At 59.3% G+C, this 57,671-nt stretch carries 39 protein-coding genes (1 of these 39 only partly in view); 10 read left to right on the top strand and 29 right to left on the bottom strand.

Translation table 11 applies throughout. From position 1 onward, the window contains the following. The 4 genes from DXXMK7_RS06870 to DXXMK7_RS06855 form a co-directional block, all read right to left on the bottom strand. Positions 1-2,999, bottom strand: partial view of a PfaD family polyunsaturated fatty acid/polyketide biosynthesis protein gene (locus DXXMK7_RS06870; protein ID WP_038918430.1) — the 5' portion only. Its footprint begins 10 nt before the window's first position; the window shows 2,999 of its 3,009 coding nt (coding positions 1-2,999); its start codon is at positions 2,997-2,999; the stop codon falls past the left edge of the window. A 2-nt stretch (positions 3,000-3,001) separates the two neighbouring features. Further along, the gene (locus DXXMK7_RS06865) at positions 3,002-7,318 is read right to left on the bottom strand and encodes a beta-ketoacyl synthase N-terminal-like domain-containing protein (protein WP_038918429.1); all 4,317 of its coding nucleotides are present in this window, start codon (positions 7,316-7,318) and stop codon (positions 3,002-3,004) included. Between the two features lie 145 nt (positions 7,319-7,463). After that, positions 7,464-14,363, bottom strand: a complete 6,900-nt coding sequence (locus tag DXXMK7_RS06860; RefSeq protein ID WP_231348849.1) for a type I polyketide synthase — start codon at positions 14,361-14,363, stop codon at positions 7,464-7,466. 165 nt (positions 14,364-14,528) lie between these two features. After that, complete coding sequence (locus DXXMK7_RS06855) at positions 14,529-15,506, bottom strand: hypothetical protein (RefSeq protein ID WP_127353494.1); 978 nt, start codon at positions 15,504-15,506, stop codon at positions 14,529-14,531. Between the two features lie 695 nt (positions 15,507-16,201). Here DXXMK7_RS06855 and DXXMK7_RS06850 point away from each other — a divergent pair. The 5 genes from DXXMK7_RS06850 to proP all read left to right on the top strand — a co-directional run bounded on the left by DXXMK7_RS06850 (position 16,202) and on the right by proP (position 21,724). Then, positions 16,202-17,329, top strand: a complete 1,128-nt coding sequence (locus DXXMK7_RS06850) for an ABC transporter permease (RefSeq protein ID WP_038918427.1) — start codon at positions 16,202-16,204, stop codon at positions 17,327-17,329. Between the two features lie 9 nt (positions 17,330-17,338). After that, entirely contained in the window at positions 17,339-18,058 is a 720-nt protein-coding gene (locus DXXMK7_RS06845) for an ABC transporter ATP-binding protein (RefSeq protein ID WP_038918426.1), read from the top strand. Then, positions 18,055-18,984 carry an efflux RND transporter periplasmic adaptor subunit gene (locus tag DXXMK7_RS06840; RefSeq protein ID WP_038918425.1) on the top strand — a complete coding sequence of 310 codons (930 nt, stop codon included), beginning with the start codon at positions 18,055-18,057 and terminating at the stop codon, positions 18,982-18,984. The genes DXXMK7_RS06845 and DXXMK7_RS06840 overlap by 4 nt, the downstream gene beginning before the upstream one ends. 63 nt (positions 18,985-19,047) lie before the next feature. After that, the gene (locus tag DXXMK7_RS06835) at positions 19,048-19,761 is read left to right on the top strand and encodes a 4'-phosphopantetheinyl transferase (protein WP_050569989.1); all 714 of its coding nucleotides are present in this window, start codon (positions 19,048-19,050) and stop codon (positions 19,759-19,761) included. Between the two features lie 457 nt (positions 19,762-20,218). Next, positions 20,219-21,724, top strand: coding sequence for a glycine betaine/L-proline transporter ProP (gene proP / locus DXXMK7_RS06825; protein WP_038918423.1), 1,506 nt, complete (start codon positions 20,219-20,221; stop codon positions 21,722-21,724). A 96-nt stretch (positions 21,725-21,820) separates the two neighbouring features. On the opposite strand, the gene DXXMK7_RS06820 is transcribed toward proP, so the two are convergent. The 5 genes from DXXMK7_RS06820 to DXXMK7_RS06800 form a co-directional block, all read right to left on the bottom strand. Next, a complete protein-coding gene (locus DXXMK7_RS06820; protein WP_038660434.1) occupies positions 21,821-22,048 on the bottom strand; it encodes a DUF1272 domain-containing protein in 228 nt (75 codons plus the stop codon). 50 nt (positions 22,049-22,098) lie between these two features. Next, a complete protein-coding gene (gene efeB / locus DXXMK7_RS06815; RefSeq protein WP_038918422.1) occupies positions 22,099-23,412 on the bottom strand; it encodes an iron uptake transporter deferrochelatase/peroxidase subunit in 1,314 nt (437 codons plus the stop codon). Positions 23,413-23,423: 11 nt separating this feature from the next. Further along, the gene (efeO, locus tag DXXMK7_RS06810) at positions 23,424-24,545 is read right to left on the bottom strand and encodes an iron uptake system protein EfeO (RefSeq protein WP_038918421.1); all 1,122 of its coding nucleotides are present in this window, start codon (positions 24,543-24,545) and stop codon (positions 23,424-23,426) included. A 58-nt stretch (positions 24,546-24,603) separates the two neighbouring features. Beyond that, on the bottom strand, positions 24,604-25,449 hold the full coding sequence (gene efeU, locus DXXMK7_RS06805; protein ID WP_038918420.1) for an iron uptake transporter permease EfeU: 846 nt from the start codon (positions 25,447-25,449) through the stop codon (positions 24,604-24,606). 301 nt (positions 25,450-25,750) lie between these two features. Beyond that, the gene (locus DXXMK7_RS06800; protein WP_038918419.1) at positions 25,751-27,310 is read right to left on the bottom strand and encodes a sensor domain-containing diguanylate cyclase; all 1,560 of its coding nucleotides are present in this window, start codon (positions 27,308-27,310) and stop codon (positions 25,751-25,753) included. 967 nt (positions 27,311-28,277) lie between these two features. Between DXXMK7_RS06800 and dgcN the strand changes: the two genes are divergently transcribed. The 3 genes from dgcN to DXXMK7_RS06785 are packed head-to-tail and all read left to right on the top strand — an operon-like array spanning position 28,278 to position 31,151. Next, entirely contained in the window at positions 28,278-29,270 is a 993-nt protein-coding gene (gene dgcN, locus DXXMK7_RS06795; RefSeq protein ID WP_038918418.1) for an N-acetyltransferase DgcN, read from the top strand. A gap of 10 nt (positions 29,271-29,280) precedes the next feature. Continuing rightward, a complete protein-coding gene (gene dgcA, locus DXXMK7_RS06790; RefSeq protein WP_038918417.1) occupies positions 29,281-30,291 on the top strand; it encodes an N-acetyl-D-Glu racemase DgcA in 1,011 nt (336 codons plus the stop codon). Next, positions 30,291-31,151 (top strand): D-amino-acid transaminase, encoded by an 861-nt coding sequence (locus DXXMK7_RS06785; protein WP_038918416.1) that lies wholly within the window; start codon positions 30,291-30,293, stop codon positions 31,149-31,151. The genes dgcA and DXXMK7_RS06785 overlap by 1 nt, the downstream gene beginning before the upstream one ends. Before the next feature lie 68 nt (positions 31,152-31,219). Here the strand turns inward: DXXMK7_RS06785 and DXXMK7_RS06780 are convergent, their stop codons facing one another. From DXXMK7_RS06780 to DXXMK7_RS06695, 18 genes are all read right to left on the bottom strand, one after another. Further along, positions 31,220-32,152: a DKNYY domain-containing protein gene (locus tag DXXMK7_RS06780; RefSeq protein ID WP_038918415.1), complete on the bottom strand. Its 933-nt coding sequence runs from the start codon at positions 32,150-32,152 to the stop codon at positions 31,220-31,222. Positions 32,153-32,197: 45 nt separating this feature from the next. Continuing rightward, complete coding sequence (locus DXXMK7_RS06775; RefSeq protein WP_038918414.1) at positions 32,198-33,565, bottom strand: tetratricopeptide repeat protein; 1,368 nt, start codon at positions 33,563-33,565, stop codon at positions 32,198-32,200. A gap of 71 nt (positions 33,566-33,636) precedes the next feature. Next, positions 33,637-35,070, bottom strand: a complete 1,434-nt coding sequence (locus DXXMK7_RS06770) for a VasL domain-containing protein (RefSeq protein WP_038918413.1) — start codon at positions 35,068-35,070, stop codon at positions 33,637-33,639. A gap of 51 nt (positions 35,071-35,121) precedes the next feature. Then, entirely contained in the window at positions 35,122-38,619 is a 3,498-nt protein-coding gene (gene tssM / locus DXXMK7_RS06765; RefSeq protein ID WP_038918412.1) for a type VI secretion system membrane subunit TssM, read from the bottom strand. Positions 38,620-38,644: 25 nt separating this feature from the next. After that, on the bottom strand, positions 38,645-40,084 hold the full coding sequence (gene tssA, locus DXXMK7_RS06760) for a type VI secretion system protein TssA (RefSeq protein WP_038920861.1): 1,440 nt from the start codon (positions 40,082-40,084) through the stop codon (positions 38,645-38,647). A gap of 11 nt (positions 40,085-40,095) precedes the next feature. Further along, complete coding sequence (gene vasI, locus DXXMK7_RS06755; RefSeq protein ID WP_038918411.1) at positions 40,096-40,659, bottom strand: type VI secretion system-associated protein VasI; 564 nt, start codon at positions 40,657-40,659, stop codon at positions 40,096-40,098. Continuing rightward, positions 40,659-42,197 (bottom strand): sigma-54-dependent Fis family transcriptional regulator, encoded by a 1,539-nt coding sequence (locus DXXMK7_RS06750; RefSeq protein WP_038918410.1) that lies wholly within the window; start codon positions 42,195-42,197, stop codon positions 40,659-40,661. The genes vasI and DXXMK7_RS06750 overlap by 1 nt, the downstream gene beginning before the upstream one ends. Before the next feature lie 2 nt (positions 42,198-42,199). After that, positions 42,200-44,818, bottom strand: coding sequence for a type VI secretion system ATPase TssH (tssH, locus tag DXXMK7_RS06745; protein WP_038918409.1), 2,619 nt, complete (start codon positions 44,816-44,818; stop codon positions 42,200-42,202). A gap of 15 nt (positions 44,819-44,833) precedes the next feature. Beyond that, positions 44,834-45,610, bottom strand: a complete 777-nt coding sequence (gene icmH / locus DXXMK7_RS06740; protein WP_038918408.1) for a type IVB secretion system protein IcmH/DotU — start codon at positions 45,608-45,610, stop codon at positions 44,834-44,836. Positions 45,611-45,626: 16 nt separating this feature from the next. Further along, positions 45,627-46,964, bottom strand: coding sequence for a type VI secretion system baseplate subunit TssK (tssK, locus tag DXXMK7_RS06735; RefSeq protein ID WP_038660487.1), 1,338 nt, complete (start codon positions 46,962-46,964; stop codon positions 45,627-45,629). A gap of 2 nt (positions 46,965-46,966) precedes the next feature. Next, positions 46,967-47,488, bottom strand: a complete 522-nt coding sequence (gene tssJ, locus DXXMK7_RS06730) for a type VI secretion system lipoprotein TssJ (protein WP_038918407.1) — start codon at positions 47,486-47,488, stop codon at positions 46,967-46,969. Continuing rightward, positions 47,488-48,702 carry a type VI secretion system-associated FHA domain protein TagH gene (tagH, locus tag DXXMK7_RS06725; protein ID WP_038918405.1) on the bottom strand — a complete coding sequence of 405 codons (1,215 nt, stop codon included), beginning with the start codon at positions 48,700-48,702 and terminating at the stop codon, positions 47,488-47,490. Before tagH ends, tssJ begins: the two co-directional genes overlap by 1 nt. A 2-nt stretch (positions 48,703-48,704) precedes the next feature. Next, the gene (gene tssG, locus DXXMK7_RS06720) at positions 48,705-49,718 is read right to left on the bottom strand and encodes a type VI secretion system baseplate subunit TssG (RefSeq protein WP_038920859.1); all 1,014 of its coding nucleotides are present in this window, start codon (positions 49,716-49,718) and stop codon (positions 48,705-48,707) included. Next, on the bottom strand, positions 49,682-51,448 hold the full coding sequence (tssF, locus tag DXXMK7_RS06715) for a type VI secretion system baseplate subunit TssF (RefSeq protein WP_038660500.1): 1,767 nt from the start codon (positions 51,446-51,448) through the stop codon (positions 49,682-49,684). Before tssF ends, tssG begins: the two co-directional genes overlap by 37 nt. A gap of 2 nt (positions 51,449-51,450) precedes the next feature. Continuing rightward, on the bottom strand, positions 51,451-51,882 hold the full coding sequence (gene tssE / locus DXXMK7_RS06710) for a type VI secretion system baseplate subunit TssE (protein WP_013317140.1): 432 nt from the start codon (positions 51,880-51,882) through the stop codon (positions 51,451-51,453). A 6-nt stretch (positions 51,883-51,888) separates the two neighbouring features. Then, positions 51,889-53,367 carry a type VI secretion system contractile sheath large subunit gene (tssC, locus tag DXXMK7_RS06705; RefSeq protein WP_038660504.1) on the bottom strand — a complete coding sequence of 493 codons (1,479 nt, stop codon included), beginning with the start codon at positions 53,365-53,367 and terminating at the stop codon, positions 51,889-51,891. 31 nt (positions 53,368-53,398) lie between these two features. Then, the gene (gene tssB / locus DXXMK7_RS06700; protein ID WP_012770486.1) at positions 53,399-53,902 is read right to left on the bottom strand and encodes a type VI secretion system contractile sheath small subunit; all 504 of its coding nucleotides are present in this window, start codon (positions 53,900-53,902) and stop codon (positions 53,399-53,401) included. Between the two features lie 849 nt (positions 53,903-54,751). Next, positions 54,752-55,909 carry a M20 aminoacylase family protein gene (locus DXXMK7_RS06695; RefSeq protein WP_038920858.1) on the bottom strand — a complete coding sequence of 386 codons (1,158 nt, stop codon included), beginning with the start codon at positions 55,907-55,909 and terminating at the stop codon, positions 54,752-54,754. 117 nt (positions 55,910-56,026) lie between these two features. Between DXXMK7_RS06695 and DXXMK7_RS22550 the strand changes: the two genes are divergently transcribed. Together DXXMK7_RS22550 and DXXMK7_RS06690 are read left to right on the top strand one after the other, a co-directional pair. After that, positions 56,027-56,275: a hypothetical protein gene (locus tag DXXMK7_RS22550; protein WP_127353492.1), complete on the top strand. Its 249-nt coding sequence runs from the start codon at positions 56,027-56,029 to the stop codon at positions 56,273-56,275. Between the two features lie 134 nt (positions 56,276-56,409). Next, on the top strand, positions 56,410-56,709 hold the full coding sequence (locus DXXMK7_RS06690) for a SymE family type I addiction module toxin (RefSeq protein ID WP_038918404.1): 300 nt from the start codon (positions 56,410-56,412) through the stop codon (positions 56,707-56,709). Positions 56,710-56,780: 71 nt separating this feature from the next. Here DXXMK7_RS06690 and DXXMK7_RS21715 read toward each other — a convergent pair whose 3' ends face one another. Further along, positions 56,781-57,182 carry an immunity 50 family protein gene (locus tag DXXMK7_RS21715; protein WP_071605179.1) on the bottom strand — a complete coding sequence of 134 codons (402 nt, stop codon included), beginning with the start codon at positions 57,180-57,182 and terminating at the stop codon, positions 56,781-56,783. After that, positions 57,172-57,671: HNH/endonuclease VII fold putative polymorphic toxin (locus tag DXXMK7_RS21710; protein ID WP_084682747.1), on the bottom strand; the 500-nt coding region annotated here is incomplete at its 5' end. The genes DXXMK7_RS21715 and DXXMK7_RS21710, both read right to left, overlap by 11 nt.

Genomic DNA, 57,671 nt, shown 5'->3' with positions numbered 1-57,671 from the left:
ACCCCCTCTTTAAAGGTGATGTCGATGACCTTGCGGGCGTTTTCCATCGCGTCAAAAATGCGTTCCTCGAAGAAGCGCACATCGTCCTGCGACATCAGCAGGTTGGAGTACATGCGCGACAACGGGGAGAACTGGATGCCATAGCGTTTGGAGATTTCGCGGATGATGATGTCGCAGAATTTCACCTTGTCGCTGTAGCCTTCGGAGCGGTCTACCGGCGTGGACTGCGAGTGGTAGACCAGCGCGGTCGGCATACCCTGAATCACCAGCGGCAAATCCACGGCTTCGGCGGCTTTGACGAATGCGCCGGAGATCTGGCGCATCACGTCGGCCATGCGGTCATAGCAGCCCGGGTCCTGTTCGATCAGGTCGTAGGTGGCTTTCACCGCCGCCAGCCCCAGCGGGTAACCGTTGAAGGTACCGGCGTGGATCACCTTGCCGCGGGTGTAGAGGTTCATGATGTCGCGACGGCCCATAATCGCGGAAACCGGCATGGAGCCGCCGGCCAGCGCCTTGCCGAAGGTGGCCAGGTGCGGCGTGACGCCGAGCAGTTGCTGCGCGCCGCCAAGACCGACGCGCACCCCGGTGATCACCTCGTCGAAAATCAGCACGATGTTGTACTTCTCGCACAGCGCCTTGGCTTTCTCCAGGTAGCCTTCGCGTGGGAAAATACCGCCGCCGTTGATGCACAACGGTTCCATCAGCACCGCGGCGATTTCGCCGTGATAGCGCTCGATGGTGGCGGTCAACACATCAATGTCGTTCCACGGCAGCATGAACGATTGGTCTTCAATCGCGCCGGGAGCGCGCCCCCAGGTATCCAGCAGGTCGCCCTTGAACTGCTCCGGCACCGGCCAGCTCAGGTCCTGCTTTTTGCGCCAGCCCATGATGTTGTCGGCGTTGCCGTGATAGTGGCCGTGGAAACGGATGAAGCGGGTCTTGCCGGTAAAGCCGCGCGCCAGACGCAGCGCGTTCTGCACCGCTTCGGTCCCGCTCAGACAAAAGCGCACCATATCGGCACAGGGGATGTGTTTGATCAGCGTTTCGCACACCTCCACTTCCAGATCGCAGGTATCGACCGAAGTGACCTTGTGCATGTAATTGATCAGGGCCTCGTTGTAAGCCTCGTTATGGTGACCGGTAATCAGGGCGCCAAACTTGCAGAACAGGTCCAGATGCTCGTTGCCGTCCAGGTCCCACACCCGCGAATTACGGCCGCGATTGAAGGGGATCACCAGCGGGCGTTCCGGATCGCCAAAGTTGTAGTGGGTCCCGCCCGGGATCAGCTCCCAGCATTTTTTATAGAATTCTTTGGATTGGTCTAACGTCAGTTTGGTTTCCGCATCCATTATCTTGGTACTCCCTGTTTGTGGTTGAAATGACAGCGTCGGTTGAGATTCCGCGATGGCGCTGACGCCACAGCGTTGAAGATCGTCGGGGGTGCACCGTTGCAGCGTGTCGGGCAGCGCGATGTCCAGCGCCGACAGCCCGGTCACCCGGTTGAGGTAAGCGGCGCCCTGCATCAGCAGTACCGCTATGTCGCCGACGCGGCGATGCGCCACGTCTTCCAGCGCCGAGCCGCGCAGCCATTCGTTGAGCGCGCCCATCGCCGACCCGCACCAGACCTGATAGTCCAGCTGGCGCGACGGCTCGCTATTGATAGCCCAGCGGGACGACTGACCGAGATACCACTGGAAAATCAGCGCCATCTTTTTCTTCGGTTGTTGTTCGGCTTTGACGATCGCCTGCGGCTGGTGATTGCGCTCGAAGTAAGTCACCGTTTGCTGCCAGACCTGCGCCAGCGACTGGTGAAAGATCTGTTTTTCAATCTGCGCGACATCCTCGGCGGGGATGTCTTCCAGCCGGTCGTACTGCTTGTACAGCGCGTACAGCTTCTGGGCGCGCACCGCGTACATGCTGCCCTGCTTCATCACCTGCACTTTGGCGCCCAGCTCGAACATGTCGGCGGACGGCGCGGTAGCGACATCGCCAATCTGTACCTTGCCCAGCATCTGTTTCACCGCATCCGAGGTGCCGGCTTCGACACAGGCCTGATTGACAGACCCGGTCACCACATAAGCCGCGCCCAGCGCAAACGCCGCCAGCACCGCGTGCGGGGTGCCGAGGCCGCCGGCCGCGCCGATGCGCACCCGCCAGCCGCTGGCGGACTGCGCCTGCATCTCATCGCGCAACGCCACCACCGAGCGGAAAATACACGCCAGCAGCCCTTGATCGGTATGACCGCCGGAATCCCCTTCCACGGTGATGTCGTCCGCCATCGGCACCTGACGCGCCAGCTCCGCCTGCTGCGCGGTAATCAGCCCGTCATCCAGCAGCTTTTTCAGCAGGTTTTCCGGCGCCGGGCGCAGAAAGTGCTGCGCCACCTCGCGGCGGGACACCTTGGCGATAATGCGGTTTCGCGGCTGGATACGGCCATCAGCCCCGCGCGTCAGCCCGGCTGCGCGGTAGTACACTAGCGCGGCGCTCAGGTTGATGTAGGCAGAAGCTTCGATCACCCGCACCTGGCGTTCGATCAGCAGCGTAACGCAGCCCATCTCCCACGCCGGGTTGCCGGGGTTATGCAGCAGGTTGACGCCAAACGGCCCGGCGGGCAGTTGGCGCTGAATCTGCTCCAGCTCGGCGGCGATGCGCTCCAGGCTTAACCCCCCGGCGCCGAACATCCCCAGAATCTGTTGTTGCCCCAGCGCCACCACCATGTCGCTGGAGTGGATGCCGTTCGCCATCGCCCCGGCGTAGTAGGAAAAACGCACGCCATAGTCGCGCTGGAACTGCCGGTCGCCCAGACGGTCGGCCCCCATCGGCGGCAGCAGACCAATCAGTCGCCCGTTTGACGGCGCGGCATGACCGGCTTCAATTCGCACGTCGCGGTCGTACTCCACCACCGCCAGCGGCGTTTCCAGCGCGTAAAGCGCCTCGCCGCCCAGCAAGGGCTTGCCCGCGACAGCCGACGAACTGGCCGTATTGTGTTGTGTACTCATAGTCAGCTTCCCTGGCTTATCGGTTCGGCCGCGTCAACCTGAAGCGGCGTGGTGTGAGGGTGGGTGGCGGCGGCGTCCGACGCGTCACGGCTGAATCCGGCGCCGAGGTTGTCGCACAGCCCGATGACATTGCCGCGATACAGCATTTCCACAATGAACGTCAGCGCGATGTCTTCCAGCGTGTGTCCATCCGCCGCGTAGCGGGCGTTGACGGATTTGCAGGTCAGCCGGTAGCGCAGTACGTCGCGCTCGCACTTCACTTCACCACGGAATCGGGCGCTGTAGTGGTGGTCGCACAGCGTGCGCGGCGTCAGGTGCGGCTGCGAGTTAAGCCCCAGATAGTGCAGGAACACCTTGACCATCTGCTCGCACCCTTCCACCAGGAAGGTGCCGGGCATGACCGGGTCATTCTTGAAGTGTGCTTTGAACACAAAGTGATCCGGGTCGATATCCACCTCGCCCAGCATCTCGCCCAGCCCGAATGCGCCGCCGTCGCGTGACATCGACACCACCCGGTCCAGCATGCGGGTGTGCGGGTTGCAGATGTGGCCGATTCCCGGCCGGGCGTAGGCCGCGCCGAAACAGGCGGCGACGTCGCCCTGCAACAGCGCCGACACCTCGCGGTCCGACAGCGCGGTCTTGTCGCAGCGCAGCGGCGGCGTAAACCGCGTGGACGGGATCGTCTCGCGGAAGTAGGCGGCGGTATCCAGATGCTTGGCGCGCGCCATGTCGCGGGCGCTGAAGAAACCGGAGTTGGCTACCAGCTTGAACACCAGCCGGTCATCGACGTAGCAGAAATACTCGTAACCGATCAGCACCACCCCGCCCGCTTTCACCACCGAGGTGATGTTGACGCGGCCACGCAGGGTTTCGCCCGCGACGGGCATCTCGCTGTAGACCGTGGTCTGGCTGTCCACCGCGCGGTAGCACAGTTGCCCCTTGAACATCATGTCGCAGCCGATGACGGTAAACGCCACGATCATGGCGTGAGACGACTCCAGCGACATAAACGCCGGGGCCTTGCCGTCCACCACGTACCAGGCGTCGGGGGGAATATCGTATTCCCACTCGATAAAACCCGGCTCCAGCCGGTCTTTTTGCGCCGACAGCGCGGTTATGCGCGACACGAACAGGTAAGGCGGCGACGGCATACGGGTACGGATCGGGTAGCTGTCCGCTTCCTGATATGCTTCGCCCAGCACACGGGCGATGCTGCCGTCGGTCAGTTCCAGCAGCTGTTGATAATCCAGCACCGGGCGCGGGCGCACCGGCGCGGACGGCGCCAGCTCGACGCCCAACTGGCGGGCGATCAGCCGGTGAAAGGTGTTTTCCAGCGTCAGATAACGCAGTTGGGTGTAAGCGTGACGCCACTGGTGCGCGGTGTCATGCGGCACCCGCGAGGTGACGCTCAGCGCGACGGGCGGCAGCCGGGTAACCGGCGCGTTATCCGCCAGCGCGGCAAAACGAGCGATCGCCGCCTCGCTCAGTACAATCTCTTCCACCGTCTTATCGCGGCCGGTAAAGACGCTCACATTCAGCGATACGCTGGCCGGCGACGCAATATGACCGGCGCTGGCCCGCCGCCCCTGGGTCGGCTCGCGCAGAATCAGATGGCTATAGGCGCGATCGACGCCGATGTGGCTGATGGCCGCCCGACGCGGTCCCTGCGCCGACGTCGGCCAGTCAGCCCCCTGTCGCGGTACCTGTAGCCCTGGTACAGAGGCGGCGGCGCGCAGCGGCTCGGCCAGCGTGAAGTCCGGCACCCCCGGCAGGTATGCCTGCGACAGCTGCAACGCGGCTTTGATGATCCCCAGCAACCCGCTGGCGGCGGACAAATGCCCGTAATGCGCTTTCAGCGTGCCCAGCGTCAGCGGCGTGGCACGATCTTCGGTGCGGTAAGCCTGACGCAGCGCCGCGCACTCGGCCTCCAGCTCGCCGGGGCGGGCGCCGGCGTACGCTTCCACATACGCCACCTGATGCGCGTCGCATCCGGCCGCGGCCAGCGCGGCGGTCATGTTTTCCGCCAGCGTCTGTACCGCAGGCTTGAACGGCAGCGAACGGTTCGGCGCATGGGCGATCGCCAGGCCGTCCACCAGCGCGTAAATCGCGGTGTCGTCGCGCAGCGCATCCTGCTCGCATTTGAGTACGACAACGCCGCCGCCGTCGCCCACATCCTGATTGGCCTGCAACGATTGGTGGTCCCACAGGACATTTTCCACGCCGCCGGCAAAGCTACAGCTGGCGATCAGCACCGCGTCCACCTGCTGGCGCGCCAGCATGAACTGCGCCAGTTCGATGGCTTTGAACGGCGCGCTCTCCTCGCTGTACAACGAGAAGGTCGGCCCGTTAAGCCGCAGGTGAGCGGCCAGCCGCGACGCCACGATATTGCCGATGCCGCCGGTAATCCCTTCCGGGTACGGCGCCGGAAACAGCCCGTCGCGCACGATGCTTTCCAGCGCGGCCTGATCATCGCCAGACAGCGAGATGCCGCAACGTTGCAGGCTTTGCGCCAGTTGCCAGCCGATTTCATTGCGCGCCTGATAGCGCAGACAGCCGTAGTCCACGCCGCCGGCGACGATCACCGCGATATTGCGGCGGCTGCCGTCCAACGCATAACCGGCGTCCAGAAAGGCGCGCTCGGCCACCGGCAGCAGAAACAGATGCGACAACAGGTGCGGGCCAACCACATTCGGCGGCAGCTTGAAGTGTTTACAGTCAAAGTCGAAACGTTCGATATAAGCGCCCTGCGGCGGCTGAGACACCCCGCGCTGCGCCAGCACGTCCGGCCGCTGTTCCATGCCGATCCAGCGGGTGCGCGGCAGATCGGTAAAGAACTGCTCGCCCTGTTTTAGCGCCTGCGCCAGTTGTTCGCTCTGCTGGGTATGCGCCAGGTGTACGCCGATGCCGACCAACGCCAGCGGTTGCTGGACCTGCGCCGTCGGGGATGACGCGGCATGCCGGGCGCGCAACCCGGCGTGGTCTTCGCTCACCACCAGATGGGCATTGACCCCGCCGAAGCCAAAGGCGTTGATGCCGGCACGCTTCGGCCTGCCGGTGGCGGGCCACGCGCGGGTGCTGCGCACCACATGGTCCAGCGTCAGTTTGCCTTCCGGGGTGTTGACCAGCTCGGTTACGCCGGGCGTCGCGGGGATCTGACCGTGGTTAAGGGACAACACCACCTTCAGCAGGCTGCCCATGCCGGAAGCGGTCAGCATGTGGCCGTTGTTGGCCTTGTTGGCGCCGATCAGCGGAAGCGCGCCGTGGGCGGCGAAGAACCCTTCCACCGACGCCAGCTCTACCTGATCGCCGACCGGGGTGCCGGTGGCATGGCATTCCAGATAGTCAATGCGGGTATCGCCGTCCGGATAGGCGCGCGCCAGCGCGGTGCGCTGCCCCTGAATATCCGGCACCAGCATGTGCTTGGCGCCGGCGTCATTGGACAGCCCGACCGACTCGATCACCGCGTAGACGGTATCGTTATCACGCACCGCATCGCGGTAACGTTTCAGGGCGACGATACCGGCGCCCTCGCCGGCCTTCAGCCCTTCCGAGGCGCGGTCGAACGGAATCGAGATCCCCTGCTTGGGGAACGCCTGCAGCACGTTGAAGCCGTGATTGATGTAAATGTGATCGGCGTGGCACACCGCCCCGGCCAGCATCAGGTCGGCCTTGCCGCTTTCCAGATAATCCGACGCCAGTTTGATGGCGTACAGCGCCGACGAACAGGCGGCGTCGAGGGCGAAGCTCGGCCCGGCCAGCCCCAGCGCCAGCGCCGCCACGGTGGCGTTATGGCCGCCGGTGATCAGGTTGGCGTCATCATACGCGGCCGGCGGCCAGATAGCGTCAAACCGGAAATCCGGGCGATGGAGCAGCGTCTGAATATAGGGCTGCAGCAATTGATGATAAAAAGGCGTCATCAAACGTTTTACCGCATGCGTCGGCATGCCGATATTACCGATAATTAACCCGGTCTTTTTCAGGAGTGCTTCATTATGGCGATACCCGCTATGACTCAGCGCCTGTTCTGCGGCATACAGGGTCCATTTAAATAATGCATCCAGAGAATTCAATTCGTCGGGCGATAAATAATACCCCTCGGAATTAAATATAAAATCTCTGACATAACCGTTGCGATTGTAATTAATCTTATCGGCAGTGCCTGGCACCGGATGATAATAATTATCCGGCGACGTTCCCAACTCCTGTTCGGACACAGGCGAGGCGCTATCCTTCTGCCGGCATAGGTTTTCCCAGTACGCCATAGGGTTATCCGCGCCAGGAAACAGGCATCCCAGCCCAACGATGGCTATCGGTTCCATGAAAACATCACTCCTGAATATCAGCCGGGGATCCTGAATATGCTCGCGCATGCCCTTCATCTTTTAAGTCGCAGCCGCTTTGGCTGCAACTCGAAATCTATTGGGTATCTATTCAGGAACCGGTTGGCTCGATTTAATTAAACGGTCATTTATTTGCGATGACGCTCTCGGCCTGCGAATAGCAGAATAATTTCCTTAATGCTGATGACGCGGTAAATTCCACCTGACTTAACCGGCTGTAAATATGCCCCTGTTCATCATGCAGGACGATATCGGTAATAAACGACGACAGCGTTTGTTTAACGATACGCATCGAGGCAAAGAACGGCACACCGGCCGGTACCGGCGCAAGATGTTCAATGCGGCCAATGGCCGACGGCAAACCCGCCTTGTCGGAACGCAGCATCAGCCACATCAACGGCAGTTGCAGGCCGACGTCATGGACGAAGAAATCGAACGCCGTGGTGGCGAATTGCCCGGCGGTCGTCGCCTCCGGCAGCCGGCAGAACAGCGTCAGGCTTTCATCGTCAATGCTTACCCGTTCGTGAATGCCGCGGAACGCTTCGCCGTGAAACAACAGGCTGCCCTGCCGCATATCGCCGTACACCGGCTGCTCCAGCCCGGTTCGCTGGTTCAGATCCACCGTCACCCGCTGCTGTTGCGAAGCCGGCGCCTTGATGCCGAGCGTCAGTTTCGCCTGATAGTGTTTCTCGCCGTGATCGTTGAGAATCACCATCTCCAGCGCCAGCGCCTCATCGCCCGGCTGATAGCCGGCGGCGGGCTGCCACTGCACCTGCCAGTCCTCGCGCTGGCTACCGTCAAACACGATGCCTTTCAGTACCGAAAAGGCGTCCACCGCGGTCACCCGATAGCCGGGGAAACGTTCCGCGGCGACGTGCGCCATCCAGGCAATCGCCGCCGTGGCGGGCAGTACCGGCTTATCGTTGATGACATGGTGCAGCAGGAACGGGTTATGCTGCGCCAGCAGATGCCGCTGTACCGTTTCCCCCGGCCCCAGCGCTTTGACCGTCTGCACCGCCCGGTAACTGGCGCCGCCAATGGCGACCTGCCGGGTCGCGCCATCGCGGAACTCATCCAGGAAGCGGCGATACCCTTCCGCCGCCGGAATGATGATCATGTTTTGCGCATCGTAAGCCCGCTTCAGGGTGTCGTTGACCATCCCCCCGTCCCACGGTCCCCAGTTGATGGCGCGCAATACCGGACGATGCTTCCCGGCCAGCGGCAGCCAGCTGAACTTGTTGAGGATCTCGTTTGCCAGCGCATAGTCGGTCTGCCCCGCGTTGCCGAAGAACCCCGACACCGACGAGAACAGGATTACCTGGCGCAGTTGGCTGGGCTCCACCGCCTGCAACAGGTTTTCCAGCCCGCGCACCTTGACGTCGAAGACCGAACGCAAGTCGCCCAGCGTCTTCTTCTCGATGCGTTTATCAGCCAGATTGCCCGCGCCGTGAATGATGCCGGTCACGGCGCCATACTGCGCCGCGACGTCGGCGAGAATAGCGGCAAGCTGTTCCCTGTTGGTGATATCGCACTGGCGGTACACCGCCTTCGCCCCGTGCTGTTCGATAGCCAGCAACGTTCGGCGCACCTCGTCGTTGTGCTCCAGTCCGCTCAACATGGCGCTGATTTTCACCGGCGTCGGCTGCACATGCTGCTGTTGCAGGCTGGCGATGGCCGCGGCCTTCCTGGCCTCCGGCGTCTGGGCGCCCACCGCCCATTCCGGCAGCGGCGCGTCGATGTCGGTCCGGCCCAGCAGAATGAACGTGGCGGGTACGCCCTGCGCCAGCGCCTGCACGCAGCCGGCGGTAATGCCTCTGGCGCCGCCGGTGACGACGAACACATCCTGTGCCGTCACCGCGCTTTCGCCCGCCGTCAGCGCGGCGGCGGCCGGGCGTAATGCCAGCGTCATGCGCTCGCCGCCCGCGGGCCGACCGACCTCGCCGATCGTCTGGTTGCTATCCTGCAACTCTTCGCAGACGATGCGCGCCACCGCCTCGTCGCCCAGCGACGCGGCGATATCCACCGTGCGGCAAAATACCGATTTCCATTCGATATTCAGCGCTTTAGTCAGGCCGGTAACGCCGCCGGTCATCACCGGCAGCATCTGACGCTGTGCGGTGCCCAGTTCACCGTCCCCGCGCGCCGCCACCAGAAAATACCCGTTGTCGGCCTGAGTCAGCGACGGTTGCAGGCGGCGGGCCAGCAGGAACAGCGTCTCGACGGCGCTGTAGTCCTGCGGCCGGAACACGTCCCGCAGCTGTTTGACCGCCGGGCGCGCCGCCTGCAGGTAAATCACGCCGCCAATGGCGCCATGCTGCGCCTCCAGCGTGGTGATGGCGTCGTCAAGCGCCGCCTCGTCCGGCTGGACCAGCGTCAGCGCGGCGCTGCTTTTCTTGCGTTTTTTCCCTTTCGGCGCGGCCGGCGACACCGTCATCCATACGGTACGCTGACCGTGCTGCGCCAGTTGCTGCAATAACGCCGTCGGCGTTTGCCCCTCTTCGTCGACAACCAGCCAGGTTCGCGTTGCCGCAAACGCCTGCGGCAGGCGATCCGGCAACGGTAACGGCTGTTGAACGACGTCATAACGCCCGACGCCATGCGTGTCGGCAACCGGCGTTTCGACGATCGCGGCGTCAACGGTAGACGCGGCGAATTGAGCTGTGGTCGGCTGAATCACACCAGTAGCGCGTGATTCAGCTAGCGGCTTTTTTACCGTATTGTCCACCGTGGTGGTGGTGACAAAGCCCAGCGAACGCAGCGTCGCCTCAGAACCGGTATCGCGACCGTCTTTAGCTTCCGATTCACGCAGGTTGTCTTCCACGAAGAACTCGCGCGCCGACTCGGTTTCACCCTCTGGCGTTCCGCCGCCGCGAATATCGGCGATAATTTCCGCGATCATGCCCATGAAGAAATCGGACATTTTGTTGATGTTGCTGAGGGCTTCGATATCCAGCGTTTCCAGATCTTTGTTCTTGGAAGCGTCGTGATAGACGCCCGCATCAGCGGAGAAGGCATCGAACATCGCGCCGAAGATTTCCAGACGCTTGATGGAGTCGATGCCCAGATCGGCTTCCAGATCCATCTCACCGTCAATCATGTCCTGCGGATAACCGGTGCGGTCACTGACGATCGCAATCAGTTTGGCGGTGATCTCTGCCACCTGGATCGCCTCAAAACGGGCGACTTGCTCTTCTTCTTCCGCCGTCAGCACCTTAGCGGCTGGCGCAGTGGCGGCGGCTGGCGCAGCGGCAGCCGCAACAACCGGCGCGCTGTCCTGAACCGCAGCCGGTGCGGCGGCGGGTGCGGCGACCGGCGCCGGGCTAGCCGTCACCACCGGCTCGGGGATGGCAGGCAGCGATGGCGCGCTGGCGACAACCGGCGTTACAACAGCCGCCGGCACCGGCGCGGCAACCGCGGGCGCCGTTACCGGAACGGCGGTGACGGACAGGACGTTATTCCCTGATACTGGCGCGGCAATTACCGCACGACGAGGTTGCAAGACCGCATTGTGATTATCGTTTACGTCAAACAGATCCTGCTGGGTGGCGAAATAACGCTCATGATTGGCGTGGTACAGCTCCAGATTTTTGTTCAGCAACTGAACGCTCTGGCCCAGACTGGTCAGCATATGCGGCAGGTTCTGGTGATCGGGGTATTTGTCCAGCAATGTGAACTGCTTGTTCAGCAACGACTCCAGCAACGAGATGTACTCCTTCTGGTTGGTCTGGAATTGCTGATGCAGTTGACTCATCACCTGCTGGGCAGTTAGCAGGCCGTGCAAATTGCCGTTATCGTGACTGTGCGTCAAGGGAGCCTTGTTTTCCATTACAGTATCTCTCTCTGAGGTAGGTAAAGATGGTTTTCCTGTTTCCTGCGTCCTTGAAGCAGGCGCCTGGGGGGCGGGTACAGATGTTGCCGACGGGCCGATGCCGGTCTTCAACGTCTCGGTCGGTAGCACCGCTGTTTGGGGAGCCGCTGTTTTTAACGCATCTGTTTTTAGAACGTCTGCCTTTAAAACCTCGGTCTTTAACACATCGGCACTGGGACTGACATTGGCGCTGGGACGGGTATCCGCTTTCGGCGGGGTAGCAACGGCGGCGCGCTGGGCGATGAACTGATCCACCACGCGGGTATCGCCATCGCGCAGGGCATTCTGGCGACGGGCGCGGTTTTTCGCCGACAGGAAAAAGCCGCCGTTCAAGCGCACGCTGACGCTGCTGCGTTTACGCGACGGCAGCGGCGCCGGACGGGCATAGCGATCGAAAGCGGTCAGCGGCAGCCCTTCAGCCACCAGACGCGCAATCGCCCGGGACAGCTGTACGCGTTCTTCACCCTTGTCGCTGGTGTTGAGCGACACCACGCTGTGCGGCCGATCCTTGAGAATATCCGCCACCAGTTTGCCAAGAACGCCTTTCGGGCCAATCTCGATAAACAGCCGCCCGCCTTGCTGATAGAGGGCTTCGATGGTCTGGCGGAACAGCACCGGCTGAATCAGTTGGTTAGCCAGCACCTCGGTGATGGCCGCCGGCGTATCGGGATAAGCCTGCGCCAGCGCGGTGGAATACAGCGCGCCGTGTGGGGCCTGAAAACTCACCGCCGCCAGCTTCTGGCGAAACGGCGTTGCCGCGGCGGCGATGTAGCGGGTATGAAACGCGGCCGAGACTGGCAACAGGCGGCAATGGACTTTTTTCGCTTCCAACTGCTGGTGCAATTGGCGGATCTGATCGCTGGCGCCGCCAAATACCACCTGAGAAGACGAGTTGTCGTTGGCGATGACGATATCCGGATACGCGGCCAGAATGGCTTCACGCTCGGCGGCGCTGAGCGACGCGGCCAGCATCGCGCCGGCATCCTGATTATCCCCCGGCTTGCTGGCTAACGCCGCCGCTTGCCCGCGAGCCAGCGACACCCGGTAAAAATCATCGTCCGACAATGCGCCGGCGGCCCACAGCGCGGTAACCTCGCCGTAGCTATGACCGCAGAAGAAATCCGCTTTGAATCCGATGTTTTTCAGCAAATTGTAGTAACCGGCGCTAATGGCGCCGATAGCCGGCTGGGCGTTGGCGGTCTCCGTCAGGCGCTGCTGCTGTTTCTGCCGTTCAATATCGTTAAATACTGGAATCGGGTAGATAACCGGAGAGAGCGCGGGCAGGTTGTCGTCCTGCGCCAGGGTATCGAGCGTTTCCAGCGTCTGGCGCAGTTCAGGAAAATCCACGGCCACGCCGCGCCCCATGTTGACATACTGGGAGCCCTGCCCCGGAAACATCGCGACTACCGTTCCCGCCGTCGCCTTCGCGCGCGGCTGATAGTAAATACCGGCCGGATGCTCCCACCCTTGTTCGCGCTGACGGGAGAGCTGTTTGATCGCCGAATCAAGGAACGACGCCACCTGTCCGGCATCCTCCACCACAAACAGCAGTCTGGCGTGTGCCGCCGGCAACGCTTCCGGATCCTGCTGTCGGAGGTGTTCGCGCAACATGATGTCCGGCGACGACGCGGCAACCTGCGCCGCAGCCGCCTGGCAGACGGTCAGCAGCGCATCGGGCGTCTCGGCCTGGAACAGCAGCGTAGCGGGCAGGTCGTTGAGACGGTAGCGCCCCTGCGGCTCGCGCTCATACTCTTCCAGCACCGCATGGAAGTTGGTGCCGCCAAATCCAAAAGCGCTCAATGCGGCGCGACGCGGGGCATTATTCGCCGGACGCAGCCAGGGGCGCGCATCGGTATTGGCATAGAAGGCCGAGTGCTTGTCGGCCACCGCGTCACACGGCTGTTCGACGTTGATGGTCGGCGGCAGCACCTTGTGGGATAACGCCATCGCCACCTTGATCATCGACGCCGCGCCCGCTGCGCAGCGGGTATGGCCGATTTGCGACTTAACGCTGCCAAGCGCGATCGACTTGGGCGCCAGCGCCATCTCGCCGAACACCGCGCCGAGGCTTTTCAGTTCGGTATTATCGCCAGACGCCGTGCCGGTACCGTGCGCCTCCACCAGTTGGATATCCGACGGCGCGATCCCGGCACGCTGGTAGGCGCGATGAATCGCTTTTACCTGCCCTTCGTAACGCGGCGCGAAGATGCTTTTCGCCCGCCCGTCGCTGGACGCTTCCACCGCTTTCAGCACCGCGTAGATCCGATCGCCGTTCAGTTCGGCATCTTCCAGGCGTTTTAGCACCAGCATCCCGACGCCGTCCCCCAGCATGATGCCATCCGACTGCTGATCGAACGGGCGCGACAGGTTGCTTTTGGAGAGTGCGGGGGTTTTGCTAAAGCACAGGAACGAGAAGGCCGAGTTCTCCAGATTGACGCCGCCGGTCAGCACCGCGTCGCAGCTGCCGGATTGCAGTTCGCCCACCGCCGACTTGATAGCGGCCAGGCTACTGGCGCAGGCCGCATCCACCATGTAGGAGGTGCCGCCGAGATCAAAGTAGCTGGCGATACGACCGCAGGCCACATTGCCCAGAAAACCGGGGAAGCTATCTTCATTCCATTCCAGATACAGGTCGTGAACGCGGTTAATCACGTCATCGGCAACCGCTTCCGACAGCCCGGACTTGACCATGATGCGGCGCAGATAAGGCGCTTGCTGACGGGCCGCCAACGAGAATGAGGTATTACCGTTACCGCTCCCGCCCAGAATCACGCCGATACGATCGCGGTCAACCGAGCTGCCGTCCCCAACCAGACCGGCATCCTCCATCGCCTGTTTGGCAACGTACAGCGCAAATAACTGCGCGGTGCCGATAGAGTCGACAATCGCGGGCGGAATCTTAAATTCCACCGGGTCAAAATCAATCGGCTGAATAAAACCGGCCTTGTAGCCGTAGGTTTTATCCGCCTGCGTAGGGTCGGGGTGATAAAAATCGTCTTTATACCAATAATCGTCTCCCGGCAGGGTATCGATATCGGTAATGGAACTCCTTTTCCCATTTATATTGCGCCAAAAATCATGCAGGCTGGCGGCATCGGGGAAATGGCTGGCCATTCCGACAATCGCAATATCACTCGACCCATTATTCAGGTTCAATATATCTTTCCCTAACATATATTCCCTCTTACACGAAGGCGTGGTCAGCCCTGGGCGGCATGAAATCATGCGCCTTATTCCGACCGGCTCCATTGCTAATCAAAGTTGAAGTTTATGCTCAGATGCCACAGTCATAAAAAAGTCAAAAACTAAAACAACGCCCATTCATTTCTTTGACAAAACCTCGGTTCTACCTCGCAGCATCCCTATGATAACGCCGATAATAGCGGCTATAGCGGCGACGACGATTTCAAGCGCTATCACCGAAAACATATTGGTTATGGTAAATGGGAAATACTTCACGATAATGAATATGCTCGCCACCACCGCGGCGCTGAATGCATGCAGAATGAAGTACATTGACCACTCATCCAGTTCATCCTCATCGTCGAAATGCAACATCCCTATTCGGGTGTCAATCACAGCCTGCTTTTTCGCAATATGCGTGATCCATATTGATATTATCCATGCGGTTCCCCCACAGCCGAAGGCAATGGTTTCCACATCCAGATTCGTTTGCTGGTGATAGTATTTCCATGAAATGAAACCCACCGTTAACATGGCGATAATCACCCAGGGAATAAAATAATTCACCACCAGGTGTTCGTCGCTAAACGCCTTATTTTCATTGCGCTTCCCGGCGAGCATCTGTTGCTGATACCACTGTTTCACCCTTGGAATAAAGGTCTTGTAGATCAACATTATCGATAAAAAAACACCCCAGAAGAGGCTACCGAGCGCCAGCAGCGGAATCGCTTTATACCGCATAGCTGCAGTGTGATAAATCACGGAGGAAATTATCATCACAGGAATAGAAATCATCACCGCGGCAATAGCCAACCTGGCCCATAGCCTGGCCGGGCGATTATTTACAGGCAGGGAGGCTTGCGCCAGCGGCAATGATGGAACCGTACCGGTAAGACGGCTAATCTCCTCCAGCATCAACTCAACGGTAATGGAGAAGACGGCAATCATCGGGAAGAAAACACAGAATAGGATAAAGTGTATTCCTTTATCGGCATCATCACTGGCTGCGGATAGAAAGAATATAATGAAGAATATTGCCAGTTCGATAGCCACTCGGATAAAGACAGCAATAGATAATCTAAAATTAATAATTCCTTGTCGCATAACGCTATCCATAAACATCTCCAGAAAAACCACCATCTCAGAACGGTATCAATTAACTGAGAAAATCATGAGCATCTTGAATATTTAAAACGTTGTTTTAGTTATTGGCTTTGGGATTAATTTAATTTTGATGACTTACTGTATACAGCAGCAATAGCACCTTTTCAAACCAGCCAGAAAGTAGAATCAAAAATTATCAAAATTATAATAATCATCCATTTAGGCGATAACCCCGTCCGATACGGACATAAAAATTTAAAAACAAACAAAAAATAGAATAAAAATCCAAAAATATATCAAAAAACAGCTCATGTTACCGATAATGGTGTAACAATCCACTCTTGATAAAACCTTGACAAAAGATTCATGAATAATTGATAGAGTATTCACAGAAACAACCACGCAATGTGTGCTTACAATATCTTTACATTCAGTTATATTTGAATTGATTGATAACAAATAGGTGTGTTATATAAAGTCGATGAGGTTTAAATAGCTAGAAAGCGTGCTATTAAATAATTACTACAACCGAAAATTAAGTTGTCTGGAATAATGAATTCTGACATACCTATATAAAGGGCGTTCGGATCGATTGCTCTGTTCTGATCGATTGCTCTGACGGATTCTCTGACAGAGATTCTCCGACAGGCGCTAAGCCGCGCGCGTCTCTGCGTTTATTCTTGTATTTAGACAGAAAGGATTCTGTGATGCTTTCTCTTGCACGGTCGATTCTCATCCATGAATGGCGGCGCTTTCTGCCCGCGGTACTGGCGGTTGCTTTCTCCGGCTTGCTGGTGGTTGTGCAGTTGGGACTGTTGCTCGGCATGTTCGGCGCAGTCAGTGTCTATATTGACCGTTCTTCCGCCGATCTTTGGGTCGGCTTCCCCGATACGCAAAGCATCGATCTGCCAAGGCCGATTTCAGAAAAAGTTGAAAACACCTTACTGATGAATCCGGAGATCACCGCGGTCGAGCGGCTGTCGTGGACACTGGGCGACTGGCGGCGGCCTGCCGGCGGCAGGATTTCAGCGGTCATCATCGGCATAAATCTGCAGCCGAACGCCATGACGTTCGCCAGCCTATTGACGCCGGAAAAGAAACAACTGCTGCAGGTGCCGGGCAATCTGCTGGTGGATATCAGCGATCTCGACAAACTGGGCGTGAAGGTGGGCGACTATACCGAACTGAACGGCAAGCGGGTGCGCGTCGCGGGTACGGTCAGCGGCATGCGGTCAATGGGCGGCGTCAACATCATCACCTCGCTGTACACCGCCCGCACGCTGGACCCGGCGCTGCTGAAAAACAACCTGGACTATTTTCTGGTCAAGATCAGAAACCCCGCGGACGCCGAGCGCGTGCGCGACCAACTGCAACCAACCGGTGAAAACCGCCGCTTCCAGGTCTGGACCACGCAGGAGTTTTCCGATCAATCGGTCGGCTACTGGATCTTCGAATCAGGTTCGGGCAGCGGCTTTCTGTTTTCCTCAACACTGGGCTTCGTCGTCGGCATCGTCATCACCAGCCAGACCCTGATGGCGGCCATTGTCGCCGCGCTGCGCGAATACGCCACCTTACGCGCTATGGGCGTCCCCACTCGCGCGCTGCGCAAGGTAGTGCTGGAACAGTCGTTCTGGATTGGCGTGACCGGGCTGTTGCTGACCACCCTTATAACGCTGGCGCTGTCGGCCGGCGCCCAGGCGCTGTATGTCTCTTTTACGCTGCCGTGGCCCGCGCTGATCTTCCTGTACGGTCTGGTGATGACCATCACGCTCTTATCCGGACTGATGGCGCTGCGGGCGTTGAACCGCGCTGAACCTTTCACCCTGTTACGTTGAGACAAGCGGATGAGCACAACCATCACCATAAACGCCAGACACGTCAGCCACAGCTTCACCACCGGCAAGGTCGTCCAACCCGTGGTGAAAGAGGTGGATTTGCAGATTGCCGCCGGTGAACTGACCCTGATTATCGGCCCTTCCGGCTCGGGCAAAAGTACGCTGCTGGCGATCCTGTCCGGGCTGCTGCGCCCGCAATCAGGGCAGGTGTTTATCAACGGGCAGGACATTACCCAATATCACGATCGCGATCTGGAAAAATTCAGGTTGCATCATTGCGGCTTCGTATTTCAGGGCTTCAATCTGTTCGGCGCGCTGAACGCGTTGCAGAACGTGATGCTGCCGCTGACTTACGGTGAACAGCTTTCGCAGCAGGCGGCGAAAGAGCGGGCGTCCGCCACGCTGGATGCCGTGGGGCTCAGCAATCGTAAAACGCTCTACCCCGCCGAGCTGTCCGGCGGGGAAAAGCAGCGTGTGGCGATTGCCCGTGCGTTGGTCAAGCACGGCCAGTTCCTGTTCGCCGATGAGCCCACCAGCGCGCTCGACAAGCATAACGGTCAAATTGTTATCGACACATTGCGCCACATTGCCCACCAGCAGGGCTCCACCGTGGTGGCGGTGTCTCACGATAACCGTCTGATTGAACACGCCGACCGGGTTATTACCATCGAAGATGGCCGTATCACCCATGATTCCGGCTCTTCACTTCACGGAGTTTCACTGACATGAAAGTTATCCACCTGGCCAGTAGTCTCGTCATGGCATTGGCGCTCAGCGCCTGCGACGCCGAAAAACCGTCGCCGCCGGCAGCGCAGTCCGCCCCCTGGGTCGCCATCGCCAAAGGCTACATCAGTATCGAAGGCGGCATGATCAGCATTGATGCGCCGCGCGCCGGCATCATCAAGCAGATCCTGGCGGAAGAAGGCGATGAAGTAAAAAAAGGGCAGTTGCTGGCGCAAATCGATGATAACGAGGCGGAGCTGTCGTTGCGGCAGTCGTTGACCTCGCAGGAGGAAGCCACGCAGGATGTCGCCACCAGCAAAACCAAGCTGGAGATTGCCGAACGGGAATACCGCCGGGTGCTGCCGCTCGGCACTCAGGTTATTTCCGATCAGTCGAAACAAAACCTGAAGGACCAGATGTCGCTGGCGCGCGAGGACCTGGCCGGCAAAAAAGCCGCGCTGGAAACGGCCAAAGCCAAGGTGGCGTCCGCCCAATTGGAAGTGGACAAGTTCAAGGTTCTCGCCCCTGAAAACGGCAAGATCGTACGGCGATACGCCAAGCCGGGGGAAGGTTCCTCCACGCTCAATGTGACCCGCCTGTTCACGCTGGCGCCGGACGCGCCGCGCATTGTGCGCGCGGAAATCGAGGATATCTTTGTCGATAACGTACGCCCCGGTCAGTTGGCCGAGGTAACGCTGGAAAACAACGAGAAAAAGGTCTATCAGGCCAAAGTGCTGCGGCTTAGCGAAGTCTTCGGTCCCAGCGTACAAAATACGGACGATCCGACGGCCAAACAGGACACCCGGGTGATTGAATGCGTACTGTCGCTGGATGCGCCGAAGATCAAACTCGGTCAGCGGGTGATGGTTAAAATCTACCCGTTGGGCACGGTGCCGCCCGTCGGCACTCCCGCACCGGTCGCGGCGCCATGATATTCACAGTGCAAGACATTCACTGTGCCATGACATTCGCTGTGTCATGATATTCGCAGCGCCATGACAATATTATTTGCAGCGTTGCCGCACGCGTTACGGCGTCATCTTTACTTCGCCAGCCAGACGATCGAGGTCAGCGACGCCGCGCAGACCCGGCTGCTCAACAGCGGATTAACGCTGCCGGCGTCGCTTAACCGCGCCGTACTGAAACGCCGGGTGGAATTTCTGTCGGGACGCGCCTGCGCGCGCGAGGCGCTGCGACTGGCGGGATTGACGGTCCCCGATTCGCTGCCGATTTCGCCCCATCGCCACCCGGTGTGGCCGGTCAACATCGTCGGTTCCATCAGTCACTGCAACCAGTTGGCGTTTGCCGTCGTCGCTCGTCGTCAGGCGTTGCACAGCGTGGGGATGGATATCGAGGAGTGTATGACCGAAAGCGCGTTGGATAGCGTGCGCGCGCTGATCGCCAAGCCGCAAGAGCTGCGCCTTGCGGCCCAGACAGGGCTTGCCGAGACACTGGCCGGTACCCTGCTGTTCTCCGCAAAGGAGAGCCTGTTCAAGGCCCTGTTCGCCGACGTACAGCGGATTTTCGATTTTTCCTGCGCGCAGTTAACCGACTGGCAACCGTCGCGCCAGTGTCTTCAACTCACCCTGACGCAATCCCTTAGCCCCACTAACCCGCAGGGGAAACAGCTCTGCTGTTACTACCACTGTTTTGGCAATCACGTCCTGACACTCTGTCTTGAGCCCCAGCCCGGCCTTGCTCCGGCTTAAAACCCGGCTCAAACCGTGTTTTGCTTTCACGCGCCCGCGGCCTGTTCCATCCCCGGTGTGGCAGGCGCCATACCGCCTGCACCGGCCTCACGTCACAAGCATAAAAAACCAGTAAAATGCCAGTTAGCACATATTTAAATCCAGACAAACGGCGTTTAATTGTCATTAATTTTTATAATATCAATTTTTATGATATTATTGATGAATTCGTGCATCGCCGACCCCAACACTGCATCAACGCAGCGGCGAGATACGATCTGATGCTCAAGGGGGAGAATGAGACGGTGTTGCGCCACGCTGCAGGCGCGCCGACGTGAATAAACGTTTTGCGGGCTGATGTCCGACACACCCTCACCACACTACCCAATAGCACCTGACGTCATACCCGGCAAGACGGTGTTTTTCCCCACGCTTCACCTCCCTTTTCATGTCACGATAATAAAAGGTTAGTCACTTTATGAAATTGAAGAGAAAACGTGTAAAACCTATCGCGCTGGACGATGTCACCATCATTGATGACGGCCGTCTGCGTAAAGCCATTACCGCCGCCGCGCTCGGCAACGCCATGGAGTGGTTCGATTTTGGCGTCTACGGCTTCGTCGCCTATGCGCTGGGCCAGGTGTTTTTCCCCGGCGCCGATCCCGGCGTACAGATGATCGCCGCGCTGGCGACCTTCTCGGTGCCGTTTCTGATTCGCCCGCTGGGCGGCGTGTTTTTCGGCGCGCTGGGCGACAAATACGGCCGCCAGAAAATCCTCGCCATCACCATCATCATCATGTCCATCAGCACCTTCTGCATCGGGCTGATACCGTCGTACGAACGCATCGGCATCTGGGCGCCGATCCTGCTGCTGCTGGCGAAAATGGCGCAGGGGTTCTCCGTCGGCGGCGAATACACCGGCGCGTCGATCTTCGTGGCGGAGTATTCGCCCGACCGTAAACGCGGCTTCATGGGCAGTTGGCTGGATTTCGGCTCCATCGCCGGGTTTGTGCTGGGCGCCGGCGTGGTGGTGCTGATTTCCACCATCATCGGCGAACAGGCGTTTCTGGAATGGGGCTGGCGTCTGCCGTTCTTCCTGGCGCTGCCGCTCGGCATCATCGGCTTGTATCTGCGTCACGCGCTGGAAGAAACTCCCGCGTTTCAGCAACACGTGGAAAAACTGGAGCAGAACGATCGCGACGGGCTGAAAGCCGGGCCGGGCGTCTCTTTTCGGGAAATCGCCACCCATCACTGGAAAAGCCTGCTGGTGTGCATCGGGCTGGTGATCGCCACCAACGTGACCTATTACATGCTGCTGACCTACATGCCAAGCTACCTGTCGCACAGCCTGCATTACTCGGAAAACCATGGCGTGCTGATCATCATCGCCATCATGATCGGCATGCTGTTCGTGCAGCCGGTGATGGGCCTGCTCAGCGACCGCTTCGGCCGCAAACCGTTCGTGGTTATCGGCAGCGTCGCCATGTTTTTCCTGGCGGTGCCGAGCTTCATGCTGATCAACAGCAACATTATCGGTCTGATTTTTCTGGGGCTGCTGATGCTGGCGGTGATCCTGAACGCGTTTACCGGCGTGATGGCGTCAACCCTGCCCGCGCTGTTCCCGACGCACATTCGCTATAGCGCGCTGGCCAGCGCCTTCAACATTTCGGTGCTGATCGCCGGCCTGACGCCAACCGCCGTCGCCTGGCTGGTGGAGAGCAGCCGCAATCTGTACATGCCGGCGTACTATCTGATGGTGATCGCCGTTATCGGCCTGCTGACCGGTCTGTTCATGAAAGAGACGGCCAACAAGCCGCTGAAAGGCGCTACGCCGGCTGCTTCCGACCTGTCGGAAGCGAAGGAAATTTTGCAGGAGCACCACGATAACATCGAGCATAAAATCGAGGATATCACGCAGCAAATCGCTGAACTGGAAGAGAAACGCAAGCTGCTGGTCGCCCAGCATCCGCGGATTAATGAATAGTAATGAAGCGTGATGCGCGCCCGCCGGCCATACGGTCGACGGGCGTTTTTACGTCAGCGACAGACTATCAATAACCAACAACAACCAACAACCGCGCTAACGGGCGAGCACCCGCCGGGTCGACGCCGGGTTATTGATGAGCTTTTCCGCCGGTCGGATCGGCCGGCGAACCAGCTCGCCGCCGCAGTTAGGGCAGCGACCGTTCAGTTTCTCCTGCGCGCAATCGGCGCAGAAGGTACATTCAAACGAACAAATCCGCGCCAGCAATGAATCCGGCGGCAGATCGACGTCGCAGCATTCACAATTAGGCCGCAATTCCAGCATGATGGCGCTCCTGTTTTCAGGTATCAACCCAGTTTATAACCCTGCCTGACTTACGCCGTCAACAACCCGCTCGCCAGCCAGTCGTCGGCATTTTTCACCCCCGGCAGCACGAAGAAATAACCGCCGCCGATCGGTTTGATGTACTCCTCCAGCGGTTCGCCGTCGAGCCGTTTTTGCACCGTCAGGAAGCCTTTTTCCAGGTCGGCCTGATAGCAGACGAACAGCAGCCCCATATCCAGTTGGCCGGAATTGGACACTCCCAGCGAGTAACTGTAGCCGCGGCGCAGCATCAGATTGGCCTGGGTTTCCCGCGTGCGCGGGTTAGCCAGACGAATATGCGCATCCAGCGGAATCACTTTGCCTTCCGGATCCTGACTGTAGTCCGGCTCGTCATGCTCATGAGCCATGCCCAGCGGCGCGCCGCTGTGTTTTTCCCGGCCGAAAATGGTCTGCTGCTCCCTGAGCGGCGTGCGGTCCCAGAATTCGACATGAAAACGGATGATGCGCGCCGCCTGATAGCTGCCGCCCACCGTCCATGCCGGTTCGCCGGACGGCGCGCCGACCCACAGGATCTGGTCCATCAGCGTATTATCGCCGGTATTGGGGTTAGCGGTGCCGTCCTTGAAACCCAGCAGGTTGACGGGGGTTTCCTGGCCTTTGCTGCGCGCCGCGTGCGCGGAAATGAACCCTTCCCGCTTCCAGCGCACACTGAGCAGGTCCGGCGTCTGCTTGATGATATCGCGCAGCGCATGCAGCACCGTTTCGTTGGTGTTGGCGCAGATCTGCAACAGCAGATCGCCATGACACAGACTGGCGTCCAGCGAGTCGTTGGGAAAGCGCGTCATGCGCTGCAGTTTCAACGGCTTGAGCGCCTGCAAACCAAACCGCTCGTCAAACAGCGAAGCGCCGACCGATACGGTGATGGTGAGATTATCCGGATAGATTTCCGGCCCCATGATGCCGGAATCCAGCGGCGGCAGACGCGGGTCGACGTCCGGCACTTTGCCGCCCTGCGTCAGAAACGCGATACGCTGGGTCAGCAACTGGAACAAGCGGGTCAGATCCGGTTTGCTGGTCGCCAGCACATCGAACGCCACCAGCATCATCGCCGCCTGTTGCGGCGTGACGATACCGGCCTGATGCGGACCGTAGAACGGCTGTTTTTCCCAGCGTTCATCCTGCGGCGCCTGCGGCTTGTCCTCCGCCTGCGCCAGCCGGTCGGCGCCGAGCGCCAGCGCGCCGCCCATCATCCCCAGCCCCTGCAACAGCCGGCGGCGTGAGGGGGAAGCGATGTCCGGCTGTGCCGGACAAGCGGAGGGGTGTGAGGAATGCGGCCCGTCCTGCGGGCCAGTGATATCACTCATGATAGCTCGCCTCAATCCAGACCGAGCACGCCGCGCAATTGCGCCAGATCTTCCGCCAGCGTGGTGATCGGCCCTTTCAGCGCGGTGCGATCGGCATCGCTCAGCTTCTCGTAGGATTCAAAGCCGTCTTTGGTTTTGTACTTCGCCAGCACGCCGTCGACGGTTTTGAAGTTGGCGTCGATCTTGGTCAGCAGCGGCTTATTGGCTTTCGCCAGCAGCGGACGCAGCAGGTTGACGATCTTCTGCGCGCCGTCGACGTTGGCCTGGAAGTCCCACAGGTCGGTGCGGCTGTAGCGATCTTCCTCGCCGCTGATCTTGGTCGCCGCCACTTCTTCAATCAGCCCGGCCGCGCCGCCCACCACTTTACTCGGCGGGAAGGTCAGGCTGGCGATGCGTTTTTGCAGTTCCTGCGTATCGGCATACAGCTGATCGGCGTAGTGCTCCATGCCTTTGGTGGCATTGTCGGCAAACAACGCTTTCTCCAGCCGGTGGAAGCCGGTGAATTTCGGGTCTTCCGCTTTCTTTTCGTAGTCGTCTTCACGGGCGTCGATGCTGCCGTCCAGATCGGAGAACAGCTCGGCGATCGGTTCGATACGCTCGTAATGCTGGCGGGTCGGCGCATAGAGTTTGCGCGCTTCATCCAGCTTGCCGGCCTTGATGGCGGCGGTGAACAGTTTGGTCTGCTGGACCAGCCCTTCCACCTCTTTGGTCACGTAAACCTTGTATTCGGCGATCGGCCCGACCAGATCCAGCACGTTGGTTTTCGCGGCGGCGGCCTCGCCGCTGGCGGTCACCACCAGCTTGCCTTTGGGGTTGCTGAGCAAACCGCAGGTCATGTCGTATTCGCCCGGCTCCAGATTGGCGGTCATTTTCTGGGTGAAGCCCGGCGCGATATTCTCACGCTCTTCCACCACCATCACCCCTTTGAGGATTTCCCACTCCAGGTTCTTCTGGCTGGCGTTGGCGACCACAAACTGCGTTTTACCTGCCGCCACCGTGACTTGCATCGGTTCGCACTGCTTGTCGTTAACCGTTATCTTAACCTGCGGAATGTCGGCAGCCAGAGCGCTGAACGTCGGCAGAGCCAGCAGAGCGGCGCACAGCGCCGTACGGCGGAAGAATGGTGTAGACATAGACCTATCCCTTTTTACATTGATTGTTGATGGTGGTCATCGTTGATGGCGATGATGATTAATGATGATGTTTACGCGACGCCGAAGCCGTGGCCGGCTCCATGCGCTGCGGCAGGAAAAAGAACGCCAGCGCCGGGATCAGGTACAGGAAATAGACCACCACTTCGCTGATCGTCGGGGTTTCCTGATAGCCGAACATGCCTTCCAGCAGCGTGCCGAATAGCGTATGGGTCGACAATGTGGCGCTAAAATCGAAGGCGATTTGCTGAAATTGATTCCACAATCCCGCTTCGTGAAACGCGCGGATCGCCCCGGCAGCCAGACCGGCGGCGACAAACAGAATGAACAGGCTGCTCCATTTGAAGAACCGCGCCAGATGCAGTTTCACCCCGCCCCAGTAGATCATCATCCCGACCACGACGGCGCACAGCAGCCCCAGCACGGCGCCGATCGGCGCATAGATGCCGACATCCTGCTGAAAAGCGGCCAGCAGAAAGAACACCGACTCCAGCCCCTCGCGCGCCACGGCGAAGAACACCATCGCCACCAGCGCCCATCCCTGACGCTTGCTGGCGTTGAGCGCCTGATCGATAGCGCCTTCCAGATGCACCCGTACCGAACGCGACACTTTGCGCATCCAGAACACCATGTACGTCAGGATCACCACGGCGATCACCGCCACAATCCCTTCGAACAGCTCCTGCTGTTTCTGCGGAAATTCACCGGTGGTGGCGTTGATGAATACGCCAAGCGCCAGACACAACGCCAGCGCCAGCACCACGCCTGCCCAGACCGCGCCCAGCCACTGCTCGCGTTGGGTACGCTTCAGGTAGCTGGCGATCAGGCTGACGATCAGCGCCGCTTCCAGACCTTCACGGAACATGATGAGTAACGGAACGAACATGGATGGAAACTCCTCAGACAGACCGGGCGACGCGCCTCACAGCCCGGACGCGCCGCCGCAGGAATACAAATCGGATAAAGAATGATAATAGTTCTTATTAATAAAGAAATGTAAGGATTGGTAAAGCACTTTTTTCTAATCAAATATTTCAACGCCGCAGTCTGGCGCGGCGGCGCGTCACGGCAGGGAAAAGCGGGCGGTGTCTCACAATAATTCGCGTCGCGGGCGCCGACTTAAAGCGCCGCTATCAGGGCGGAGCGCTACGCTCCCAAAAGGTTGGGCATTTCACGACGGGAACGGCCTACAGCCGCACGCAGCGATCACGGCCTTTTTTCTTCGCCAGGTACAGCGCCTGATCGGCGCCCTCTTTCAGACGCTGAATATCGCAGGGGTTGTCGCTGGAGTGCGAATACACCCCCACGCTCACCGTCACCACCTGACGGGGCAACAGCGAAGCCTGATGCGGCACTGCGCATTTGCGTACATCCTCCACGGCCCGCTCGCCGTACACCGCCGCTTGCTCGCCGCTCATTCCCGGCAAAATAATGGCGAACTCCTCGCCGCCGTAACGGGCGGCCAATGCGCCGTCAGGCAACGGCAACCCGTTCAGCACGCTGCCAAGTTGGGTCAGGCAGCGGTCGCCCAGCACATGACCGTAGGTATCGTTGTAGAGTTTGAAAAAATCCACATCCAGCATAATCAACGACAAGGTTCCGCCCTCTTCGCGGGCTCGGGTCAGCGACTGCTCCAGATAAAGATCAAAACGCCGGCGGTTGGCCAGTTTGGTCAGCGGATCGACCATCGCCAGTTTTTGCAGCACTTTATTCTTGTCGCTTTCCTCCTGATGCAGGCGGCTGATCGCCTCTTTATTTTTCACCGTTAGCCGGATCTGCTTCAGGACGAAACCACCGAGGACAAACATGGCGAACAGCACCATGACGTTGAGCATCATGGCCGAAATATTTTCCGCCAGCCAGCGCGCCTGCAGCGCGCCCCGGTCCAGACTGGCCGCCACCATCAGCGGGTAACGCTTCAGTTTAACGTAACCGACAATCCGCACCCGGTTATCCAGCGTGGTGCGCCAGGTACCGCTGCCGCTGCCTTGTTCCAGCCGGGACTTTTCAAACAGGCCGCCGTCAGAAAAATTACTATTAATATATTGTTCGCGATTGGGGTAGAGATAAATCGCATGACCATCCGCATTCATCAATGACAGCACGCCGTCATAATCCAGGCTGAAATAACTGTAGAAATTACCGAAATAATTATGGTCGATAGTGGCAAGAAAAACGCCCTTGAATTCGCCATTCGGCCCATTTATCCGTTTCGCCACCGGAATAATACGTCTGCCGGTGATCGTACTGACGGTAACCTTACTGATAAACAATGATGCGGTATTATTGTCCCTGAGCCAGGTAAAATATTCCCGCCGGCCGGCATTATAAATATAGAGCGGCCCTTTGCCGGTGGAAGAAATCAGATTTCCCTTTTCGTCAAACAGGTAGAAACCGACCAGTTGCGGCAGCACCGCGCGATGGGTATCGAGAACGCTTTTCACTCGCGTGGAATCCAGCATGCCGGTTTGCGACAACTCCCGCAGCATGTCATCGATCGCCACTTCAATCGGCACAAAAGTATCTTCCGCCTGACGTGACATCGCCACGGACAGGTTAGTCACGTTTTTCTCCGCCTCCACCAGCATACGCTGATAGGAATCCAGAAAATTCCAAATACTGGTGGTAACAAAAATCAGGCTACAGACGGCCAGAAAAGCCATCATGGTAATACCGGGGGAAGAATAAAAAGGTAAAGAGCGAAGGAAACGCAGCGCGCTGGACGGAAAATTATTATTATTTGACATATGCGTTCTCAGTAAGGCTACAACCTTATCCATACCCTGCATGTTAGTTGCAGAAGGCGGCGACGCAGCGAATTCCCATCAGCCGACCAGGCAGATAACCGGAGAGCGAGGAACGCCAATGCGCCTGCAACGTAATGTATGACGGGTACAAACATGCTACCTGATATTTCCGACGGTGTCTGCTATCGCCACAATGCTGTCTCCCATTTTCCTAAAAGACGCAACGGGGGGTATCCAGTCAGGCAAAATGGGCCCCATCGGCACTCAGCGCACATCCGTAACGTCTTACCACATCGGTACAGGCTATAATAAATCTGTGACAAAACACGCAGGTCTGTAAAAAAGCCGGTTACCGTACCGGTCTCCGCGCCCTCCTGACGCCCGGTGTTACGCTACCGTATGAGTCGATATACGATCCATTGTAGTGCAACCGATTGTAGTGCAACCGTTCGCCCGACGTAAAAGCAACCTCCGTTTTGCGCGCTATTCGTGCTTTTCATTAACGTGATGATGAATATTATTTTGAGTTAATTTAACATTCCCCAGAAAAATACGATGACGCTTGTCCAATAATGGGCAGCGGCACCAAAATAACGCGAGCGATGCACTAAAATAACCACATTCATTTTTTATTCGCCTTTGTTTTTATAAAAATCGGTCGAATATTCATTTTTAAAAAAATAACAGACTTTTATTTTAAAAAACAACCAAAATAAGACATCTGAAACAAATAAAGACCACCAAACCCAGAATATAAATCTTATTTTTTGTCATTATTGACAACATAATACTACTTGATAATATCGAAAAATCTGACCTGTCAGCATTATTTCCTGGATATCAATACGTATCCAAAAAGTGGCTGGCGCATGCATTATCTTATTGATTTTAATTTTTTATTTCCTTACCAGCGGGTGAGACGGCGGCCCTTTGTCCTGCGTTTTTTATTTCAATGACGGAGTTTGCGATGAATATTAAAAAACCTTATTTGTTGTTCCTTGGCGATGCCCACGACCAGTTGGCCGCTAAAGTGGCGATCGGTATTAAACAGTGGCATCCGGAATACTGCGTCGGTCAGTATCGCATGGCGGGATGCCAGGCGGACTGCGGGCTGCCGGACCTGGATATCGCCGCTGCGCGGGCGGCGGGCGCGCAGACGCTGGTGATCGGCGTGGCGAACCGCGGCGGCATCATTTCCGATGCCTGGATCGCGGTGCTGCGTCAGGCGCTGGAGTGCGGTATGGATCTGGCCGCCGGTCTGCACAACAAACTGGCGGATGTGCCGGAAATCAGTGAACTGGCCGCGCGGCTGGGGCGCTCATTGTTCGACGTGCGTCACCCGACGCAGAGCTTCCCGGTGGCCAGTGGGCGTAAACGCAGCGGCAAACGTCTATTGCCGGTCGGCACCGACTGCTCCTGCGGCAAGATGTATACCGCGCTGGCGATTGAAAAAGCGCTGCTGGAACGCGGCGGCAACGCCACTTTTCGCGCCACCGGCCAGACCGGCATTCTGATTTCCGGCGCGGGCGTCAGCATTGACGCGGTGGTATCCGACTTTATCGCCGGCGCGGTGGAAACCCTTGCGCCCGATAACGACGCCGACCACTGGGACGTGATCGAAGGTCAGGGGTCGCTGTTCCACCCCTCTTTCGCCGGGGTCACCACCGGTATCATCCACGGCGCCCAACCGGACGCGCTGGTGCTGTGTCACGAACCCACCCGCACCCGCATGCGCGGCGTGGACTATCCGCTGCCGGACCTGCAAGCCTGTATCGATCTCAATCTGGCGATGGCGCGGCTGACCAACCCGAACGCCCGCTTCGTCGGAGTCTCCATAAACAGCGCGCACCTGAGCGAAGCGGACGCGCTGGCGTACATGGCGAAACTGGAACATCAGTTGGGGCTGCCGGTAGTCGACCCGTTCCGTCAGGGCGTAGGCCGCATCATCGATAACTTGTAAGGACGGCATCATGGCGGAACTGATCGTCACTCATGAACGCTGGGCGTTAAAAGAAACCTTCACCGTTTCGCGCGGCAGCAAAACCCACGCCGATGTCATCAAGGTGACGGTGCGCGACGGGCGTTACGAAGGCCACGGCGAAAGCGTGCCCTACGCCCGCTATGGCGAAAGCATCGGCGATGTGGAAGCCCAGTTACTGACGCTGCGGGACGCGGTGCGACGCGGTCTTGACCGGAAAACATTGCAGACACTGCTGCCGCCCGGCGCCGCGCGTAATGCGCTGGACTGCGCGCTGTGGGATCTCGATAGCCAGCGGCAGGCCAAACCGGTGTGGCAACTGGCCGGGCTGCCGCGACCGGAACCGGCGACCAGCGCGTTTACGCTGTCGCTGGATACCCCGGAGCGCATGGCGCAGGCCGCGCAACGCAACGCGCACCGTCCGTTGCTGAAGCTGAAACTGGCGGACGAACACGATATCGAGCGGGTTGCCGCGGTACGCCGCTGGGCGCCGCAAGCGCAGTTGATCGTCGACGCCAACGAAGGCTGGAACGCCGACCTGTACCTGAAACTGGTGCCGGAGCTGCAGCGCCTTGGCGTCAGCATGATTGAACAGCCGCTGCCCGCCCGCGACGACGACGCGCTGGCCACGCTGCCGCGCCCGATTCCGCTGTGCGCCGACGAATCCTGCCATGACCGCCAGTCGCTGCCGGGTCTGGCGACACGCTACGACATGGTTAACATCAAGCTGGATAAAACCGGCGGGTTGACCGAAGCGCTGTTACTGCGTCAGGCGGCGCAGGCGCAGGGTCTGAAGATCATGGTGGGTTGTATGGTCAGCACCTCGCTGTCGATGGCGCCGGCCACGCTGGTGGCGCAGGGCGCGGAAATCGTCGATCTCGACGGGCCGCTGCTGCTGGCGGATGACCGGGTCGGCGGGCTGGAATGGCGCGGCAGCCAGTTGTATTTACCTGAAGAGGGATTGTGGGGCCACCCCCGCCCTTGTTTAACGGGAGTTGCATAATGTCACGTATCCTTTACGTTAACGGGCGTTACCTGCCCGAGGAACAAGCGACGATTTCGGTGTTCGATCGCGGATTTCTGTTTGCCGACGCGGTGTATGAAGTCACCGCGGTGGTCAACGGCCGGCTGGCGGAATACGACGGCCACATGGCGCGTCTGGCGCGCTCCTGCCGCGAGCTGAACCTGCGTCTGCCGGTCAGCCCGGAGGAACTGCATCACATTCATCTGCGGCTTATCGAGCAAAACCGGCTGGAAGAAGGCGGTATCTATCTGCAGCTCAGCCGGGGCAGCACCGGCGACCGTGATTTCGCGTTCCCCACCGACGCCGAACCGACGCTGGTGCTGTTTACCCAGTCCCGCCCTGTTCTCCACCATCCCAGCGCGGAGAAAGGCATTCGCGTCATCACCTGCCCGGACCTGCGCTGGCACCGGCGCGACATCAAAACCGTCAGCCTGCTGATGGCCTGTATGGCGAAAGAGTGGGCGCACGCCAAAGGCGCCGATGACGCCTGGCTGGTGGAAAACGGCCTGATTACCGAGGGCAGCTCCAGCAACTGCTTTATCGTCGATGCCGACAACCGCCTGATCACCCGCCCGCTCAGCAACGACATCCTGCACGGCATTACCCGCAAAGCGCTGCTGCAACTGGCCGCCGACCATCATCTGACGGTGGAAGAACGGGCGTTCACGCCACAGGAAGCGCTCGCCGCCAAAGAAGCCTTTATCAGCTCCGCCACCACCTTTGTCTGGCCGGTGGTGGAGATCGACGGCGTCACGATTGGGGATGGTCGCCCCGGACCGCTGGCGCGCCAGCTGCGGGACATCTATATCGGGATGATTCGCGCCCAGACCGCGGGGTAATGCAGTCATCATCCGCTCTGCTATCTGAGAGCGGATGATGGCTTATCTCGTCACGCAGACGTTACAGGCTAGCCCTTGCGGCACAACGGGCGACCGTTGACCTTGCCGGAGCCGCACAGCCAGCGGGTTTTGCCGTCGCTAATGGTGTAGCCGTTGGCGTCCGGCACCACCCTGACATGGCGAAGGCTCAGTCCGGCCAGTTGCACCGGCTCTACCCCCAGAAACCAGACATGCTCGCCGTCGGTCGCCAGTTTTTCATTATTCGGCAGCATGCGGATATCCGCCGCTTTCACCCCGTCCGGCATGCTCGGATACGGCCGCCCGAAGACATAAAAACCGTTTTTGTCCAGCGCGGTGCTGAACGTCAGGCAGCGGAAACTGGCGGCATCGCCATCGGCGCGCTGCTCGCCACGGTAGTAAAGATTGCCGTCAATGGTGGCCCAGCCAAAACAGTTGCCCGCGCTCGGCGCCTGCTTGTGATAGGCAACCACGCTGGTTTCATTCTCCACGAAATAGTAGTTCTGTTTGTCGAACGCCTGATTTCTGGCCAGCGTTTTGAAGCTGGCGATATCCACGCCATGCATCTCCTCACCGTCAGGCAGCCAGACATGATCGCGATCGCGGAAGAACGGAAAATCCAGCGCCTGAAAACTGTCGGCATCGATATCCTGCTTCATACGCTCACAGCCGACGAATGACCCGACATTGGTAATCAGAAAAGCGTCGTAGCGCAGTTTGGCGCTTTCAGGTTTGAAACCGTCCGGCAGAGGCTGCTGGTTGCAGTAGTAACGATGGCCGGATACCGCCAGCGCCACCCGTTTTTCCCGCAACAACACCCGGAAGTCTTCCGGTTTGGCTTGCGTCAGCACCTGCGGATCCGCATTCGTCGATACCCGGTACACCACCTTACCCTGCTCAACCTGATAGGGAGCCTTCACTTCCGCCTGCGACGACAGCGCCGCCATACCCAGCAGCAGAGCGAGATATCCGTTCCGTTTCATACGCTTTCCTTTAATTTTACCCATCGAATCACTTTACCCATCGAATCACTGTGTATCCGTCTCCTTGCCTGTCGACCAGTGCATGGCCAGTTTCTGCCCGGCCTTGATTTCATCCGGCTGCATGGTGGCTTCCAGATCATTGCGAGCCGCGATGGCCTCCGCCATGCCTTCGGTCGCCGCCAGCGAGTACCAGGCGTAGGAATGAATACGGTTGCGCGATGCGCCCAGCCCATCCTGCCGCATCATCCCCATACGATACTGCGCCATACGGTTGCCGTCATGCGCCGCGAAGCGATACTGTTTCATCGCTTCCACATAGTCCGCCTTGCCGCCCTGCCCCAGCCGCAGCATCTCGCCGTACGCCAGTCGGGATTCAGTATCGCCGGTCGCCGCCGCGTTGGCGAACACCTCGCGAGCCCGTTCCAGCTCGCCGCGCTTAAGCAGCCAGTCGCCCAGTTCGCGCTGCGCCGGCACATAGCCGGCCGACGACGCCAGCACCAGATACTGTTCCCGTTTGGCCTTATCGGTCTGTATCTGGCTCAGCTTGTAATCCGCCTCGCCATTGCCTTTGCCGGAGGCGCGCTCCAGCCAGTAATTGGCCTGCTTGTCGTTCTGCGACAACCCGTGATCGCCACGGCGATACGCCTGCGCCAGCCACAGTTGCGCCGTCGCCTCGCCACCGGCCGCCGCTTTCTGATACCAGTCCAGCGCGTCTTTACCGTCGGCGTGTCGGGCCATCCACAACTGCGCCTGGGTTTGCCCCTTGTCCGCCGCCCGGAAATACCAACGCTCGGCCAGGTCGGTCCGCTTCGCCACGCCTTTCCCTTGTTCATAACGCTGGCCGAGCTGGTACTGCGCGTCCCGGTTGCCCAGATCCGCCGCTTTCTCTACCCATCCGGCGGCCTCTTCTTCCGCGCCGGGATGGGCGGCATACCACTGCGCCACTACCAGCTGCGCCGGCGCATACTGGTTGTCGGCCGCGCGTTCGAACGCGTCCAGACAGGCAGCCACCAGTTTGCCCTGATGCTGCGCCTGACAATCGGTTCCCAGCCGGTAGCCGGCCTCGCCGCTGCCCAGTCGGGAAGCTTTCTGCCACCACTGGCGCGCCAGCGGCGTATTTTTCGGTTCGCCCAGCCCGGCCTGATACCAGTCGCCCACCTGCAGCGCCGCCAGCGCCCGGCTTTCCCGCGGCCCGGACAGGTCTGACAGATCCGCCGCTTTTTGCATCCACTGCATGGCTTCGCCATAGTGTGAACGAGAAGCCAGTTGCTTCGCCAGCCGATACTGCGCTTCTCCGTTGCCGCTCTGTGCCGACTTACGCAAATCCGCGTCGGACAGCGACGACACCGGCGCCTGGCAGGCGGCCAGCAGACACACGGACAGCGCCGTCAATAATCGTATTTTTCTCATCATGTTACCGTCGTTACCCCTGGAGACATCCGGCGACGCCGCCGGGCAGCGCCATCCCGCCCGGCGCGGCGGCCTTAACTGCCGCTATCGCCTTGCTGCAACCGGTACAGCCGGATATTGAAAGCACGCAGTTCATCTTCCATGCCGCGCAGTTCCGCCGGGGTCAGCGGCTGGCGGGCGGCTTTGCGCGCCTCCATCGTCCGTAAACGGATGCTAAACGGCACATCGGAAGCAAAATATTTCTGAATATCATAAAGTTGTGACTTCAGATACGAAATGGTCACCGTGCGGCGCTGTTTCTCCAAATCCAGCAGTTGTTGCAGCGTCTCGCTCACCCCGGCGCGCGCCTGCTCGTAGCCGCTGACGCGCGGCGGCTTGTCCCCTTGTTGCCGGTCGAGGGCGATCTGCCACTGACGATCCATCTCCTTGACCGCCAGCGAATCCGGATACAGTTGTTGCATAACGCCTTTCAGCCCTTCGCCATACTGGTACAGATAGAACGGCGAGGCGTTCTTGACCTGCTCCAGTTGCGCCTGATAACGGTTGATCAGCTCCCCTTCCATGCCTTGCAGCTTCTGCTCGCCCAGCACGATGCGCACCCGGCGGATATCGTTGTGATCCGGCGCGGACGGCAGCGCATAGGCCGGCTGCTGCAACAACGCCAGCGCCTCGGCTTTTTGATCCTGCCAGTACTGCCAACCGCTCACCGCCGCGACCGGCAGTCCGCAGGTCAGCACGCCGCAGACAAACCAGAACCAGGCCGGTTTCTGCTTACGGTGCGCTTCAATCTTCAATACCGTCGGTTTCATCTGCCCTTTCTCCCGCCCGACCAGAATACTGCCCGACGGCAGCGCCGGCTGGGCTGCCGCCGCCGCGGACGCCATCCCGCCCGGTTCCATGTCGGACTGGAAGAAAACCATCGGCGGAATCTGCATATCCTGCTGTTTTTTCAGCGTCTGATCGTCAGAGACAATCACAATCTCGGTTTCGTCAAACAGGTGGGTGTAACCCTCGATAAAGTGCAGCAGGTTCTCCACCCGGGGGATGCGGCTCAGGCCGGAATTGTGCAGCTTTTCGCTCATCAGTTGCAGAGCGCGTTCGCAGCGATAAACCAGCCGCTTGTGTTCGTGGCTGATGGCGTACTGGCGAATCACCTCGCTGATGCGGGCGATAAACCAGTCCAGAATTTCGATACGCGCCCGCTCCTGATGTACCGGCGGCCAGAAGTTTTCCCACTGGGTCACGATCAGGTTGGCGAGAAATTCACAGCCCTCGGTAAAACCGTTCAGCCCGGCCAGCCGCGAACGCGCCAGGGTGAAATAGATGGCGGTTTGCAGGTCGACGCCCTGTTTCTCAAAAATAGCGGTCGCCATATCGTGCACCCGCATCCAGTCCACTTCCGGGCGGGAGGCATGGCTCAGCTTGTTGATTTCCGCGCGTAACGCCTCGTACTCAGGCAGCATCCGTGGATCACGGCCCACTTTCAGGGCCTGTTGTGCATCTTGCATATCACATCATCCGGCTACGGGCGCATTCGCATCGCGCATGCGCCCTCAGGGTTAATAGAGAGAATCAGGCAGTTTGAACTGGCTGAACAGACCACCGGCAAACGGGTTATGGCTGGCGTCGGTATAGACGCGATAGGTCATGCCGCCTTGTTCCAGCGAGAAACGCACGTCGAAGGTGTTGTCGTTCACCTGCGTCAGCTGGCCGTTGGTCAACAGACGGAACATCGCCCACGGACCGGTGAAGCTCAGGCTGCGCGGCGAGCGCTCGCGGTCATCCGGCACCAGCGTCAGCTTGCTTTCGGCGCCGTCGCGCATGCTGTTCGGCCACACCAGCGGCGTTTTGGTCCGGCGTCCGTGGCTGTATTCCAGCAACTGTCCGTCAAGATTCAGTACGCTGCGGCGTTTGTTGGCGGTCAGTTCCACCGGTTCCACCACGAAGTGCACTTCCAGACTGCCCTGCGCATTGAACAGCGTCTGACGGATACGGGTAGCGCGGTCCAGCTGTTTCCCCAGTTCGGTCTGCAACGGCGACGCGCCTTCCCCTTCCAGCATGCCGCTTTCCATGATCGACTTGAGGTTGGTCTGGTAGAAGCTGTCCAGCGTACCGCCCGCGGCGAAGAAACGTTCCATCTCGGACAACGGCACATCCTTGTCGGAAGACGGATTGAACGGATAGCGATCCGCCAGTTTCTCGTTGAACGGCGTCACCACCTTGTCCAGCCATTCCTGATTGAGCGACGACATCGCCAGCCCGGTCACCAGACTGGCGCTTTCTCCCGCCAGTTGGCCGACCCAACGGTCCAGCGGCGCCGGCAGGCTGCGGGCGTATTGCTGCAACGCGAACACCGGATCGGCGAACTTGTTGCCCTGACGCGCTTGTACCGCTTTCAGCGCCGCCTGCCCCGGATCGGTGGCGTTCACGATCTGATCCAGATAGTGGTAGAGATCGGTCAGCTTCTGATTGACCTCCTGCACCAGCGGCCCCTGATCGCCCCGCCCGCTCAACGCGGCGTTGATGGTCATGAACGGGCGACCGATGCGGGTATTGATGCCTTGCGCGGTGTCGTTCTCGTCATCCGCCAGCTTGCGGATACGGGTGTTGTCGCTCAGCGTGGTCAACACGCGCTGGAACGGCTGGTCGTTGCCGGTAATATCGGTCAGGACGTTAAGCGCCTGTTCCGGGCTTTCCAGCGGCTGTACATCAATATTCGCCAGCACTTTCTGCCACTGGTTGATGTAGTCGGTGATGTAGCGGTCGTTCACCTGACGCAGGATCTCCTTACGGTCGGCCTCGCTCAGGTGAGCGCGTTCACGCTGGCCCAGTACCCAGGCATCCAGCGCGGTCAGGTCCAGCAGCGCCTTGTCCTGCTTGAGATAGAAATCGCTAAAACCGGGATAGGTCAGCAACCGCGGCACCGTGCCCGCCTTGTCGTTACGCAGGGTGAATACCGAATCAAACGTCGGCCCCACCTCGTCGCGAATCGCCAGATCCGGCGGCAGCACCTGCGTCGCCTTCATCACCAGACTCTGGTAGACGCGCTGATACATCGGCAGCTTGCTCAGCTCGCGCTGGGCGCTGGCGATCGGGTCCACAAACGGCGCAAACGTGGAGATCGCCACCGTATCCTTCTGCTCGCGCGACTGGTGCCAGTCGGTATGATCCAGCGCGTAATCCAGATGCTGCATCAACTGCTCCTGCACCTTGCCCTGGCCCGGAAACGCTTTCTGCCAGCGCAGCGCCATAAACTGTTCCACCAGCGTCTTGTTGCGCCCGGACGCGTCGTCCAGCATCCGCATCACCCGCAGAATAGTCAGTTTCTGCTCGCTGCCGGCCGGCGCCTGATTCAGGTCCTCCAGCAGCCCTTGCATCACCGCCGGCAGGAAACGCTGGTTGAGCATCTGCAGATAGGAGCCTTCCACGTAAGGGCCGATCTTATCGCCCTGATACAGGCCGAGGTCGGCCAGCATCGGCGTACGTTCGTGGTAGTTGCCGAACGACAGGGTCGCGTCGCGGATCAGGTTCAGACGCGGCAGTTGCTGGTAACCGTACCCCGCCTGCCCTTCCAGTTCGTTGGTGCCGATGAACGCCTGCGCCTTGGTCAGCACGTTACGCCCGGCCTCTTCGTTCACCCGGTAGAAATGGTGCCAGCTGCCGATCATCGCCAGCCCGAACAGCACCATGCAGGTAATGCCGATGCTCATGCGGCGGCGGCGATAAAGGCTGTGCAGCCGGTTTTCCCCCGCCAGACTGGCTTCCGGGAAAATCACCTCCGGAAACAGCTTCTGGACGAAGAACGTATTGGACTCGCCGCGCATGGCGGCGTTGATCGGCTCCGGCAACTGATAACGCCGGGAGGCGGACTGGGCGAAGGCGTCAAACGGCACGCCTTGCTGGTACACCGAACTGACATACACGCCGCGCACCAGAAACGCGCGGTCGTCGCCGGTCGCCAGCGTTTCGTTCAGCACTTCCGTCACGTAATCCTTCAGCCCGGCCAGCTGGCGCACGAAGGTGAACAGCGTATTGCGCACGCCGCGCTCCGACTGCGTGAGCAGCATTTCCGGCAGATTATTGTTGAGGTTAGTGATCCAGTCGTCCCAGAAGCGCTCCAGCTCTTCCAGCCAGCCTTTGCCGTGGCTGGCCTGCGGCGTGAACGTCACCCCCAGCACCGCCTGACGCGCTTCCCGGTTCAGCGAGCGGTACACCACGTCAAAGCCGCGCAGCATATCCAGGCGAGTCAGCGCCACATACAGCGGCAGACGGGTGTTGATGTTAACCGCGATTTCCTGCAAACGGGCGCGCATCACCTGCGCATAAGCCTTACGCTCCGACACGCTGGCCTGCGACAGCCAGGACAAATCGATCGTCAGCACCAGCCCGTTCAACGGTTGGCGACGACGGTTGAGGCTCAGCCACTGCAACAGATGCTGCCACAGGCGGGCATGACGCCCGGCCGACGGCTCCGCCCCGACTTCCGGCTGGGCCAGCAACTGACCGCTCGGGTCCCAGATCACCGCCGACTCGCCGACCCAGCTGTTGACCTGCTGACCGCCCGCCACTTCGCGCAGTTCCGCATCCAGTTTCGGGTTGAGCTTGTTGGCCGGATTGGCGCGATGAATCAGGCTGCTTTTGCCGCTGCCGGACAGGCCGATCGCCAGATACCAGGGCATGGCGTACAGCGCCTTTTTGCCCAACTGGGCCTGAAATGCCTGCAACCAGCGGTCCAGAAAGGTTTGCTGGCTGTCGACGTACACCTGCAGCGGGTCCTGCTCGATAATCTGCTGTTCACGCCGTTCCGCGCGCAATTGCTGTACCCGGCGCCAGACGCGCCAGGCGCTGTAGGCAAAGCCCAGCCACAGCCAAATCAGCGTGAACACCACGCGGCCCCACACGCTTTGCAGCGGGCGCATGTCGCCGAGGGTCAGACGCGGCCCCAGCCACCAGGCCAGCACCAGCGCCACCACCCATACCACCACCCCCAGCAGCAGCCAGGAAGGTTTCAGTTTCGGCAGCTGTTGCCGCAGAAAGGTAATGATTATTTTCAACATAAGTGACCATTCAACTCCGAATGTCTTATTTCCTGCGGGACGCGCCCAGCCGTTCCAGTCGGCTGACCATTCCCGGTTCCCACTGCATCAGGCCCAGTCGCTCGCTTTCCTGCCACAGGTGCTGATAATGTTGCGCCGCCAGCGCTTTCATGCCTTCTTCCGCCAGCAAATCCGCCAGCACCAGTTCAGCGCAAAAACGCTCGCGCGGTTCTTTCAACCGCCGAATACGTTCATCCAGCAGCGACAGCGCCGCCCCCAGCCCTTGCTCGGCGCAACAGGCCGCCGCCTCGGCCGCCAGGTCGTCCTGCCGCTGACCGCCGCCGCCGCGTGCCGGCTGAGCCGATTGCAACCACTGGGCGCATTTGGCGGACAGGAACGGCGAACCGTCGCTGAACGCCAGTTCACGCAGTTCCGGCAGCCGGGCGAGAAACGCCGACAGTTCATCGGCGATGGCGCTGGCGACCGCGCCATGCCCCAGCCGGGTTGCCACCGTCGCCGACAGCATGTGGCCGTCAAACCAGTACGGCGCCAGCGTCAGGCTCTGTTCAATCTTGTTCCACAACGCCAGGTCCGCCTGCCCAAGCGCGCTCTGGTATTCATCCACCCGGTCGGGCGACACCGGCGCCAGTTGGGTCTTATTACCGCGCGCCGCCGTCGGCGGCGTGGCGATCCCGGCCCAGACCGCGTTGCGTCGCAGGCGATATCCCACAGGCGCTTCCGGCTGACGCTCCACCAGCAGCGCCGCCACATTAAGCTGCGTCTGCTTCCAGTTGCGGTCATCCGAACTGTTGATTTCCACCGTAGCGACCACGCTGGTCGCCCCGGCGGCGCTCCCATGACCGCCGCCGGCGGCGGCAACGTCCCCGGTTGTTCCGCCCGACCCGCCGGACGCCGGCTCAGCCGCCTGATTGGCTTTCTCCTGTGCCTGATGGCGTTGGCGGGCGCGCTGAAGCGCCGCCACCAGTTCGTCGGTCAGGTCGGCTTTGTCGGCGGCCAGCGCACTCCAGCGCGCCGCCAGTTGTTCCGCCAACTGATGCAACTGGCTAAGTTCCGCCCCGGAGGCGTTTTCCGCCATACGGGGCAGCACGCCCTCAAAACGGCGGATGATCTGCACCATCAGCTTCTGTTTCTGTACCGGGCTGGCGGGAAACGCCAGCGTCCAGTAAGCGTCCAGCCAGCTATCGAGCAGCATGATCGCGGTGGCGAACGGGGTGGCTTTGGCCGGGTGCTGCAGGCAGCGCAGCAGTTGCACCAGCACGCGCATGTCTTTGGTACGGCTTTCCAGCAGCGTCAGGCACTGACCGGCGACAGCGTTGAGATCCACCTGGCTGTGCGCCAGCGACCCCAGCTTGACCAGCTCGGTTTCCACCTGTTCCCACAGCGGATCATCCGCCGCCACCGCCGCCCGCAGCGCCTCGTCGGGCAGGGTCGTCAACAGTCGCTTACACCAGGGGTGTGCATGCATGCTCATCGCTCCTACCAGCGGCACTGCTGGCGTAACGGCGCCAGCGCCTCGCCCAGCCCGGTGAGATCGATGCGCAGCGCATGATCCTGCTCGCCATTCAGCACCAGCTCCCGGTGGCCGACCCAGCGCTTGAGCGCGTCGATCGCCGGCAGGCCGCGGCCGAATTCCAGCAGCGTGCCGCGGTTGCGCACAAACCAGTTATCCGGCGCGCCGGCGCCGTCAAGCTGCGAGGTGACGTTGTCGCCCGGCCACGGCTGGCTGAGCGTCAGCCGCAGATGGGTAATGCTGCTGGCGCAGCTGATCACCAGCGTATTGCCGTCCGCCAGCGTCCGCGTCAGAGTCAGGTCGCCATTGACCGCCTCGCGGTTAAGACGAAATGCGTTCTCCCCCGCCGCGCCATTGTTCGTAGCGGACGGCACAGCGCCCGCGCGTTCCGTCTCGCGTCCGAGCGCGTCATAACAGGCCAGACGCACCTGCGGCGACGTCTCATTGCGGCACTGTTCCCACAGTGATTGCCAGGCGGGATCGGGCGAGCCGACCGCCGCCATCAGCAGCGGCACCATCGTCAGCATCATCAGTTCACCTCCAGTTTCTGGCACTTGTGATCCAGGGTTCGTTTGGGAATATTCAGGCTCTCCGCCACCAGCAGCCGGTTACCCTGAAACTGGCGCAGACGCGCCGCAATCACCGCGGCTTCATACTGCTGGGTGGCGATGCGCAGATCCTGAATATGGTGGAAAGCATCGCTATCGGCGGCGGTTTCGCCGCACACCCGCTCACGCAACTCCGGCGGCAGCGACTCCAGACGAATAGGCTGCCCTTGCGGCGTATGGGCGCAGGCCACCTCCAGCAGGTTCTTCAGCTCACGCACATTGCCGGGGAAGTCGTAGCCCACCAGTTGTTTAAGAAACGCACGGTGCAACGGCCCCAGGTTTTTCTGCTGCTGGCGGGCAAACTGCCCGATAAAGTGTTCGCACAGCAGGCTGATGTCGTCCGGGCGATCGCGCAGCGGCGCTACCTGCACCAGACACTGGCACAGACGATGGTAGAGATCCTGACGGAACTGGCCTTCGGCCACCCGTTGTTCCAGCGGTTGATGCGTAGCGGCGATCAGCCGGAAATCGGAATGTTGCTCCTGCCCGGCGCCCAGCGGCCGGAAGCTGTGCGTTTCCAATACCCGCAACAGCTTGGCCTGCATCAGCGGCGGCATATCGCCCACTTCATCCAGAAACAGCGTGCCGCCGTTGGCTTGCGCCACCAGCCCGACCTTGTTGCTTTGCGCGCCGGAAAACGCGCCTTTCTCATAGCCGAACAGCTCGCTTTCAATCAGGTTTTCCGGAATAGCGGCGCAGTTGATGGCGATAAACGGCCGCTCGGCGCGATCGGAGCACTGGTGCAACAGCCGGGCTACCACCTCTTTGCCGGCACCGGTTTCGCCGTGAATCAGCACCGATAACCGGTGGCTGGCCGCCTGACAAATCTGCTGATGCAGTTGTCGCACCGCGCCGGACTGACCAATCAGCCCGGCGGCCACCCGTTTTTCCCGCTCACGCCGCAGCGCGCCTTCGTCTTTAATCTGGCGCAGCGAATCGCGCAGCGCGGTCTGTTCGCGCCGGCTGCGGCCCAGATCGCGGATCAGCGCCAGTTGACGACAAAACACCTGCGCCAGTTGCGCGCAATCGCCATGTTTCCCCAGCGCCTGCAGCCGTTCCGGCGTATCCAGCAGCGCCAGCACCGCCAGCGGTTTGCCGTTGTCCGCCTGCAACGGCATGGCGTACAGGCCGCAGGCGGCGCCCGCGTCGGTCAGCAACTGGCGAAAACCGCCATGTTCGATACGCGCGCCGCCGTACAGCGACGTCCAGCTACGCGTTTGATTCTTGAGCAACACATAAGCCAGCGGATGACTGAAATCATCCACGCCAAGCGACAGCGACAGCGGCGCGTGATGCACCCAGCCGCTGCATATCAACTGGCGCCCGCTGACATCCACCATCCCCAGCAGCGCGCCCTGCGGCTGCCATGCGGCACGCAGCGTGCTCATCAGCCAGTCGCACAGGCCGGCTTCATCCCGGTGACGGGTCAGCGAGAGCGCCAGATCGAGGGCTGATTGCATGCTCAGCCCTCCACCTCGGACCGGAACTGGCCGTCTTCCACCCGGAAATGAATGCGGCTGACCGGCTGACCGGCCGACATGCGTTGCAGCAATTGCAACGACACCGGCGGCAACAGTGCGCCGTCGATCACCGACTCCAGCATGCGCGCGCCGTTCTCGCTGCGGTTCGCCAGACGCAGGATCTCTTCCGGCACCGACGCGTCGATAACCACCTCGGCGCCAAAGCGTTGCTGCAGCAACGTAACCAGACGGGACAGTTTGCCCTGCACGATCGCCACCAACGTGTCGTGATCCAACGGCAGGTAGGGAATCACTTCCATGCGCGCCAGCAACGCCGGTTTGAAGAACGCCGCGAGTTCCGGATAGAGCACATCCAGCAGTTCGCCCGGTCGATCTGCAACATTGACGTGCTCGGCAAAATTGACAATCGTCTGGAACCCCAGGTTGGAGGTCAGGAAGAACACCACATTGCGGCAGTCGATCACCCGCCCTTCGCCATCGGCCAGTTCGCCCTTGTCAAACGCCTGATAGAACAGGTTGAGCACGTCCGGATGGGCTTTTTCCACTTCATCCAGCAGCACCACCGAGTAGGGTTTCTGGCGAATGGCCTCGGTCAGCACCCCGCCTTCGCCAAAGCCGACATACCCCGGCGGCGAACCGATCAAGCGGGAAACCGTGTGCTTCTCCTGGTACTCGGACATGTTGATGGTGGTGAGATAATTACGGCCGCCGAACATCAGATCGGCAATCTGCACCACGGTTTCGGTCTTGCCCACGCCGCTCGGCCCCACCAGCAAAAACGCGCCCAGCGGTCGACCGGGACGGCGCAGGTCGGCGCGAGCGGTCAGCAGGTGCTTGTGCAACTGGGCGATCGCCAGTTGCTGCCCTTTGATGCTGTCGCCGAGGTAATCCGGCAGACGGGTGACTACGTCCAGCTCGCCCTGGGAAATCCGGTTCAACGGCACCCCGGTCCACTCGGCGATCACCGACGCAATCTGGGTTTTATCCACATGCGGGGACACCAGCACCGACGGCTGTTGCAGTTCGGCCAATGCTCGCTCGCTGTCGGCCAGTTCAGCCGCCGCGGCGGCGGCATCGAAATCTTCCGGCGCTTCATCGGCCAGCAGCGCGGTGCGCAGGGTGACGATCTGCTGCACCAGCGTTTTCTGCCGCTGCCAGTCGGCTTCCAGTTGCGCCAGCGTCGCCGCATCCGTTTCGCTGGCGTCACGCAGCGTCGCCAGCCGCTCCGCCGTATCGCCCAGGCCGATGCGGCCCTGACGCTCCAGTTGGGCGATTTCCAACGCCTGCTGATGTAAACGGGTCTGCAACTGGCTGACCGCGCGCGGCGGCGTGGTCAGGTTGATTGCGACGCGCGCGCAGGCGGTATCCAGCACGTCGATCGCTTTGTCCGGCAACTGACGCCCGGAGATATAACGGGCAGATAGATTGGCCGCCGCCTGCAGGGCTTCTTCGTCGATCAATACGCCGTGCGATTGTTCGTAAATGCTGCGCAACCCGCGCAAAATCACCGTGGCTTCGTCGACGTTCGGCTCACCCACTTTTACCAGTTGGAAGCGACGCGACAGCGCGGCGTCTTTCTCCACGTATTTCTTGTATTCGCTCCAGGTGGTGGCGGCGATGGTGCGCAGTTCGCCGCGCGCCAGCGCCGGTTTAAGCAGGTTGGACACGTCCAGACCGCCGGCCTGATTGCCGGCGCCAATCAACGTGTGGGCTTCGTCGATGAACAGGACAACCGGTTTCGGCGCCTCTTTCACTTCCTGCATCACGCCTTTGAAACGCTTCTCGAACTCGCCTTTCACCGACGCGCCGGCCTGCATCGCGCCCAAATCCAGCGTCAGCAGTTCCACATCGCGCAGCCGTTCCGGCACCAGACCGGCGACAATGCGCAGCGCCAGTCCTTCAATCAGCGCGCTTTTACCCACCCCGGCCTCGCCGACCACGATCGGGTTATTTTTACGACGACGGGACAGAATATCGATCATCAGGTCGATTTCATGATCGCGGCACAATACCGGGTCCAGCTTGCCCTGACGGGCGGACTCGGTGACATTCTGGGTATAGCGGGACAGTTGGGTGGTGGCCGCAGCCGCCTGCTCCGGCGTCGCGCCAGCGGCGGAAACCACGTCGGTTTCCGCTGAATCTTTCACCCATTCGTCAAACTGCTGACGCAGCAGTTCGCGGTTAATCTGCGCCAGTTGGCGGGTCACCGCCGCCGACAGATAACGCGTCGGCGTCATCAGCAGCACCAGCAGCAGCACGCCGCTGCGCAGACGGGCGTGCTGGAGTTCCGCCGAGGCCAGCAGCCAGCTGTCCTGCAACCACTCCACCAGCAGCGGCGAAAACGAGGGATAGCCCGACTCAAACCCTTTGTCCGCGGCATTGGGCTGCAGCAATGCCGCCAGTTCGTCAACATCCATCCCGGCGCGTTTAAGGATCTGACGCACGTCGCACAACGGCGTCTCCAGCATTTTCAGCAGCAGGTGCTCAATGCGGATCTCCGCGCCCTGATGCTGAATGCACAGCGCCGCCGCCTCTTCCATTATGTGGCGGCACAGCGGGTTGAGTCGCTCAACCAGGATCGGCAGTTCGATTCGAATCACGAGAATACGCTCCTGTTATTGTAATAATTCTCCCAGCTGACGCAGCACGTCCTGGGTCTGGTTGGTTAGCTGGTAGTGATAGAGGCCAAACGCCGCGGCCATCACCACGCACAGGCCGATGAACAGCGTGCGTAGCGAAATCTGTTTACGCAGTTGGTAACGGGAAGCCTGCTGCCCCAGATTGAGGTGGAATACCGTCGGCGGATTTTCCGGCTCCGGACGCAGGGTGTCGTGCAAACGGCGCACCACCCGATCCAGCTCTTCGCGTCCCTGAGTCATCACCCGGTAGCGGCCTTCGAAACCGAGGCACAGACACAGGTAGATAAATTCCAGAATGTCGCGGTAGCGCGTCGGGTCATCCAGCAGCTTCTCCAGCAACACGAACACCTTCTCGCCGCCCCAGGTTTCATTGTGGAAACGGGTCAGCAGCGAATGGGCGGACCATACGCTCTGCCCCCCCCACTCCCGCCCCATCACCGCTTCGTCGATGAAGGTGCACAGAATGTAGCGAAACGACAAGATCACGCCGTTTTCGTAACCGTGGGAATGCAGTTCCTGCTCAATGGCCTGAATTTCGGACTGCACGCGCTGGTATAGCTCCGCCACGCCGTCGTATTCAGACAGCTGGCGCACCCGCTCCACCATGCCCAGCAATGGGGTAACGGCGTCGATCATCGGGTTGATGCTCTGCCCGCGCAGGCGAAACCAGTAATCGGAATCCATATCCAGTTGCCGGGCGTTGTCATACAGCAGGTCGCCCAACTGATCGCTTTTGATGATGTCGGTACTCACGGGATCCTCCTGTTAACTACTGGCCGCGGATGGCCCACAGTTGCATGTCCAGTTCCGGGAACTCGCCGGCGATGTGGAACGCCAGCGTGTTGCTGGTGACCAGCGATTTCCAGGCCGGGCTTTGTCTGTCCAGCTGGAAGTAGCTGTAGCCGGCGTGATACGGCAGCTGACGCGGCGCCACCGGCAACGGCAGCAGCGGCACGCCGGGCAGTTGCAGGCTGATGAGTTCGCGGATTTTGTCGCTGGAGGCGATCTTGGTTTGCTGCAACAGCTGTTTGCGCAAATGCTCCTGCGGCATACGGGCGCGCACCGCCAGCACAAATTCGGCGCTGGTCATCAGCTCGGCGTCGCCCACCAGCGCCACCCGCACGCCGTAAGGCTGCGCCTTCATCTGGATCGACACCGCGCGCGGCGACAGTACGGTGCTCAGCGCCTGACGCAGCGCCATCATCAGCGGCTCAAAGCTGGATTGCTGATGCTCGTGACGGTAGGCGGGAAACTCCGGCGGCAGGCGTGACTCGTCGGTAAAGGTCATCAGTTCGCCGCACAGCTGCACCAGCGCTTCGTGCAGCCGTTCCGGGTGCAGCGTACCGAGGCGCGCCAGATGCGATAGCTGCGGCTGAGCGCGGTTAAGCAGTTGCAGCATCATGAATTCCGCCACGTCCGCCACCCCTTGCTGACCCGGCGCGGCGATGCGCTGAGACAGACTGCGGGCGCGTTCCGCCACCAGACCGGCGGACTCGCCCAAAAAGCGTTTCAGGCTCGGAATGGCGGTGACGCTGATGCTGCACGGCATGAAATTGGGGTCCAGCACCAGACCGCCGTCCGGCCGCTTATCGAGAATATTGGCAATCGCCAGCGAGGCGTAGGCGCTGCGGTCATCGCGCTCCAGCATCAGCCGCAGGCTGACCTTGCCCACTTCCACCGATACCACGTCGCCGCCTTCGCTGTGCAAATCGCGCACATCATGGCGGTGCGACTGCAAACGGGTGGCGACGCCGGCGCCCGTTTGTCCCACCTCGCTGACGCCGTTCACCGCCAGCGGCAACGCCAGATAGACCTTCTGGTTAGCCAGCGCCACATCGGTTACCTCCAGCGGCTGCGGCAGCGCGTCATCCCCCGGAATGTTGAATACCGTGCCGTCAGGCATCACGCCGGTGGCGTTCACCAGCGCGATGCGCCCGAAGTTGAGGTATTCCTCGTTGATCGCCAGCGACTGCAGGCCATAAAAATAATCGCTGAGCGCGCTAAGACGGGCATGCAGCGCGTAGTCCGTGTGTCTTTGCTGTTGCTGGAAATGCTGCGGCTTGATGAACAGCCCTTCCCGCCAAATAATCCGATTTCGGCTCGACATAGTTATTCTTCTTCTTGATCTTTCTTGATTTCGACTTCTTCACGGCGCAGATGCACCAGAAGCTGATAAGTGCGGCCGGTGTTTTTCAGCTTGACAACCTTGCGCCACTCGGCGCTGTCCGGATCGGCGTACTTGGCGATCACCCCGATGTAATGCACTTTCTCATCCAGCTTGACCGGCGGCAGGTATTTGAACTGCCCCGGCAGCAGCGTGTAGTCCTGATGACTGACGTAATTCTTGGCCAGCGCTTTTTCGATATCGGTGGTCACCTGATCGTAATCGGTGGCCAGCAGACGGGAGTCTTCCGCCAGCATCACCAGTTGAAACTCGATTGGCGCCGCTTCACCGCTTTCGCTGGGGTTAACGTCCGGTTCCGCCACCAGGCTGAAACCGACGGTGGACGGCTGGTTATCGTTGCTGCCGATCTGAATATCCGGATTGGCCGCCACCTTCGCCATCTTGCCGAGCGTAGAGCAGCCGGGAAGCAGCAGGATCAAGGCGCATAACCATAAGGCTCGCAGCATTATTTCTGCTCCTGTTGCTGGCGAACCGCGCGGTCATAGGCCTGCGCATACACCTGATGAAACAGTTTCTGGAACCCTTGCTGACGCGGCGAGGTCAGCTCGCGGTAATAGTGCTGGTACATCTGCCACGCCCAGCCGTCGTCCAGCGCCTGACGTTCGCCGCTACGGCGATAATGTTCGAACCGGCCCAGCAACGCCGCCGGCGAAAACGCCTGCAGAATGCTCTCCAGCGCCACGGCGATCGCTTGTTGGTTGGCCCGGTGATGCGCCTGCATATTGCTGAGCACTTCACTGATGGCCGCCGGCGCGGACAGATGCACCGGGCTTTTATCGTCGGCAAACAGCAGCGACAGGGTATCGGTGTAATCCAGCCCCAGCCGCAGCGGGTTATCCTCGATCGGCCGCAGGTGGGTATCCGCCAGCGCTGCCTGGTCGGCTTGCAGCGTCAGCAACCCCTCCACCATCGCCTTCAGGCTTCGGCCCATCTCTTCAAGCATCTCGCGCAGTTGCTGCTCATCACCGGTATTCAGCGATACGCCCAGCCCGCGCAGCAGCGGCGCCAGCGTCACTGCGTCCGCCTGCCCGCCCAGCCCCGCCCCGGCGTGCGGGTTATCAATGGTCGGTAATTCCACAAATTTCTGATCCATGGTGTCCTCAACGGCAGAAAAAGAAGAAAGCGAGGTCGGCAGTTCGTCGCCGCGCTCACCCTCCGTTGCCAGCGGCGAGCGGCTCTGTTCCTGCTGCAACGCCCACAACGGGTCATTAAATCGGCTCGCCGTCGTCTCTTCGACGGTCGGGCTGTGTCGCTCTTCGCCAAGCCACCCTTCCAGTACATCGCCGGGGCGCTGGCCCAGCACCTGATCGATGTCCTGCTCACGCGCCGGATCGTCGAGGTAAACCCCCAGCCGAAACGGGCCGATCACCAGCTCATCGCCATGCGCCAGACACACCCGGCGGTCACGGCCGATGGGCGACAACGCGCCGTTGATGAAGGTCTGGCCGCTCAGGTCGCACACACAAAATTGGCCGTCCTGCAGTTCGATGCGCGCATGCTCCGGCAATACCGCCCCAAGCCGGTCGCGCAGTTGCCACTGATCTTTTTCCGACGCGCCCAGCGTGCCGCCGCGGTGATCAAACCGGTGCTGCACCTGCGAATTGATATCCAGCTGTTCGCTGTTGAGCACCACCAGAGTGAGTGGGTTGTTTTCGTTCACAATTACTCCTGCACACAAATCGTCACATACGGGTCGGCCGGCGGCTGCCCGAGAAAGCTGCTCCATCCCAGACGGCTGCTCTGGTCATCGCCCAGCCGCAAGCCTCTGGCTTCTCCTTCGGCGAAACCGAGGCGCAGGTCCCAGGCCAGTTGATCGCGCAGGATGAAGGAAACAAAACGCACCAGCGGCTGAAAATGCTCGCCGTTGGGCAGGAAACTGAGAAAACGGCTGAAACTGAGGTTATCCACTTTGAGCAGGAATTTGCCGGCGCAGTCATTCACCTTGTCGCCAATGACAAAATCCCCGCCCAGCACGCTGTTGGCGCGCCCCAGCCGGTTTTGCTGGTCTTCGAAAATCGGCACTTTGCGATGCTGCCAGGCGATGACTTCCACGTCTTCGAGGTCAAAGCAGTGAATAACCAGACCGGCCACCACTTCCGGCGAGCGGCTGGGGCTGGCCAGCAGGCCGGCGTAAGACAGCATCTTGGCCCGGTTGACCGGCAGGCTGTCGCGTACCGCGTCATTGCCGAGCCCCACCAGCGCGAACATCAGCCGGGAAAAACCGTCCTCGCCGTCATTCTGGAAACGGACGTGATAGCGGTATTTACGCCAGGCGCGATGCAGCAGCGTCAGCAGCCGATGATGGAAAAAATCGAGAAACACGCCCAGTTTCTGCTCGCCCTGGGCGTACTCCCACGCCAGCTCTTCGAGGTAATACCCCGGCATCGGCGACTGGCTGCCGTGCAGACCGAGAAACGCGACCTCCAGCTCCTGCCGGCCGTCGACATCCTCTCCCACCCGCAGTACGTCGCTGGGGTGAAAACCAATCGACGCGGTGGAACGAAAACGAATGCGCTCCAGCTCCGGCTGGAAGTCGAGCGCCTGCTCCAGATCGACGCCCTCCATCTGGTTAAGCAGTTCCACCAGTTGGAAAAAGTTGAAGTGGCGCGCATCCTGGCGAAACATCGCCTGACCGGGCATTACATCATCGAGTGCTGACCTATCTGCACCGGCCATCGGTAGCGCTCCTTGTTATCGATGTTGACCACTTCCAGCAGATGGAAGGCGTTGACGCTGGCGTACAACGAAAAGAAATGCGCCAGCACGGTGCTGAACAGATAGAGTTCGCCTTCACTGGAGAACGCCGATTGCCGCACCGACAAGACCGACTTAAGCCCGCGTACCGGCATCCCCTGCACCAGCCGGTCCACCGGCGTGGTTTCAATCGTCTCGATCCCCGCCAGCCGCTTGCGTGACGCCTGCTCCGCCTGCTTGTCATGCAACGCGGGAAAGTCGTAGGTACGCAGAATCTGCACCAGCGCATCACGCCGCAGCAGCGACACATAGTTCAGCGACAGGTTGGAGATCAGCGTCCAGTGCAGGCTGCCGTCCAGCGCCGGGCGCAGCGGACGGGTCGGCCGAATCAGGTTGCGGAAAGTGGCGAAAGACGGCGAACTGCCGGTCGGCACGCAGATGGCCCCCACCGGCAACTGCGCCGCACGCGAACGGTTGGTGCAGGTCAGGGTGACCGAAATGGATTCATCAAGATCGATCACCTCTTTCTCGTCGCCGCGCACAAACGACAGCAGGTGATCAAAGCCGTCGCCGCTGACCGCTTCACGCACCCGAATGCGGTAATACAGCGCCAGCCGCCCTTTGGCCCGTTCGATTTGATGCTGGAAACTTTCGAAAGGCTGATAGAGCCGCGGAATGCCGCGCGAACGCCCGCTGTTGCCCTCCACCCAGCCTTCCACCTTGTCGATGGAGAAAATTTCGAAACTGTCGGCGTGGCGGTAGCTGGCTTTGAGCGGGTAATCGGTCTGGCGACCATCCAGATTGATGGGTTCGCTGTCATGGCGGAACAGATTGATGGCCGGCACGCAGTTGAGCATGAACGAGTCCGGACGGATTTTCAGTTCCGCCGGCAACGGCCGGTCAAAGCAGAAGTGCAGTTTAAAATCCGTCACCATCAGCGGCTGATTAGGCCAGCTGGCGCCGGACAACTGGAAGAACAGAAAACTTTCCGGAAAACAGAAATACTCCTGCAGGATGCGGTAGCCGGAGTAGACGTTGCCGGGATACGGCAGCATCGCGTCTTCACGCTCGAAGCCGACAGTTTTCAGCACATTCGCTTCCTGGCGAAAGCGTTTACCGTCAATTTCCAGCTCAATGTGCGACAGCTGGCTGGCGATCCAGAAATAGAGTTCGTAAGCGGTATAGCGGTCGCCGCCCAGGAAGAAACGCAGTTTATCGAGCTGCAAGTCCCCCAGCGACAACGGCCCGTGCAGGCCGATATCCAGCGTGATGGCGGACATGTCGTTGCCGCTTTGCGCGTTGATCTGGCGGATATCCGCCGGGTAAATCCAGGCATCGTGGCAGGTCTGAAAATGGCAGACCACATCGTCGATCGGCAAGCTGTCCAGCTCGCAGCCGCGCGACACGAACGCCGGTTGCGCGATGGCGCCGGGCAGTACCGAAAACTGCATGATGGTCATGCTGGGCACCGGGCGCAAATAGTTCGGCCACAGCATGCCCAGCAGGCCGTGAGTCAGTTCCGGAAACTCATCCTCGATCTTCGCCCGCAGGCTGCCGGTCAGAAAGGCAAAGCCTTCCAGCAACCGCTCGACATCCGGATCCGTCGTCTGTTCTGACAAAAATCGGGTAAGTTCAGGGTGTGCCCTGGCGAATTCGCGTCCCTGCAGACGCAAATAGGCGAGTTCATCCCTGAAGAAATGTTCCAGCGACATAATCACATCATTCTGTAATGGCGGTGGCTGTCCATATGAATATTGAAGGAGGTGACCTGCTCCAGATCTTCCAGCCGCACATGCGCGGTGACCTGAAACGACATCTCCAGCGGATTGGACAGATAGTCCGACGCACTGACGTCCACATGGACAATTCGCGGTTCAAAGCGACAGATACACTGTCGGATCGCTTCACGGATCTTGCCCCGGATATCCGCGCCGCCCTGCGTGGCGTCATTGAAATCAATCACGCCAAGCTCGGGTGCGCTGCGACAACTGCCGGGACGCGTATTCAGTACCTGATCGAGCTGGCGTTTCACCGACTCGATCAGGTCTTCCAACTCCGTTTCGGGAGAGGAACGGCGCTCCTCTCCCCGGATACGATCAAACAGGCTGGCCGCAGATCCCCGCTCCCAGGCAGAGAGCGACGGCATCAGTCGTTATTCCTTATCCAGACGCCCAACCAGGGACAGTTCGAAATTCGCCCCCATGTACTTGAAGTGCGGGCGCACCGCCATGGTCACCTGGTACCAACCCGGTTCGCCTTCCACATCCAGCACCTTGATCTGGGCGGCGCGCAGCGGGCGACGGCTGCGTACATCTGCCGGCGGGTTTTCCTGATCGGCGACGTACTGCTTGATCCAGTTGTTCAGCTCGCGCTCCAGATCCTGACGCTCTTTCCAGGAACCGATCTGCTCGCGCTGCAATACTTTGATGTAGTGCGCCAGACGGTTGATGATGAACATGTACGGCAGCTGCGTACCCAGTTTGTAGTTGGTTTCCGCCTCTTTACCCTCTTTGGTGTTGGCGAATACCTTGGGTTTCTGCACCGAGTTGGCGGAGAAGAACGCGGCGTTGTCGCTGTCTTTGCGCATGGTCAGGGTGATGAAGCCCTCTTCGGCCATTTCGTATTCACGGCGGTCGGTGATCAACACCTCGGTCGGAATCTTGGCCTGCAACTGGCCCATCGCTTCATAGACGTGCACCGGCAGATCGGTGATGGCGCCGCCGCTTTGCGGGCCGATGATGTTCGGGCACCAGCGGTACTTGGCGAAGCTATCGGTGATGGCGGTACCCATCAGGTAAGCGGTGTTGCCCCACAGATAGTGTTCGTGGTTGGCGCTGATGTCTTCCTTGTAATTAAACCCTTTGATCGGGTTTTCTACCGGGTCATAAGGCAGACGGGCCAGGAAACGCGGCGCCGTCAGGCCCAGATAGCGGGCATCTTCCGACTCGCGCATCGAACGCCATTTGGTGTAGGCCGGGCCTTCAAACACCGATTTCAGGTCTTTGATGGACGGCAGATCGGTGAAGCTGTCCACGCCGAAGAAGGTCGGCGCGACGGAGGAGATGAACGGCGCGTGCGCCATTGCGCCCACCGCGCTGACATACTGCATCAGCTTGATGTCCGGCGAACTCTGGGTCAGCGCGTAATCGCCGATAACCCCGCCGATCGGCTGACCGCCGAACTGGCCGTAGCCGCTGGAATAAACGTGTTTGTAGAAACCGGACTGGGTAATTTCCGGTGCGAACTCAAAATCTTCCAGCAGCTCGTTTTTGGTCGCGTGCAGCAGCAGGATTTTGATGTTTTCGCGGAAATCGGTGCGATCGATCAGCAGTTTCAGCGAACGCCAGGAGGATTCCAGCTCCTGCAGTTCCTGCGCATGCAGAATCACGTCGATCTGCTTGCTGAGTTTCTTATCCAGCTCAACGATCATACTGTCGACCAGCGCCTTGTTCACCGGCTCGGCCGCGTTACCGCTGTCCAGAATGTTGGCCACCAGCGCGGCGATCCCCTGCTTGGCGACGTTATAACCTTCATCCACCGGGGTGATGCGCGCCTGCGCCATGATTTCTTCAAGCAGCGACGATGAACCACCGGCCGCGCCTGTCTGGGCCTGTTCTTCAACCATTGACATGTTTGTTTCCCTTCTCGTCAGTAACAATCAATTATTCGGCGGGTTTCACCAGATCCAGCTCTTTGAGCAGCTGCTCTCTGGCTTCTTCGCTGGACAACAGATCCTGCAGGCGATTACGGAAAGCGGGAATATTACCCAGCGGCCCTTTCAGAGCGACCAGGGCTTCACGCAGTTCCAGCAGTTTGCGCAGTTCCGGCACTTGCTGGGCGATGCGATCGGGGGAGAAATCATTCAGCGAAGCAATGCTGAGTTTGACGGGAAGGTCATCCTGGCTGTCTTCTTCCAGACGGTTAGGCACGCTGAAATTCAGCTCCAGGTTTGCCTCTTTCATCACCGAAGTGAAGTTATTCTTGTCGATAGATACCGTTTGACGTTCTTCAATCGGCGTCTCTTCTGTGCGTCCTTTCATATTTCCCACCACCATCAGCGTAAGCGGCAGTTCAATTTCCGCCTGCTGACCACCAGTGGCCGGGACATATTTGATATTAATACGTTCCTTTGGTGCGACAGATGCACCGTCAGTTCCTTTTGCCATATGTCAATACCAACGTGAGGGCACCCTGGCCCGAAAAAACAAGGTCGAATCCTACTGAACGACCCGCCAGAATCCATGACAGACCAGGCTGTTCAGCGAACAAATAGGCTATTTGTTTTTCGACCGACGATATGCACGAAATAGAACCCGCCGCCTCGGCGCATTCACTCAACGCATTCTTAAACCGTATGGAATCAGTAAGCCAATAAAAAACGACAGAACTGTATTCAAAATGTGTAGATATATTTCTGCTTCGTTCGCCAATCATACACATAACGCTGACACATGGTCAACGCTAATATACTTTTGATACCCCAAAGCTCCAAAAATAAAAAAATACAATAAAAAACAACAACATAAATATAATAAACAGCTCAAAAATACACATTATTACCGATGAAATAGTTACATAAACCTGCATTGCAATTTTCCAAAAAACGGCTATTTTTGGCCTCTCTAATTTCGTTAGATTTAAAAACAATTATCTCGCTAATTATTTTCAGGAATAAACTGATTTTTTATAGGGAATATTCACATGACGAAAAAATGATTATTTTCATGCCGAGGCATAATGCAAACGAAACATTTCATCACCATTTCCGTCATGAAAAGCAAATAAAACGCCGAATCATCGTTCAATTAAAAACCACATTGCGTGGCGGAACCTCTCTGAATCACCAGAAAAAAACGGTTTCCGCCGGCCTGACAACGGCATTTATAGGAAACCGATTCCCGTTTTATTATTCCCAATTGCAATTTGAATCAAGAAAAAATAAAAAGCATAATTTATGGAAAAATAGTTTCCATTAACGTCAATTATTCCGGTCTTCCTACGCAGACCGGAGACATTTACCCCATCGGCAACCGTTTTTCCACCAACGCCACCCACATGGCGACACCGTGTGGAATCAACGCGTCATTGAAGTCATAGCAGGCATTATGCAGCGGACGGGATGGCGTATCGCCATCGGCCCCTAACCAGAAATAGGCGCCGGAACAGTGCTCCATCATGCAGGCGAAATCTTCGGACGCCATGGAAGGCGCGATTTCCCAATGCACCTGGTTTGCGCCAAACGTCGTTTCCGCGACCTCACGCACCATTTGCGCCGCTCGGGCGTCATTTTGGGTAACCGGGTAGCCGGGGTAGTAAGCGATGGAGCCCGTGACGCCGAATACCTCGGGGATTTGCGCCACAAACTGCGCAATCAATGCCTTCACCTGCTCGCGTACTGAGGTTTGCAGACAACGCAGCGTACCGCGCAGCACTACTTTTTCCGGAATAACGTTGATGGCCTCGCCGCCGTTAATCTGCGTGATACTGATCACCGCAGACGACTGAGGCGACAGGCGTCGTGAAGGGATAGTCTGTAACGATAGCACCAGTTGAGAGGCGGCCATAATCGGGTCAGCGCCGTTTTCCGGCATGGCGGCATGACAGCTTTTGCCGATCAGCACGATTTCAAACGAATCCAGGGAGGCCATCATCGCTCCGCTGCTCAGACCGACATGTCCCACAGGCAGCCCCGGCCAGTTATGCAACGCATAGATGTCATCCATTGGAAAACGGGTAAACAACCCCTCTTCCACCATGCGGCGCGCACCGCCCAGATTCTCTTCCGCCGGCTGAAATACTACCCGCACCGTACCGCTAAAACGCCGGGTTTCGCTGAGATGGCAGGCGGCGGCCAGCAACATGGCGGTATGCCCGTCATGGCCACAGGCATGCATAACGCCGGAATGCCGGGATTTATAAGCAAGATCGTTCAGTTCGGTAACCGGCAGCGCATCCATGTCGGCCCGCAACCCAATAACAGGACCGGACCCGTTCTCCAGCGTTCCTACTACGCCAGTATCCGCCAGGCCGGTATGAACCTGAAAACCAAAGGCGGCGAGCAACGTCGCCACCATCCCGGACGTCTGACGCTCGTGATAGCCCAGTTCCGGATTGGCATGCAGTTTGCGCCGCCATTCAACGGCCTGCGCAATCAGCGCCGGAGAAATCCCCATACGCATCCTCCCGTTGATTCATATCAGAGCCCACCGCCTGATATGCCGTTCCCTCTGTTCAGGAATCGCCCACAGAGAATCACCTACTCTACTCCACCAGCCCCCATGAACAAAGGCATGTCCGACAAGAACGCACGCGGGATAACCCCCATGCGCGCCATGTCATCCTTCCATCACCGTTATCGGCATTATCGCCGACATCTTGCATCGGTTCTGGATAGCGACCTGTCCAGCGAACTGTTGAAACCGGGGGGAAATAACAAAAAAGCAGGAGAAATCGCCTCTCATCAACGCGGCTCAACGCCACCAACTGACAAGGGAAGAGATCACTCGGCAAAACGGCAGACTCCACCCACCTTTTGCTAATCGAGCTTAAAAGCTGCTGGCTGAGTCGGGCTTGATTACCGGGAGCCGGTTACCGTGGCAGGAGAGTAGGTAAGGATGGTGGATAAAGATGGTGATTAAGACGCTAATCAATCTCTGACGGGTAATTCAATAAATTGCGGGTAAATAATCCTGAAGACAACGCGCTGGCACAGGCCGGTTTTACCGCCGGGGCGTGGTTTCATATCAGCCTGTACCGCAACGGGCTGATGCTGACCCGGCTGGACGATGACATCGATATCGCCGAGATGGGTGGCAGCGACACCGAAGGCGAAGACTGGGTGAGCGACAACGGCGAACTGACGCTGGTAGGCGACTGGCTCACCCAAAGCGGGTTACTCACCCCGCCGTTTAGCATTGAAGCCCTGTCCGGTCGGATCATCCTTCGGGCTGAACCGGGGGAGATTCTGGCGTAATAATACCGACGGATAAATATAAAAAAGCCGGAAGGATCTTTAGATCGCTTCCGGCTTTTTATCACAAAAATCTAGCCATCAAGGTATACAGAAGGCCCCATAAATTGAATATGTTTACACTTTAATGATAGTTTGAATTTTTCACTAAGGAATCGCACATAATTAGTTCCATCGATGGAGCTAATCATTACCAAAGCATTTAATCTTGTTGATATACCATTTATCTCTAACTCATCAACTCCACCACAATTAATCCCACACCTACATCGATTAAACTCCCCCCATTTAGGTGGAGCTTTGTCTGGAAGTTGATCGATTAAATCAAAATTTATAATCACAGAAGGACCATTTCTATTTACAGAAAAATCAAATAGTTCAACATAAGATATTTTTACCGGCTCGGAAAAGACCCTATTCAGAAGAACAGCCCCATCCAATTCATTCCAAAAACTCATCTTATCACTAGAATCCATAATGACCTCTTGTGCCAGGAACTTTCCCTGCTCTCGTATTATCGATTGGTCGTATATTTAAATGAGAACCTTGATCCCCTACGCCGCCCTCACCATAGTAATGTCCAGCTGAGTGATCCTGAATAATTACTTTAGAACCATCTTGCCGAGTAAATTGATATTCCCTTGTCCAGATAGGTTTACCATCTTTCCCTAAGATAGATTCACCTTCAGAATTCGTCATTCTTACTTGATTATATTGGCCCAATTGACCCGTTTTCTCATTAAACACTCTGTCTGGTTGCTGATTCATTGGTATTTTAGCATCACGCTTAGCTGCTCTAAATGCTTCATTTCTGGATTTAAATTCGGGCGGACACCCAACCAACCCCAGCGGATCCACCCACTCCATCGGGTTATGCACATACCCCTGCGGCCTCAGCCCTCCCGCTAAACCTATCGGGTCTGAAGACAGATACTGCCCGCTTTCCGGGTCAAAATACCGGTGCC

It is taken from the genome of Dickeya sp. MK7, from assembly GCF_000406305.1.
In the GTDB taxonomy this organism is placed as follows: Bacteria; Pseudomonadota; Gammaproteobacteria; order Enterobacterales; family Enterobacteriaceae; genus Dickeya; species Dickeya fangzhongdai.
Note: the sequence above shows the minus strand (reverse complement) of the source record. Positions and strands in the feature narration are given on the sequence as shown.

Bases quoted from the DNA above. Each gene is read 5' to 3' on its own strand.
- tssG (WP_038920859.1), bottom strand. From the start codon at position 49,718: ATGGCCGGTGCAGATAGGTCAGCACTCGATGATGTAATGCCCGGTCAG.
- DXXMK7_RS06750 (WP_038918410.1), bottom strand. From the start codon at position 42,197: ATGCAATCAGCCCTCGATCTGGCGCTCTCGCTGACCCGTCACCGGGAT.
- DXXMK7_RS06865 (WP_038918429.1), bottom strand. From the start codon at position 7,318: ATGGAACCGATAGCCATCGTTGGGCTGGGATGCCTGTTTCCTGGCGCG.
- DXXMK7_RS06775 (WP_038918414.1), bottom strand. From the start codon at position 33,565: ATGATGAGAAAAATACGATTATTGACGGCGCTGTCCGTGTGTCTGCTG.
- DXXMK7_RS06780 (WP_038918415.1), bottom strand. From the start codon at position 32,152: ATGAAACGGAACGGATATCTCGCTCTGCTGCTGGGTATGGCGGCGCTG.
- DXXMK7_RS06800 (WP_038918419.1), bottom strand. From the start codon at position 27,310: ATGTCAAATAATAATAATTTTCCGTCCAGCGCGCTGCGTTTCCTTCGC.
- proP (WP_038918423.1), top strand. From the start codon at position 20,219: ATGAAATTGAAGAGAAAACGTGTAAAACCTATCGCGCTGGACGATGTC.
- DXXMK7_RS06835 (WP_050569989.1), top strand. From the start codon at position 19,048: ATGACAATATTATTTGCAGCGTTGCCGCACGCGTTACGGCGTCATCTT.
- DXXMK7_RS06840 (WP_038918425.1), top strand. From the start codon at position 18,055: ATGAAAGTTATCCACCTGGCCAGTAGTCTCGTCATGGCATTGGCGCTC.
- DXXMK7_RS06770 (WP_038918413.1), bottom strand. From the start codon at position 35,070: ATGCAAGATGCACAACAGGCCCTGAAAGTGGGCCGTGATCCACGGATG.
- tssA (WP_038920861.1), bottom strand. From the start codon at position 40,084: ATGCATGCACACCCCTGGTGTAAGCGACTGTTGACGACCCTGCCCGAC.
- tssF (WP_038660500.1), bottom strand. From the start codon at position 51,448: ATGTCGCTGGAACATTTCTTCAGGGATGAACTCGCCTATTTGCGTCTG.
- DXXMK7_RS21715 (WP_071605179.1), bottom strand. From the start codon at position 57,182: ATGGATTCTAGTGATAAGATGAGTTTTTGGAATGAATTGGATGGGGCT.
- DXXMK7_RS22550 (WP_127353492.1), top strand. From the start codon at position 56,027: ATGTCCGACAAGAACGCACGCGGGATAACCCCCATGCGCGCCATGTCA.
- efeO (WP_038918421.1), bottom strand. From the start codon at position 24,545: ATGTCTACACCATTCTTCCGCCGTACGGCGCTGTGCGCCGCTCTGCTG.
- tssM (WP_038918412.1), bottom strand. From the start codon at position 38,619: ATGTTGAAAATAATCATTACCTTTCTGCGGCAACAGCTGCCGAAACTG.
- tssB (WP_012770486.1), bottom strand. From the start codon at position 53,902: ATGGCAAAAGGAACTGACGGTGCATCTGTCGCACCAAAGGAACGTATT.
- DXXMK7_RS06695 (WP_038920858.1), bottom strand. From the start codon at position 55,909: ATGGGGATTTCTCCGGCGCTGATTGCGCAGGCCGTTGAATGGCGGCGC.
- efeU (WP_038918420.1), bottom strand. From the start codon at position 25,449: ATGTTCGTTCCGTTACTCATCATGTTCCGTGAAGGTCTGGAAGCGGCG.
- tssJ (WP_038918407.1), bottom strand. From the start codon at position 47,488: ATGCTGCGAGCCTTATGGTTATGCGCCTTGATCCTGCTGCTTCCCGGC.
- dgcA (WP_038918417.1), top strand. From the start codon at position 29,281: ATGGCGGAACTGATCGTCACTCATGAACGCTGGGCGTTAAAAGAAACC.
- DXXMK7_RS06850 (WP_038918427.1), top strand. From the start codon at position 16,202: ATGCTTTCTCTTGCACGGTCGATTCTCATCCATGAATGGCGGCGCTTT.
- tssE (WP_013317140.1), bottom strand. From the start codon at position 51,882: ATGCCGTCGCTCTCTGCCTGGGAGCGGGGATCTGCGGCCAGCCTGTTT.
- DXXMK7_RS06785 (WP_038918416.1), top strand. From the start codon at position 30,291: ATGTCACGTATCCTTTACGTTAACGGGCGTTACCTGCCCGAGGAACAA.
- efeB (WP_038918422.1), bottom strand. From the start codon at position 23,412: ATGAGTGATATCACTGGCCCGCAGGACGGGCCGCATTCCTCACACCCC.
- DXXMK7_RS06845 (WP_038918426.1), top strand. From the start codon at position 17,339: ATGAGCACAACCATCACCATAAACGCCAGACACGTCAGCCACAGCTTC.
- tssK (WP_038660487.1), bottom strand. From the start codon at position 46,964: ATGTCGAGCCGAAATCGGATTATTTGGCGGGAAGGGCTGTTCATCAAG.
- DXXMK7_RS06820 (WP_038660434.1), bottom strand. From the start codon at position 22,048: ATGCTGGAATTGCGGCCTAATTGTGAATGCTGCGACGTCGATCTGCCG.
- DXXMK7_RS06855 (WP_127353494.1), bottom strand. From the start codon at position 15,506: ATGGATAGCGTTATGCGACAAGGAATTATTAATTTTAGATTATCTATT.
- vasI (WP_038918411.1), bottom strand. From the start codon at position 40,659: ATGATGCTGACGATGGTGCCGCTGCTGATGGCGGCGGTCGGCTCGCCC.
- tssC (WP_038660504.1), bottom strand. From the start codon at position 53,367: ATGTCAATGGTTGAAGAACAGGCCCAGACAGGCGCGGCCGGTGGTTCA.
- dgcN (WP_038918418.1), top strand. From the start codon at position 28,278: ATGAATATTAAAAAACCTTATTTGTTGTTCCTTGGCGATGCCCACGAC.